This window comes from Staphylococcus sp. FSL W8-0774, from assembly GCF_038006785.1.
GTDB lineage: Bacteria > Bacillota > Bacilli > Staphylococcales > Staphylococcaceae > Staphylococcus > Staphylococcus pasteuri.
Genome location: NZ_JBBOVW010000001.1, coordinates 2,016,311 through 2,073,981, shown reverse-complemented (window position 1 = coordinate 2,073,981; position 57,671 = coordinate 2,016,311). Strand labels below are relative to the sequence as shown.

General features: G+C 30.9%; 52 protein-coding genes and 2 pseudogenes (1 of these 54 cut by a window edge). 37 read left to right on the top strand and 17 right to left on the bottom strand.

Annotation, left to right across the window (positions count from 1 at the left end; genetic code table 11):
* Window positions 1–176 precede the first annotated feature (176 nt).
* The 10 genes and pseudogenes from norA to NSQ15_RS10160 all read left to right on the top strand — a co-directional run bounded on the left by norA (window position 177) and on the right by NSQ15_RS10160 (window position 11,752).
* Window positions 177–1,337 carry a multidrug efflux MFS transporter NorA gene (gene norA / locus NSQ15_RS10205; RefSeq protein WP_017637345.1) on the top strand — a complete coding sequence of 387 codons (1,161 nt, stop codon included), beginning with the start codon at window positions 177–179 and terminating at the stop codon, window positions 1,335–1,337.
* A 357-nt stretch (window positions 1,338–1,694) separates the two neighbouring features.
* Complete coding sequence (locus NSQ15_RS10200; RefSeq protein WP_070452531.1) at window positions 1,695–2,180, top strand: hypothetical protein; 486 nt, start codon at window positions 1,695–1,697, stop codon at window positions 2,178–2,180.
* Between the two features lie 107 nt (window positions 2,181–2,287).
* Window positions 2,288–2,770: a Cys-tRNA(Pro) deacylase gene (ybaK, locus tag NSQ15_RS10195; RefSeq protein WP_017637343.1), complete on the top strand. Its 483-nt coding sequence runs from the start codon at window positions 2,288–2,290 to the stop codon at window positions 2,768–2,770.
* A 185-nt stretch (window positions 2,771–2,955) separates the two neighbouring features.
* Window positions 2,956–3,714, top strand: coding sequence for a DeoR/GlpR family DNA-binding transcription regulator (locus NSQ15_RS10190; RefSeq protein WP_124760798.1), 759 nt, complete (start codon window positions 2,956–2,958; stop codon window positions 3,712–3,714).
* Window positions 3,711–4,631 (top strand): 1-phosphofructokinase, encoded by a 921-nt coding sequence (pfkB, locus tag NSQ15_RS10185; protein ID WP_070452525.1) that lies wholly within the window; start codon window positions 3,711–3,713, stop codon window positions 4,629–4,631. The genes NSQ15_RS10190 and pfkB overlap by 4 nt, the downstream gene beginning before the upstream one ends.
* A gap of 5 nt (window positions 4,632–4,636) precedes the next feature.
* Window positions 4,637–6,602 (top strand): annotated as a pseudogene (locus NSQ15_RS10180) (PTS fructose transporter subunit IIABC).
* A 139-nt stretch (window positions 6,603–6,741) separates the two neighbouring features.
* Complete coding sequence (gene nagA, locus NSQ15_RS10175; protein ID WP_029056454.1) at window positions 6,742–7,917, top strand: N-acetylglucosamine-6-phosphate deacetylase; 1,176 nt, start codon at window positions 6,742–6,744, stop codon at window positions 7,915–7,917.
* A 249-nt stretch (window positions 7,918–8,166) separates the two neighbouring features.
* The gene (locus NSQ15_RS10170; RefSeq protein ID WP_017637338.1) at window positions 8,167–9,516 is read left to right on the top strand and encodes a hemolysin family protein; all 1,350 of its coding nucleotides are present in this window, start codon (window positions 8,167–8,169) and stop codon (window positions 9,514–9,516) included.
* A 126-nt stretch (window positions 9,517–9,642) separates the two neighbouring features.
* Window positions 9,643–10,485 (top strand): aldo/keto reductase, encoded by an 843-nt coding sequence (locus NSQ15_RS10165; RefSeq protein WP_124760797.1) that lies wholly within the window; start codon window positions 9,643–9,645, stop codon window positions 10,483–10,485.
* A gap of 160 nt (window positions 10,486–10,645) precedes the next feature.
* Window positions 10,646–11,752, top strand: a complete 1,107-nt coding sequence (locus NSQ15_RS10160) for a glycosyltransferase family 2 protein (RefSeq protein ID WP_340747138.1) — start codon at window positions 10,646–10,648, stop codon at window positions 11,750–11,752.
* Window positions 11,753–11,871: 119 nt separating this feature from the next.
* Here the strand turns inward: NSQ15_RS10160 and NSQ15_RS10155 are convergent, their stop codons facing one another.
* From NSQ15_RS10155 to queC, 4 genes are all read right to left on the bottom strand, one after another.
* The gene (locus NSQ15_RS10155; protein ID WP_029056457.1) at window positions 11,872–12,456 is read right to left on the bottom strand and encodes a hypothetical protein; all 585 of its coding nucleotides are present in this window, start codon (window positions 12,454–12,456) and stop codon (window positions 11,872–11,874) included.
* A 103-nt stretch (window positions 12,457–12,559) separates the two neighbouring features.
* Window positions 12,560–13,273: a 7-carboxy-7-deazaguanine synthase QueE gene (gene queE / locus NSQ15_RS10150; protein WP_017637528.1), complete on the bottom strand. Its 714-nt coding sequence runs from the start codon at window positions 13,271–13,273 to the stop codon at window positions 12,560–12,562.
* Window positions 13,273–13,692, bottom strand: coding sequence for a 6-carboxytetrahydropterin synthase QueD (gene queD, locus NSQ15_RS10145; RefSeq protein WP_029056459.1), 420 nt, complete (start codon window positions 13,690–13,692; stop codon window positions 13,273–13,275). Before queD ends, queE begins: the two co-directional genes overlap by 1 nt.
* Before the next feature lie 2 nt (window positions 13,693–13,694).
* Window positions 13,695–14,366, bottom strand: coding sequence for a 7-cyano-7-deazaguanine synthase QueC (gene queC / locus NSQ15_RS10140; RefSeq protein WP_017637526.1), 672 nt, complete (start codon window positions 14,364–14,366; stop codon window positions 13,695–13,697).
* A gap of 412 nt (window positions 14,367–14,778) precedes the next feature.
* On the opposite strand from queC, the gene NSQ15_RS10135 reads away from it, so the two are divergent.
* The 7 genes from NSQ15_RS10135 to ltaS all read left to right on the top strand — a co-directional run bounded on the left by NSQ15_RS10135 (window position 14,779) and on the right by ltaS (window position 21,438).
* Window positions 14,779–15,372: an anthranilate synthase component II gene (locus tag NSQ15_RS10135; protein ID WP_017637525.1), complete on the top strand. Its 594-nt coding sequence runs from the start codon at window positions 14,779–14,781 to the stop codon at window positions 15,370–15,372.
* The gene (locus NSQ15_RS10130) at window positions 15,356–16,501 is read left to right on the top strand and encodes an anthranilate synthase component I family protein (protein WP_340747137.1); all 1,146 of its coding nucleotides are present in this window, start codon (window positions 15,356–15,358) and stop codon (window positions 16,499–16,501) included. The genes NSQ15_RS10135 and NSQ15_RS10130 overlap by 17 nt, the downstream gene beginning before the upstream one ends.
* Window positions 16,501–17,109, top strand: a complete 609-nt coding sequence (locus tag NSQ15_RS10125) for an aminotransferase class IV (RefSeq protein WP_017637523.1) — start codon at window positions 16,501–16,503, stop codon at window positions 17,107–17,109. Before NSQ15_RS10130 ends, NSQ15_RS10125 begins: the two co-directional genes overlap by 1 nt.
* A 43-nt stretch (window positions 17,110–17,152) precedes the next feature.
* Window positions 17,153–17,359 (top strand): hypothetical protein, encoded by a 207-nt coding sequence (locus tag NSQ15_RS10120; RefSeq protein WP_070452516.1) that lies wholly within the window; start codon window positions 17,153–17,155, stop codon window positions 17,357–17,359.
* Between the two features lie 20 nt (window positions 17,360–17,379).
* Complete coding sequence (locus tag NSQ15_RS10115; protein ID WP_029056462.1) at window positions 17,380–18,087, top strand: 5-oxoprolinase subunit B family protein; 708 nt, start codon at window positions 17,380–17,382, stop codon at window positions 18,085–18,087.
* The gene (locus tag NSQ15_RS10110) at window positions 18,075–19,079 is read left to right on the top strand and encodes a 5-oxoprolinase subunit C family protein (RefSeq protein ID WP_029056463.1); all 1,005 of its coding nucleotides are present in this window, start codon (window positions 18,075–18,077) and stop codon (window positions 19,077–19,079) included. The genes NSQ15_RS10115 and NSQ15_RS10110 overlap by 13 nt, the downstream gene beginning before the upstream one ends.
* Before the next feature lie 418 nt (window positions 19,080–19,497).
* Window positions 19,498–21,438: a polyglycerol-phosphate lipoteichoic acid synthase LtaS gene (ltaS, locus tag NSQ15_RS10105; RefSeq protein WP_029056464.1), complete on the top strand. Its 1,941-nt coding sequence runs from the start codon at window positions 19,498–19,500 to the stop codon at window positions 21,436–21,438.
* A 141-nt stretch (window positions 21,439–21,579) separates the two neighbouring features.
* On the opposite strand, the gene NSQ15_RS10100 is transcribed toward ltaS, so the two are convergent.
* Window positions 21,580–22,395, bottom strand: coding sequence for a ZIP family metal transporter (locus NSQ15_RS10100; protein ID WP_017637518.1), 816 nt, complete (start codon window positions 22,393–22,395; stop codon window positions 21,580–21,582).
* 102 nt (window positions 22,396–22,497) lie between these two features.
* Here NSQ15_RS10100 and NSQ15_RS10095 point away from each other — a divergent pair, with 102 nt between their 5' ends.
* The 6 genes from NSQ15_RS10095 (at window position 22,498) to NSQ15_RS10070 (ending at window position 30,774) form a co-directional block, all read left to right on the top strand.
* Window positions 22,498–24,387 (top strand): ABC-F family ATP-binding cassette domain-containing protein, encoded by a 1,890-nt coding sequence (locus tag NSQ15_RS10095; protein ID WP_176745286.1) that lies wholly within the window; start codon window positions 22,498–22,500, stop codon window positions 24,385–24,387.
* 10 nt (window positions 24,388–24,397) lie between these two features.
* The gene (gene recQ, locus NSQ15_RS10090) at window positions 24,398–26,179 is read left to right on the top strand and encodes a DNA helicase RecQ (protein ID WP_124760792.1); all 1,782 of its coding nucleotides are present in this window, start codon (window positions 24,398–24,400) and stop codon (window positions 26,177–26,179) included.
* A 241-nt stretch (window positions 26,180–26,420) separates the two neighbouring features.
* Window positions 26,421–27,386: an ABC transporter ATP-binding protein gene (locus NSQ15_RS10085; protein ID WP_340747136.1), complete on the top strand. Its 966-nt coding sequence runs from the start codon at window positions 26,421–26,423 to the stop codon at window positions 27,384–27,386.
* Window positions 27,379–28,896, top strand: a complete 1,518-nt coding sequence (locus tag NSQ15_RS10080; protein WP_070452502.1) for an ABC transporter permease/substrate-binding protein — start codon at window positions 27,379–27,381, stop codon at window positions 28,894–28,896. Before NSQ15_RS10085 ends, NSQ15_RS10080 begins: the two co-directional genes overlap by 8 nt.
* Window positions 28,897–29,091: 195 nt before the next feature.
* On the top strand, window positions 29,092–30,147 hold the full coding sequence (gene hisC, locus NSQ15_RS10075; protein WP_070452499.1) for a histidinol-phosphate transaminase: 1,056 nt from the start codon (window positions 29,092–29,094) through the stop codon (window positions 30,145–30,147).
* A gap of 90 nt (window positions 30,148–30,237) precedes the next feature.
* On the top strand, window positions 30,238–30,774 hold the full coding sequence (locus NSQ15_RS10070; RefSeq protein ID WP_029056470.1) for a 5' nucleotidase, NT5C type: 537 nt from the start codon (window positions 30,238–30,240) through the stop codon (window positions 30,772–30,774).
* Window positions 30,775–30,851: 77 nt separating this feature from the next.
* Here the strand turns inward: NSQ15_RS10070 and NSQ15_RS10065 are convergent, their stop codons facing one another.
* From NSQ15_RS10065 to NSQ15_RS10050, 4 genes and pseudogenes are all read right to left on the bottom strand, one after another.
* Window positions 30,852–31,781 carry a diacylglycerol/lipid kinase family protein gene (locus NSQ15_RS10065; protein WP_017636672.1) on the bottom strand — a complete coding sequence of 310 codons (930 nt, stop codon included), beginning with the start codon at window positions 31,779–31,781 and terminating at the stop codon, window positions 30,852–30,854.
* Window positions 31,782–31,929: 148 nt separating this feature from the next.
* A pseudogene (locus NSQ15_RS10060) lies at window positions 31,930–33,436 on the bottom strand (peptide MFS transporter).
* A gap of 331 nt (window positions 33,437–33,767) precedes the next feature.
* On the bottom strand, window positions 33,768–34,268 hold the full coding sequence (queF, locus tag NSQ15_RS10055; RefSeq protein ID WP_029056472.1) for a preQ(1) synthase: 501 nt from the start codon (window positions 34,266–34,268) through the stop codon (window positions 33,768–33,770).
* A gap of 17 nt (window positions 34,269–34,285) precedes the next feature.
* Window positions 34,286–35,164, bottom strand: a complete 879-nt coding sequence (locus NSQ15_RS10050; protein ID WP_340747135.1) for a DMT family transporter — start codon at window positions 35,162–35,164, stop codon at window positions 34,286–34,288.
* Between the two features lie 800 nt (window positions 35,165–35,964).
* Between NSQ15_RS10050 and nrdI the strand changes: the two genes are divergently transcribed.
* The 7 genes from nrdI (at window position 35,965) to NSQ15_RS10015 (ending at window position 43,842) form a co-directional block, all read left to right on the top strand.
* Window positions 35,965–36,363, top strand: a complete 399-nt coding sequence (gene nrdI / locus NSQ15_RS10045; RefSeq protein ID WP_026083473.1) for a class Ib ribonucleoside-diphosphate reductase assembly flavoprotein NrdI — start codon at window positions 35,965–35,967, stop codon at window positions 36,361–36,363.
* Window positions 36,326–38,431: a class 1b ribonucleoside-diphosphate reductase subunit alpha gene (nrdE, locus tag NSQ15_RS10040; RefSeq protein ID WP_217193778.1), complete on the top strand. Its 2,106-nt coding sequence runs from the start codon at window positions 36,326–36,328 to the stop codon at window positions 38,429–38,431. The genes nrdI and nrdE overlap by 38 nt, the downstream gene beginning before the upstream one ends.
* 390 nt (window positions 38,432–38,821) lie before the next feature.
* Entirely contained in the window at window positions 38,822–39,796 is a 975-nt protein-coding gene (nrdF, locus tag NSQ15_RS10035; protein ID WP_002450939.1) for a class 1b ribonucleoside-diphosphate reductase subunit beta, read from the top strand.
* Window positions 39,797–40,005: 209 nt separating this feature from the next.
* Entirely contained in the window at window positions 40,006–40,974 is a 969-nt protein-coding gene (locus NSQ15_RS10030; RefSeq protein ID WP_017637112.1) for an ABC transporter permease, read from the top strand.
* Window positions 40,964–41,923 carry an iron chelate uptake ABC transporter family permease subunit gene (locus NSQ15_RS10025; protein ID WP_017637111.1) on the top strand — a complete coding sequence of 320 codons (960 nt, stop codon included), beginning with the start codon at window positions 40,964–40,966 and terminating at the stop codon, window positions 41,921–41,923. The genes NSQ15_RS10030 and NSQ15_RS10025 overlap by 11 nt, the downstream gene beginning before the upstream one ends.
* Complete coding sequence (locus NSQ15_RS10020; protein WP_340747134.1) at window positions 41,920–42,693, top strand: iron ABC transporter ATP-binding protein; 774 nt, start codon at window positions 41,920–41,922, stop codon at window positions 42,691–42,693. The genes NSQ15_RS10025 and NSQ15_RS10020 overlap by 4 nt, the downstream gene beginning before the upstream one ends.
* Before the next feature lie 114 nt (window positions 42,694–42,807).
* Entirely contained in the window at window positions 42,808–43,842 is a 1,035-nt protein-coding gene (locus NSQ15_RS10015) for a ferrated catecholamine ABC transporter substrate-binding lipoprotein SstD (RefSeq protein WP_017637109.1), read from the top strand.
* Between the two features lie 62 nt (window positions 43,843–43,904).
* Here NSQ15_RS10015 and NSQ15_RS10010 read toward each other — a convergent pair whose 3' ends face one another.
* The 3 genes from NSQ15_RS10010 to NSQ15_RS10000 all read right to left on the bottom strand — a co-directional run bounded on the left by NSQ15_RS10010 (window position 43,905) and on the right by NSQ15_RS10000 (window position 45,930).
* Window positions 43,905–44,219: a CHY zinc finger protein gene (locus NSQ15_RS10010; RefSeq protein WP_017637108.1), complete on the bottom strand. Its 315-nt coding sequence runs from the start codon at window positions 44,217–44,219 to the stop codon at window positions 43,905–43,907.
* Window positions 44,220–44,242: 23 nt separating this feature from the next.
* Window positions 44,243–45,169: a UDP-N-acetylmuramate dehydrogenase gene (gene murB, locus NSQ15_RS10005; RefSeq protein ID WP_340747190.1), complete on the bottom strand. Its 927-nt coding sequence runs from the start codon at window positions 45,167–45,169 to the stop codon at window positions 44,243–44,245.
* Window positions 45,170–45,402: 233 nt separating this feature from the next.
* Window positions 45,403–45,930 carry a GrpB family protein gene (locus NSQ15_RS10000; RefSeq protein WP_217193780.1) on the bottom strand — a complete coding sequence of 176 codons (528 nt, stop codon included), beginning with the start codon at window positions 45,928–45,930 and terminating at the stop codon, window positions 45,403–45,405.
* A gap of 114 nt (window positions 45,931–46,044) precedes the next feature.
* Here NSQ15_RS10000 and NSQ15_RS09995 point away from each other — a divergent pair, with 114 nt between their 5' ends.
* From NSQ15_RS09995 to NSQ15_RS09985, 3 genes are all read left to right on the top strand, one after another.
* Window positions 46,045–46,935, top strand: a complete 891-nt coding sequence (locus NSQ15_RS09995; protein WP_340747133.1) for an EMYY motif lipoprotein — start codon at window positions 46,045–46,047, stop codon at window positions 46,933–46,935.
* A 147-nt stretch (window positions 46,936–47,082) separates the two neighbouring features.
* On the top strand, window positions 47,083–47,403 hold the full coding sequence (gene ytxJ / locus NSQ15_RS09990; protein WP_017636805.1) for a bacillithiol system redox-active protein YtxJ: 321 nt from the start codon (window positions 47,083–47,085) through the stop codon (window positions 47,401–47,403).
* A gap of 368 nt (window positions 47,404–47,771) precedes the next feature.
* Window positions 47,772–48,896: a glycerate kinase gene (locus tag NSQ15_RS09985; protein WP_029056479.1), complete on the top strand. Its 1,125-nt coding sequence runs from the start codon at window positions 47,772–47,774 to the stop codon at window positions 48,894–48,896.
* A 68-nt stretch (window positions 48,897–48,964) separates the two neighbouring features.
* Here the strand turns inward: NSQ15_RS09985 and pepT are convergent, their stop codons facing one another.
* The 4 genes from pepT to gdpS form a co-directional block, all read right to left on the bottom strand.
* Window positions 48,965–50,194: a peptidase T gene (pepT, locus tag NSQ15_RS09980; RefSeq protein ID WP_340747132.1), complete on the bottom strand. Its 1,230-nt coding sequence runs from the start codon at window positions 50,192–50,194 to the stop codon at window positions 48,965–48,967.
* A gap of 13 nt (window positions 50,195–50,207) precedes the next feature.
* Window positions 50,208–50,702 carry a threonine/serine exporter family protein gene (locus tag NSQ15_RS09975; RefSeq protein WP_017636808.1) on the bottom strand — a complete coding sequence of 165 codons (495 nt, stop codon included), beginning with the start codon at window positions 50,700–50,702 and terminating at the stop codon, window positions 50,208–50,210.
* Window positions 50,703–50,717: 15 nt separating this feature from the next.
* Window positions 50,718–51,479: a threonine/serine exporter family protein gene (locus NSQ15_RS09970; RefSeq protein WP_217193781.1), complete on the bottom strand. Its 762-nt coding sequence runs from the start codon at window positions 51,477–51,479 to the stop codon at window positions 50,718–50,720.
* Between the two features lie 226 nt (window positions 51,480–51,705).
* Window positions 51,706–52,776, bottom strand: coding sequence for a GGDEF domain-containing protein GdpS (gdpS, locus tag NSQ15_RS09965; protein ID WP_029056481.1), 1,071 nt, complete (start codon window positions 52,774–52,776; stop codon window positions 51,706–51,708).
* A gap of 455 nt (window positions 52,777–53,231) precedes the next feature.
* On the opposite strand from gdpS, the gene NSQ15_RS09960 reads away from it, so the two are divergent.
* Window positions 53,232–54,311 carry a glycosyltransferase family 4 protein gene (locus NSQ15_RS09960; RefSeq protein ID WP_017638186.1) on the top strand — a complete coding sequence of 360 codons (1,080 nt, stop codon included), beginning with the start codon at window positions 53,232–53,234 and terminating at the stop codon, window positions 54,309–54,311.
* A gap of 77 nt (window positions 54,312–54,388) precedes the next feature.
* On the opposite strand, the gene NSQ15_RS09955 is transcribed toward NSQ15_RS09960, so the two are convergent.
* Complete coding sequence (locus tag NSQ15_RS09955) at window positions 54,389–55,030, bottom strand: YigZ family protein (RefSeq protein ID WP_017638185.1); 642 nt, start codon at window positions 55,028–55,030, stop codon at window positions 54,389–54,391.
* 138 nt (window positions 55,031–55,168) lie between these two features.
* Here NSQ15_RS09955 and fakB1 point away from each other — a divergent pair, with 138 nt between their 5' ends.
* The 3 genes in view from fakB1 to NSQ15_RS09940 are tightly spaced (at most 55 nt apart) and all read left to right on the top strand, a layout consistent with a single transcriptional unit that may run on beyond the window.
* A complete protein-coding gene (gene fakB1, locus NSQ15_RS09950) occupies window positions 55,169–56,035 on the top strand; it encodes a fatty acid kinase binding subunit FakB1 (protein ID WP_017638184.1) in 867 nt (288 codons plus the stop codon).
* Between the two features lie 55 nt (window positions 56,036–56,090).
* Entirely contained in the window at window positions 56,091–57,395 is a 1,305-nt protein-coding gene (locus tag NSQ15_RS09945) for a DEAD/DEAH box helicase family protein (RefSeq protein ID WP_246456618.1), read from the top strand.
* A protein-coding gene (locus NSQ15_RS09940; protein WP_070452474.1) for a ComF family protein crosses the window boundary here: on the top strand, window positions 57,396–57,671 show its start. 399 nt of this gene lie beyond the right edge of the window; only the first 276 of its 675 coding nucleotides appear in the window; it begins with the start codon at window positions 57,396–57,398; its stop codon lies beyond the right edge, outside the window.

Below are 57,671 nucleotides of genomic sequence, written 5' to 3'. Positions count from 1 at the left end.
AAATAAGATTGGAATTAAATGATTACATTATTAAAACGCCTTACTGTTAATTTTTTTGAAAATGTATTACAATGAACGGACTTTTAAAACAAATCTTTCATGTATAATAAGAATTTATTTAAACGAATCATGTCATATTAAGTAAGTTATGCATTGTTAGAGAGGGGGACACCATTATGAGAAAACAATTATTTACACTCTACTTTAATATATTTCTAATATTCTTAGGAATTGGACTGGTTATTCCAGTACTACCTGTTTATCTTAAAGATTTAGGGTTAAAAGGTAGCGATTTAGGTATACTAGTTGCTGTGTTTGCTTTAGCGCAAATGATTATTTCACCTTTTGGTGGTGGATTAGCAGACAAATTAGGAAAAAAATTAATTATATGTATAGGTCTAGTCTTATTTTCAATTTCTGAATTTATGTTTGCGATGGGTCATTCATTTTCAATCCTAATTATTTCACGTGTTTTAGGTGGACTAAGTGCAGGTATGGTTATGCCGGGTGTTACCGGTCTTATTGCCGATATTTCACCATCGCAAGATAAAGCAAAAAACTTTGGTTATATGTCTGCGATTATTAATTCTGGTTTTATCTTAGGACCTGGATTTGGGGGATTTTTAGCAGAGATTTCACATAGATTACCTTTCTACTTTGCAGGTGGTCTAGGTATTATCGCATTTATTATGTCATTGATTGTTATTCACAATCCGAAAAAAGTCACAACTGCTGGTTTCCCACAATATGATCCAGAATTATTAACTAAAATTAATTGGAAAGTTTTCTTAACACCAGTAATTCTAACGTTAGTGCTTGCATTCGGATTATCAGCATTTGAAACACTATTTTCACTTTATACATCAGACAAAATAGGTTACACACCAAAAGATATTTCAATTGCAATCACAGGTGGCGGTATCTTTGGCGCACTATTCCAAGTTTTCTTCTTTGATAAATTCATGAAGTATACTAGTGAGTTAAACTTTATAGCTTGGTCATTATTATATTCAGCAATCGTTCTAGTGATGCTTATTGTTGCACAAGGTTATTGGACTATAATGCTAATTAGTTTCATTGTTTTTATAGGATTTGACATGATTAGACCGGCTATTACAAATTATTTTTCAAATATAGCAGGTAATCGTCAAGGATTTGCAGGCGGACTCAATTCAACATTTACTAGTATGGGGAATTTTATGGGACCATTAGTAGCTGGTGCCTTATTTGATGTGAACATAGAATTTCCTTTATATATGGCAATAGCTGTATCATTAAGTGGTATTGTCATTATATTTATTGAAAAAGTAGTTAGAAAAAATATCACTCAAAAGTAAATTTTAAAATGATAGCTGTTCATTGTACTTTTTGATGTACGTGAACAGCTTTTTTGATAAATTGGTATTTTTGAAAACATAGCACCTTTTTAAAATAGTAAAACTTTTTAAATTTTTGATATAGTATTCGAACAATTAGAAACTAAAGAAATAAATTTTGATGTAAAAAATAGATTAAAATAAAGAATCAAATCGAGTTATTTCGTTTTTTAATGATTTTATGTAACAAAAATAACAACTTTAGTAATAATACTGTTACAAATATTACAATCTATTTAAATTGTGACCTACATAACTGAAATTGAATATGACTATGTTAAGATAGACAAAAATCAATTAAGAAATGTGGGTAAGGGGATGAATTTGAAAAACTTATTATTGAGTATATTTGCAGTTATTTTGACTATTTGTTTAATTGGTTTAATATTTTTAGCAACGAATCAAAACGCATTAGCTAAAGTACATCAAACCATTTGTACATTTTCAAAAGCAAATAAACTTTCTGTTATAGAGAAAACAACTCAAATAACTGACTTTAAAACAGCCAAAGCTTCTGAAAAAAATGACAATAATAATAATAACGATGTAAAACATCAAAAGACTACATATGTAAAAAAAGACAATCATAGATTATCAGAAACTGACTTTACGCCAAGAGAACGCAAAGTTATTGCAATTAATTATGCAAATAAACATTTAGATGAACAATACGATTTAAAACAAGTTAATCAACAACAACAAGATTCAAAGTATTTATATGTGAATCAACAGAAAAATCAACAAACAAATATCTCAGTGAATGGTAATGGGCAAGTAGGGGCAAATCATTCAGAAATACAATAGCACGTACTTTTTTTAAAAGAGTATGTGTTATTTTTTGCGTTTACAATATATAACGTATTAGTGGTAAAATGAAATGCGATTAGTAAAGTAATATTAGAGGTGACATAATGAGTAAAACGAAAAAAACGAATGCAATGCGAATGTTAGATAGAGCGAAAGTTAACTATAAAACTAATATATTTGAAGTGACTGCAGAACACCAAACAGGTGAACAAATAGCCAAACTTGTTAATGCTAAAGTAGAAGAAGTATATAAAACACTTGTATTAGAAAATGCCAACCATAATCATTTTGTATTTGTCATACCAGTAAATGAAACGTTAGACATGAAACAAGCTGCCCACGTTGTAAACGAGAAAAAGTTAAATTTAATGCCTTTAGATCAATTGAAGCAAGTTACTGGATATATTCGAGGTGGTTGTTCACCTATAGGAATGAAACATTTATTTCCTACTGTTATAGATCAATCTATACGACAACTCGATAAAGTATACGTAAGTGGTGGACAAAGAGGTATGCAAATGATTATAGGGGTGGAAGACTTAATTTCTATGACAAATGCAAAAGTAGAGCCAATCATCCAAAATTAATAAAAACAAATATAAAATGATAATAATGACACAGAAATATGTTGTAATAAGTTGAATTTTGACGATTACATATATTTCTGTGTTATTTTTGTCACAAAATGATTGTTTTTGATTGATTTTAACAATTTATGATTGAAATTTGTAAGCGTACTCATTATAATGATAAGTGAAATGGGGTGGTTACTTTGATATCTGAGAAACGACACAACTTAATTTTACAAGAATTAAAGAATAAAGATTTTCTTACACTCCAAGAATTAATGGATAGAACAGGTTGTAGTTCTTCTACTATTAGAAGAGATTTATCAAAGTTACAACAAGAAGGAAAATTACAACGTATCCACGGTGGTGCGACGATTGGTCATAATCGAATAGTAGAACCAAGATTAAAAGAAAAATTAACGCAAAACTCACAAGAGAAAAAAGAAATTGCTAGACAAGCTGCGCAACAAATTAGTGATAATGACTGTATATTTTTAGATGCGGGTTCAACAACGTTAGAAATGATACCTTACATAGATGCAAAAGAAATCATCGTTGTAACAAATGGTTTAACACACGTTGAACAATTACTTAAAAAAGGCTTTAAAACGTTAATGTTGGGTGGTCAAGTTAAGGCGAATACTTTTGCTACTGTTGGATCTAGCGCTTTAGAAACTTTGAGACGTTATTGCTTTGATAAGTCTTTCATCGGAATGAATGGTATAGATGAGAAATATGGATTAACGACACCTGATGAACAAGAAGCATTAATAAAAGAAACTGCGATGCGAATTTCTAATGAAAGCTTTGTCGTTGTAGATGAAACTAAGTTCAATCAAGTTTATTTTGCTAGGGTTCCAGCACGTGACAATACTCAAATCATTACGTCTAAACGTGGCATTGAAAACCATGTCAATGATGATTTTAGAGAGCAATATCGATTTTTAGGAGGAATTTTATGATATATACAGTTACATTCAATCCATCGATAGACTATGTCATGTTTGTAGATGACTTCCAAATAGATGGATTAAATAGAGCTAAAGATGCAAATAAATTTGCAGGTGGCAAAGGTATTAATGTATCTAGAGTATTAAAGACTTTAGATGTTGATTCTACTGCATTAGGTTTTGCAGGTGGATTTCCAGGTGACTTTATTGCTCAGACACTAAAAGATAGTGATATCCAAACTGATTTCGTTCAAGTAGATGAAGATACACGCATTAACGTTAAGTTAAAAACTGGCAAAGAAACAGAAATAAATGCACAAGGACCTAACGTAACAGATGCTCAATTTCAATCACTATTAGATCAAATTAAGAAAACAAACAAAGAAGATATTGTTATCGTAGCAGGAAGTGTACCGAAAAGTATTCCAAGTGACGCCTACGCACAAATTGCGAAAATCACTCAACAAACTGGTGCTCAATTAGTAGTAGATGCAGAAAAAGAATTAGTTGAAACGGTTTTAGAATATAATCCATTATTTATAAAACCGAATAAAGACGAACTTGAAGTTATGTTTAATACTTCAATTAAAAATGACGAGGACGTCATTAAATACGGTAAACAAATTTTAGATAAAGGTGCACAGTCAGTGATTGTTTCACTAGGCGGGGACGGTGCAATTTATGTAGATAGCGAACGTAGTATTAAAGCAGTTAACCCTCAAGGGAAAGTAGTTAATACTGTTGGTTCAGGTGATAGTACTGTTGCTGGGATGGTAGCAGGTTTGGCTACGGGATTATCAATAGAAGATGCATTTAAACAAGCCGTTGCTTCAGGGACAGCTACAGCATTTGACGCAGATTTAGCTACAAAAGATGCAATAGAAAATATAAAATCACAAGTTACGATTTCTGTACTTGATGGGGAGTGAATAATATGAGAATAACAGAATTATTGACAAAAGAAACGATAGCAATGGATTTATCTTCATCAGATAAAAATGGTGTTATTGATGAGTTAGTGAATCAACTAGATAAAGCTGGCAAATTAAGTGATGTACCATCATTTAAAGAAGCCATTCATAATCGTGAATCTCAAAGTACAACAGGAATTGGTGAAGGGATTGCCATTCCACATGCGAAAGTTGCAGCGGTTAAATCGCCAGCAATCGCATTTGGTAAATCTAAGGAAGGCGTGGATTATCAAAGCTTAGATATGCAACCTGCACACCTATTCTTTATGATTGCCGCTCCTGAAGGTGGGGCACAAACGCATTTAGATGCTTTAGCTAAATTATCTGGTATTTTAATGGATGAAAACGTACGTGAAAAATTAATCAATGCCTCTTCACCAGAAGAAGTATTACAAATTATCGATAATGCTGATGATGAAGCTACAAAAGAAGAAGAAGCAGAAGCACAACAAAATGAAGCTGAAGCGGCTGCAGCAGCTGATGGTTCAACAGAAGATAATGAACCATATGTACTTGCAGTAACAGCTTGTCCAACAGGTATCGCTCACACTTATATGGCTCGTGACGCATTGAAAAAACAAGCTGAGAAAATGGGCATAAAAATTAAAGTTGAAACGAATGGTTCTAGTGGTATTAAAAACCATTTAACTGAAAAAGATATTGAAAAAGCTTCTGGTATTATTGTAGCAGCAGATGTACATGTTGAAACTGACCGTTTCGATGGTAAAAATGTAGTAGAAGTACCAGTAGCAGATGGTATTAAACGTCCAGAAGAATTAATTAACACAGCATTAGATACTAGTCGTAAACCATTTGTTGCCCGCGGAGATAGATCATCAAGTAACAAAGATGATAATGAAGAAAAATTAAGTCCAGGAAAAGCGTTTTATAAACACTTAATGAATGGTGTTTCTAACATGCTACCATTAGTTATTGCTGGTGGTATCATCATGGCTATCGTGTTTATTATTGGACCTAACTCATTTGATCCAAAGAGCGCTGAACACAATGCTTTTGCAGAACAACTATGGAATATTGGTAAAAACAGTGCTTTTGCCTTAATTATTCCAGTATTAGCAGGTTTCATTGCTCGTAGTATTGCAGATAAGCCAGGATTTGCAGCTGGTTTAGTCGGTGGTATGTTAGCTATTTCAGGTGATTCAGGCTTTATTGGCGGTATTATTGCAGGTTTCTTAGCAGGTTACTTAACACAAGGTATTAAATATATTACACGTAATTTACCTCAAGCATTAGAAGGTTTAAAACCAACGTTAATTTATCCGTTACTATCTGTACTTGTAACTGGATTGCTAATGATTTATGTATTTAATCCACCAGCTTCATGGTTGAACAATTTATTATTAAACGGATTAAATGGTCTTTCAGGTTCAAACATTATGTTACTTGGTTTAGTTATTGGTGCAATGATGGCCATCGATATGGGTGGACCTTTCAATAAAGCAGCATATGTATTCGCAACTGCTGCACTTACTGAAGGAAATGCAGCACCGATTACAGCAGCTATGATAGGTGGTATGATTCCACCATTAGCAATTGCAACTGCTATGCTATTATTTAGAAAGAAATTTACTAAAGAAACAAAGAGGTTCAATTGTTCCTAACTATGTAATGGGCGCATCATTCATTACTGAAGGCGCTATACCATTTGCAGCAGCTGACCCAATTCGAGTTATTCCATCTATGATGATTGGTTCAGGCATAAGTGGTGCTATAGCATTAGCTTTAGGTTCAAGAATTAATGCCCCACATGGTGGTATCTTTGTTATTGCAACAACTGATTTCAGTCATATTTTACAAACATTATTAGCTATTGTGATTGGTACAATCATTTCTGCTCTAATCTACGGTTTCTTAAAACCAAAATTAACTGAAAATGAAATTGAAGCTTCAAAAGCTATGGATGAATAATAGATTCAAGCCCTTGTCGTTAATTCGACGAGGGTATTTTATTTTTAATAACTTTATTGAACTGTATGATATGAATAAATTTAAAGGTTATAGTAAAATAACAATCGTATTAAATGAATTAGAAAAGAAGGTATTAGTAGTGGAAGAATATATCATTGTGAATGGGCAAATATATACTGAAAGCCAAAAAATTGAACAAGGTTATATACATATTAAAGATGGAAAAATATTAGAAATTGGTTCGAATTTTAATATAGAGAGATTAAATGAACTTAAAGGAAAATACCTAACAATAGACGCTAAAGGACATCATGTTATTCCAGGATTTATCGATATACACATTCATGGTGGATATGGTGAAGATGCTATGGATGCGTCACAAGAGGGCTTGAAACATCTAGCCGAACAGTTATTATCAGAAGGAACGACGTCATTTTTAGCGACAACGATGACACAATCAGATGAAAGTATTAAACAAGCACTACAAAATATATCTAATTATCATCAAATTCAAGACGTACAACAAGCCGCTGAAATCGTAGGCATACATCTTGAAGGACCATTTATATCTGAACATAAAGTTGGCGCTCAGCATCCCAAATATGTTCAAAGACCAACGGCTGATAAAATAAACCAGTTTCAACAAACTGCAAATCAATTAATTAAAATTATAACCTTTGCACCAGAAGTTGAAGGTGCAATAGACACTTTAAAATCGCTCAATAATGACATTATATTTTCAATGGGACATACTGTGGCGACCTTTGAAGAAGCAAACAATGCTGTAGATTATGGTGCTAAACACATTACACATTTATATAATGCTGCAACTGGTTTTGGTCATAGAGATCCAGGTGTTTTTGGTGCAGCTTGGTTAAATCAAAATTTAAATACTGAAATTATTGTAGATGGTATTCATTCTCATCCTGCTGCAGTAGCATTGGCATATAAAAATAAAGGTAATGAACATTTATATCTCATTACAGATGCTATGAGAGCAAAAGGTATGCCAGAAGGTGAATACGATTTAGGTGGTCAAAACGTCATTGTACGTAATAGTGAAGCACGACTAGATACAGGTGCACTTGCAGGTAGTATTTTAAAAATGAATGATGGTTTACGTAACATAATGTCATACACTGGCGCTTCAATCAAAGATTTATGGCGAGTAACAAGTTGGAACCAAGCAAAGGCATTAGGAATAGATCGAACAAAAGGTAGTATTAAAGAAGGAAAAGATGCAGATATAGTTATCGTTGACGATAATATCAATGTAAAGACAACAATTAAAAATGGACAACCACATACCTTTTAGTCATAATGAATAACTTGACTAAAAGGGGATATTAGTTTTAAATGTTATGTTGTAAATCTATAAACATAAATCAACAATATATAAAAATTCTATGATAGAATTAAATCAATTACATTTTTTTAGGGGGTGTCGCAATGGGAAGGCCTTAGCATGTAAATATAATTCAAGTCAATTCGAAAATTTTAATTACGTGTTAACCATGTGTGACACATATAATACGGAGGTGAATCCCTAGAAATAGGGAAATAATTGGAAACTACGACCATAATTAGTTTAATAGTATTTTTTCTTTTAATTGCATTAACTACAGTATTTGTCGGATCTGAATTTGCATTAGTTAAAGTAAGATCGACGCGTATTGAACAATTGGCAGAGGAAGGTAATAGTGGTGCTAAAGTCGTTAAAAAGATGATTAGCAACTTAGATTATTATTTATCTGCTTGTCAATTAGGTATAACAGTAACTTCATTAGGATTAGGTTGGTTAGGTGAACCAACATTTGATAAATTATTACATCCATTATTTGAATTAATGCACTTACCTAGTGCTTTAACAACAACAGTTTCATTTGTTATTGCGTTTATAGTAGTAACATATTTACACGTTGTACTGGGTGAACTTGCGCCTAAGTCATTTGCCATTCAGCATACTGAGAAAATGGCTTTACTTTATGCTAGACCATTATATTATTTCGGTAATGTTATGAAACCATTAATTTGGTTAATGAATGGTTCAGCGAGAGTTATCATTAGAATGTTTGGCGTAGATCCTGATGCTCAAACTGATGCAATGTCAGAAGAAGAAATTAAGATTATAATTAATAACAGTTATAATGGTGGAGAAATCAACCAAACAGAGCTTGCATATATGCAAAATATCTTTTCTTTTGATGAAAGACAAGCTAAAGATATTATGGTACCCCGAACTCAAATGATTACATTGAACGAACCATTTAATGTAGATGAGCTTTTAGAAACGATTAAAGAATATCAATTTACACGTTACCCTATCACTGAAGATGGCGATAAAGACCATGTCAAAGGGTTTATAAACGTTAAAGAATTTTTAACTGAATATGCTTCAGGTAAAACGATTAAGATTGCTAACTATATCCATGAATTACCTATGATCTCAGAGACGACGCGCATCAGTGATGCACTAGTAAGAATGCAACGTGAACATGTTCATATTAGTTTAATTATTGATGAATATGGTGGTACGGCAGGTATTTTAACTATGGAAGATATTTTAGAAGAAATCGTCGGTGAAATCAGAGATGAATTTGACGATGATGAAGTAAATGATATTGTTAAATTAGAGGATAATAAATATCAAATTAATGGTCGTGTACTACTAGATGACCTAAATGAAAAATTTGGTATAGAATTCGAAGACTCTGAAGATATTGATACTATAGGCGGATGGTTACAATCTGAAAATACAAACTTACAAAAAGATGACTTTGTTGATACAGAGTATGATCGTTGGATTATTTCTGAAATTGAAAATCACCAAATTATTTGGGTAACTTTAAAGTATGAATATAACCAAGAACGTCCAACTTACGATATCAATTCAGAAGATGAACAATCTGAATAATAATATAAATAATCAAAAGACGCTTAAACTTCAATGTTTAAGCGTCTTTACTTACGTGTAATATATTATGGTATACAAATTCTTACTAACGTGAACAACTAGATTAAGAGAAAGAGTGGGATATTAATGACAATTAATGATACGCAATACTTAAATAATGGTTATCCTATGCCTTCAATTGGATTAGGTGTGTATAAAATAACTGATGACGAAATGAATGAAGTGGTCAATTCAGCAATTGAAGCGGGCTATCGTGCTTTTGATACGGCATATTTCTACGGTAACGAGCAAGCGCTCGGCCGTGCACTTAGACAAACTGATGTTGACAGAGAAGATTTATTTATTACCTCTAAATTATGGAATGATTACCAAGGTTATGACAGTACGATTCAATATTTTAACAAATCGTTAGAAAATTTAGGATTAGATTATTTAGATTTGTTTTTAATTCATTGGCCTTGCGAAGACAATGGCTTGTTCATTGAATCTTATAAAGCATTAGAAACGTTATACCATGAAGGAAAAGTCAAAGCAATTGGTGTTTGTAATTTTAAACAACATCATTTAGAAAAATTAATGCAGGAAACTGATATTACACCTCAAATTAATCAAATCGAATTACATCCGTATTTTAACCAACATGAATTACAACAATATTGTGATGATCACGATATTAAAGTCACTGCGTGGATGCCATTAATGAGAAATAGAGGTTTATTAGATGATCCAGTAATTTTAGATATGGCTAAAAGATATAAGAAAACACCTGCACAAATTGTGCTACGTTGGCATTTAGCACATAATCGAATGATTATTCCTAAGTCTAAGACGCCAAGTCGTATTAAAGAAAACTATGATATCTTAGATTTTAATCTTGAACTTACAGATGTAGCTCAAATCGATAGCTTAAACCAAAATGCTAGACAAGGTAAAGATCCAGATGAAGTAGCTATAGGAGATTTAAAATAAATGTATTGAGTTTTAAGTAAAAATTTAATGATAGAAAGAGAGTATGAGTAACATTAAGGCGATATTAAGATTTTGTAAATACAAGGGCTTTAACTAGATTATCTTATTTACTACTTGATAAACTTATACTAAACCATTTTGTAGAAAAGGATGTCGTTGAATGAAGATAAGGGTCATCATTCCTTGTTTTAAAGAAGGAGAAGTCGTATTAAAGACATATGAAAAATTGACTGAAATAATGAAACAAGACAGCGTGGATAAGCAATACGAATACGATTTGCTATTCATAGATGATGGCAGTAAAGATTCAACTATTGATCATCTACAAAGTCTGGCACTTGAAGATCATCAAGTAAAATATATTTCGTTTAGTAGAAATTTTGGTAAGGAAGCTGCTATGATTGCTGGTTATCAACACAGTCATAGTTGTGACGCAGTTATAATGATAGATGCAGACCTTCAACATCCACCTCAATTTATTCCACAAATGATTGAAGGATATAACGAAGGTTATGATCAAGTAATTGCTAAGCGTGATCGAAAAGGTGAAAATTTTGCGAGGAAATCAATGACTCGCATGTACTATAAGTTAATTAACGCCTTTGTAGAAGATATCCAATTTGAAGACGGTGTAGGAGACTTTAGGCTATTAAGTAAACGTGCAGTACAGTCACTTACATCTATGGATGAATATAATCGTTTTTCAAAAGGGTTATTTGAATGGATTGGTTATAATACGAAAGTGTTCACATATCAAAATGTAGAACGTGAAGCAGGTGAATCAAAATGGTCATTTGCTAAATTACTTAACTACGGAATTGATGGTTTAATTTCATTTAATAATAAACCATTGAGAATGATGATTTATCTTGGAATGTTCACATTTTCTTTAAGTGTTCTTTATATCGTATATTTACTAATCAATATAATAATTTCTGGTGTTAATATACCTGGTTACTTCACTACTATTGCAGCGATTTTACTATTAGGTGGTATTCAGTTGATGTCGATTGGTGTCATTGGTGAATATATAGGACGTATCTACTATGAAGTGAAACGCCGACCTAAATATATAGTTCAAGCTACGAATATAGAACCTGATCAAGAATCAGAAGCACATAACACAAATGATAATTTAAAAACTACTGAAGCTAAAAAAGAACAAACACATCACTATAATCAAATTAAAAGATTAGATTTAAATAGACAACAAACGTCATACCAATCTTCACAAAATAACGAAAAATATAAAGAGCATGTACATTAAATAAACTCACAAGTATAGGGATATCACTTATACTTGTGAGTTTTTAATATTGTGGTTGAGACTTTAATGATTTTATAATTGAATAAATAAAAAAAGTAACATTTATAAGTTGATAAATGTTACTTAAATATATGTTGCCAGATGATAAACAACATGAATAGTACATATATAATAGTAAATACATACCAAAATGGTGTAAGTATCATCATAGCAATAAACGCAATCATAATTATAATTGTACCAATTGTAAGTGGGTATTTAATAGATTTTAAAAATGGTAAATATTCAAGTTCTGATGATTCGAACGTACCTACAAATAATAAAATGGCACCAATAAGAAAAATTGCAGGTGCTAAATATGGTAATGACATGTAGAGTGACTGTTCACTTGATATATTTGTAATAAACTGAGATAAACTCACTACAATTGCAAATATCATTGCGATAAATTTTTGATCTTTTATGATAAAAGGATGAATTTTTTTGTTTAAATAGAGTTGTAATAATGCCCATGCAATTAACAAAATCATCGTATAGATTGATATGAAATTATATTTTGACACGATAAACAAATCAATAATGGCATTAAGAGAAATAGCTATTAATATGGAGCTAAATCTAAGTTGTTTAAATTGGTGAAAATATAAATCAAGTCCGACTATGAGCAATACTACGGCAATATTAATTAATAAATATAAAATCATGATGTGCTCCTATCCGCAATATTTCATTCAATTATTATATCAATTAATATAAAGTTAATCATTATATAACACTCGAAAATGTTAAAGTTATATTAACTAAATTTTAAACTCCCTTCATATTACTCCATAATAAAGTATGCAATTGAGGTAATACGTAAACATTGTTCATATCACTACTTGTCATTACACGGTCTACTAAACTTTCATAGCGTTGTAGTAATTTGGCAGTATGGTTATCAACATTATCATCTAAATATGGGTTGCCTACTTGTAAATAGAAAGGAATAGTAGGGTAACGATGATGAATCATTTTAGCAAAATCAAAATCATCTTCCTCAAAGATGACCACTTTTAAATTTAATGATTCAGGTACGCATTGCTCAATAACGCTATCTAAAATATCTAAATTAGGTTTCATTTTTGAACTTGGTGGTTTAGGGCTGATAGTTAAATCATTGATTTGAGTCATCCAAGGTTGGAATTTACTACCTTGAGTTTCTAGAGCAGTTTGAATATGATGTGTTTCGAATAGATCAACCAATTCTTGAATTCCTTTTATAAGAGCGGGATTACCACCAGAAATCGTTACATGGTTAAAGTTATCTCCACCAACTTCACGTAATTTGGCATATATTTCTTCAGCAGTCATTAATTGAATATCTTCTTTTGCGCTTCCATCCCAAGTAAAGGCTGAATCACACCAACTACAACGATAATCACAACCTGCAGTGCGTACAAACATTGTTTTTCTACCTATAACACGACCCTCTCCTTGAATGGTTGGACCAAAGACTTCTAATACAGGTATTTTAGCCATTATTGCTCATCCTTAGGACGAAATACGACATAACTTGTAGGCGTCTCGCGCAAGTATACTTGAACGCACTTAGGATTATTATCTTGTTCATTAAGGTATGATTGAACCATTTGATAAATTGTTTGAGCGACAATTTCAGTAGAAGGACTTTTGCCTTTGAACTCTACTAAATCATTAAGTAAATAATGGTCGAACTGTCCATGAATCAATTGTTTTAAATCGCTGAAATTCACTAAAAAGCCATTGTGATCTAATTCATCTCCAACGATAGTAATATTTACAAAATACGTATGACCATGGGTACGCATACATTTTCCAGCATCTTCGCTTGGAATATAATGAGCTGCTGAAAAGTTAAAATCTTTATTAAGTTCGAATTGATATGGGTGACTAACACTAGGATAAATTTGTTGTAGCATACTTATTTTACTCCTTTTTGTTCAAGATATTGTTCAAGCCCTCGTGATCTAAGTTGACAGGCAGGACATTCGCCACAGCCATCTCCAATAATACCGTTATAACATGTTAATGTATTTTCACGAATGTAATCTAACACACCAAGGTTATCAGCAAGTTCCCATGTTTGTGCTTTATCTAACCACATTAAAGGCGTGTGAATAACGAAATCACGATCCATTGATAAACTTAAAGTCACATTCATTGATTTAATAAAACTATCACGACAATCAGGATAACCAGAGAAGTCAGTTTCACAAACTCCGGTAATAATATGCTTAGCTTTAATTTGATAAGCTAATGCGCCAGCAAATGATAAGAATAGTAAATTACGTGCTGGTACAAAGGTGTTTGGAATACCATCTTCTGTCTCTTCGATTTTTAAATCATGTTGTGTTAAGGCATTAGGTGTTAGCTGAGATAAAAGTGACATATCTAAAATGTGATGTTCTACATTTTGCTCTTGTGCAATTTTTTTAGCCACTTCAATTTCAGTATCATGTCTTTGACCATAATTGAATGTAACAAGTACAACTTCCTTGAAATGTTTTTTTGCGTAGAATAAACACGTCGTACTGTCTTGACCACCACTGAAAACGACGATAGCTTTGTTATTATCTAATTTATCTTGAACCATTCATATTTCCCCCAGTTTATCTTTGGTTATTAGATCCGAAATTTTAAGCATAAAAAAAGCCTATCTCTATAAAAAAGATAGACGAAAGATTATGAATACACATATAATTTTAATATAAAAAGTTAAAAAGATATGTCTATTTATAATTTGAAATTAAATTCAGTGTCTAGTTTTTTATAGAGGGTTTCGGCTAGGAACCTCTGATAAATATATTTTGTACGCACCATAGAATAAACTAATTCATATGTAAAATCAAGAGAATTTTTGTGATAATAGTGTTAAAGATATATATATATAAGTCAGTTACAATAAGTAGTTTAATAGCAAGCATGACATGTTTTTACAATAAGTCATGCACCTAACTGTGATTTAATGAAATGATTGAATAATATTAATTAAATGGAGCGAAATTATGATAGTAGTGATAGATAATAAAGATTCATTTACATATAATTTAATAAACTATTTTAAAATAGCTACTAAGGAACCAATTAAAGTCATTGACATAGATGATTTAATATTAGAAGAGTTAGTTGCATTTAACCCCAATGCCATTGTTATTTCACCAGGCCCTGGAAGACCAAGTGATTACCCCAAATTGTTTAAGGTGATTGAAACATTTTATCAACAAGTTCCTATATTAGGAGTGTGTCTAGGTTTTCAAGTTGTTTATGAATATTTTGGTGGTAAGATTGTACATCGCAATAATCCGATACATGGTCATACTACAAAACTCAGTCATCAACAATTAGGTATTTTCAAGGGTATACCTCATTCGTTCAATGTTATGCTGTACCATTCTCTTATGGCAGATAAAGAAACGTTACCAAATGAATTAAAAGTCACAGCAATAGGCGAAGATGGTGTTATTATGGGCTTGCAACATCAACAGTATTCAATCTTTGCAGTACAGTATCATCCTGAATCAATTTTAAGTGAGCATGGTTATAATCAAATTCAAAATTTCCTTGAAATCGTAGGTGAGAACAGTGAATATAGAATTTAATTATCGCTATTATATAGATGAAGACAAATATGAAACCTATCACATTCAATTAAATGATTATCACAAGAAATGTATTGCTACTCAGTTAAGTGAAGTTGGCAAAGTTGTACAATTTGCTGAAACACAACAGCAACAAGGTTATTTTGTGGCTTTATATTTAACATATGAAGCGGCACGTTATTTTAATCCTCAAATGGCTGTATGTGAAATAGAAGATAAAGATATATTAGCGGTTGCCTATAGTTTCAATTCAGCAAAAGAATTACAATATAAATCACCCAATAGTACACCATACGATAATCAACATGATTTTCAATTTGTAGAATCTAAACATCAAATGAAAGAGAAAATTCGACATATCCAACAAGCTATTGTTGAAGGCGATACATATCAAGTTAATTATACGTCACGTTTAACTGACAATATTTATTATCCTATTGAAAAGTTATACGAACAATTAACAGCAACAGGAAATGGTAATTATACGGTGCTACTAGATACGGATGAAGTCAGTGTCGCATCCATTTCTCCGGAATTATTCTTTCAAAAAGGTCATTTTAAAAATGAAGATAATATCATTGTTAGTAAGCCCATGAAAGGGACTATACCAAGAGGAGATAATGATAAAGAGGATTATAATAACTATCTTCAATTACAACAATCAGATAAGGATAAAGCGGAAAATGTGATGATTGTCGATTTACTAAGGAATGATATATCTCGAATTGCAGAAACAGGTTCTATTATAGTTTATAAATTATTTTTTATAGAAACTTATCAAACTGTATATCAAATGACGAGTATGGTAGCTGGAAAGTTATCTACTAATGTGACACTTAAATCAATATTAGGAGCTATTTTCCCTTGTGGCTCTATTACTGGTGCACCCAAAATTAATACAATGCGATTTATTAAAGAATTAGAACAAAGACCAAGGTATATATACTGTGGAACAATAGGATTGTTAATGCCAAATGACAAAATGATTTTTAATATACCAATTCGTACAATTGAATACCGACATCAACAAGCTATTTATGGTGTTGGTGCTGGAATTACAATTAACTCCAATCCTGATTCAGAAGTTCAAGAATTCCAAGATAAAACTAAAATATTGGAGAGATTATAATGTATTTGTTTGAAACGATGAAATTGGAAAAAGGCCAAATCTCACGTTTAATATATCATGAAGACAGAATACAACGATCTAGTAAAATGCTTAATATCCCATTTGATCAATCTAAATGGGATGACTTGATTCAAACTATTCAACATCAATATAATCAAGGTATTTATCGCTTAAAAGTAATGTTAGAAGAAAATGGAGAATTAGAATATGTAGTAGCCCCTTTATCTTCTAAGTCTCAATTTACTGCAACAATAGTACCTGAACATAATGGTAGTTCTCATTTAACTAAAATCAATAAGACATCTAATCGTAATCATGTAACGTATCGTTTAGATACAGACTTAGCTCTTATATATAATAAAAATGGAAAGATTTTAGAATTTGATATCGGCAATATAATGATTAAGGAAAATGGTAACTATTATACACCGCAATATAATGAAGATTTTTTATTAGGATGTATGCGTCAGTATTTAATTGACCATGGTAAATTGAAAGAGAAAAATTATTATATTGATGATTTTATAAAGAAAGTAAAAGGTAACGAAATAGAAGTATTTTTGTTGAATAGCCTTCGAGAGGTTGCCGATGTAACAATTTATCTTTAAAATTAATTTTAAGAATAGTAAATCATAATAAACGGAGAAAATAATGGCATTAGTATGGATAGTAATATTAGTAGTTGTAACGGTTGTTAATAAAGTGATTATTGATCGATTAATACACAAAAATTCATATATATTAGCACGTATTGTTGCAACGATTACTACAATATGTGCCATTATATTAGTTTATTTTTTGATTAAATCACTTATGCCTATTGTTATTGAACGTATGAACGTATTTTATCATCAATAAAGACTTTTTGAGGTGAAGGTATGAAAATTTATAGTCAAGGCGATCAAGCCATCGTAGTATCTATAGAGAAAAAGGTGTCTAAGGATCTTACAGAAGATTTATTAGCCTTGAGAACATATTTAAATGAAAGAAACTATCCGTTCATCACAGAAATAGTTCCAACAGAATCGGATATGATGATTATATATGATGCACGAGATATGATTAAACATCACCATATACAATCACCTTTCTTATATATGAAAGCACTAATAGAATCGATTCAATTAGAAATATCACATAATGTTCAAAATAAAGAGCCTATTCAAATCCCTATAGTATACGGAGATGAGTACGGACCAGATTTAGACGCTTTGTTAAAACATTTTAAAATCGATAAATCTCAATTTATACAACTTCATTCAGGAAGCGAATATTTTGTATCAATGATGGGCTACTCACCAGGATTTCCATATTTAACAGGTATGAATAAAAAATTATATGTAAATCATACTAGTACTAAAAAGAAATTTATCCCAGCAGGTTCTGTTGTTATAGAAGGAAAGAAATGTGGCATCGTTACAACTGATACCTACAATGATTGGTTAGTTATAGGCTACACACCATTACAACTTTTCTTCCCTAATAAAACGAATTTTGCCCTTTTAAAATTAGGCGACAATGTTCAATTTATTGCAAAAGAGAAAAACGATTTGAATATAGGAGACTTGAAGACATGTCAATCATAATAGAAAATAGTGGTCTTTTTAGTAGTTTTCATGATTTTGGGAGACACGGCTATGAACATAATGGAGTAATTCCTGGTGGTGCGCTAGATAGTTTATCGCATGAAATCGCTAATCGCTTAGTTGCTAATGATAAAAATGAAGCAACATTAGAAATGACTCAAAAAATGCCGAAGATAAGATTTACTGAACCTACTTTAATTGCTTTGGCAGGTGGAAATTTTAAAGCTGAAACGAAAAATATGAAAATTTACCCATATAAGCTTTATTTAATGAAAAAAGATGATGTTTTGAGATTTGAAGAAACGAGTCGAACATCACGTGTATATTTAGCTGTTGGTGGAGGTTTTGATTTAGAAGAATGGTTAGGTTCAACTTCTACAGATTTTAATGTGAAAATGGGAGGATATGAAGGTAGACAATTAAAAGATGGTGATCAAATCGAAATGAAACGACAATATAGCGATCGTCATCAAAAACTATTTGAGAATCTCTCAGACAAACGACAAACAGATTGGGGCGTTGACGGTTACGCGCTATCTTTTAATTATATGTCAGATGTATTTCATGTTATTAGAAACAAAGGTTCAGAAGATTTTAAAGAGAATGTATTGCAACGCTTTACTTTGAATAATTACAAAGTATCAAGCAAAGCTAATAGAATGGGAATGATATTAGAAGGACAAAAAGTGAAAGCTTATTATGAAGATATGCCAGCGCATCAATCTGTTAAACGAGGAACAATCCAAGTTAAAAGGGATGGAACACCAATCATTTTATTAAATGATCACTATACATTAGGTAGCTATCCTCAAATTGGGACAATTGCGAGCTACCATTTAACAAAACTAGCACAGAAACCAACAGGTTCTAAACTGAAATTTCAATTTATTGATATTGAAACAGCAGAGAAAAATTTAATAAAATACAGTAATTGGTTAAATCAACTGTTCCATGGTATAGAATATCGAATGCAATTGGAAATGCTAAAATAAATTATATAGTAAAAAAGTTCATGCTTAAGACTGATGTCTATAAATATAATCAATAATTAAAATATATGAATAAACGAATTGATGAGTATGATAATGAGAGTAAACATTTCTAAAAGTGTGTTTTTACTTGATATTTGGGTTGACTTCCTTTATATTAATATATTGAGCTATGTATTTTGTTACAATATGATTACATTCGTCATATTAATCTTAATAAAAAATTAACATCAATTATATAGTAGCTAGTTAATAAATTAATCTACTAGCTATTTTTAACGTCAAAATAAAATGTTTAGTGAATTTTTAAAATTATAGATTGTTTTAAATCATTGAAGATAACTTGTAAATAAGTTGGAAATGGCATTGTTTAGAGTTTCTGATATTGATGATTTATTAACAATTAACGGAGGAAACAAACATGAGTTCTCACAAAAAGAAGATAAGTCTTTTTGCGTTTTTCCTGATGATGGTATTTACTATCACCTTGAAGACGTATTTTTCCTATTATGTTGATTTTTCTTTAGGTGTTAAAGGGTTAGTACAAAACTTAATATTACTGATGAATCCATACAGTTTAGTTGCACTCATACTAAGTGTGTTCCTATTCTTTAAAGGTAAAAAGGCTTTCTGGTTCATTTTTGTTGGAGGATTCTTATTAACGTTTTTACTATATGCTAATGTTGTATATTTCAGATTTTTCTCTGACTTTTTAACATTTAGTACATTGAATCAAGCAGGTAACGTTGAATCAATGGGCGGTGCATTAGGTGCTTCATTTAAATGGTATGACTTTGTATACTTCATTGATACAATTATTTACCTATTTATTCTGATTTTTAAACGTCAATGGTTAAGTACAAAAGCGTTTAGCAAAAAGTTTGTGCCAGTTGTTATGGCTGTATCAGTCGCACTATTCTTTTTAAACTTAGCTTTTGCGGAAACAGATCGTCCAGAACTATTAACTCGTACATTCGACCATAAATACTTAGTTAAGTATTTAGGACCATTTAACTTCACTGTATACGATGGTGTCAAAACGATTGAAAACAATCAGCAAAAGGCATTAGCATCAGAAGATGACTTAACTAAAGTGTTGAATTACACGAAACAAAAACGAACAGAGCCAAACCAAGAATATTATGGTGCAGCTAAAAAGAAAAATATCATCAAAATTCATTTGGAAAGTTTCCAAACTTTCTTAATTAATAAGAAAGTAAATGGTAAAGAAGTAACACCATTCTTGAATAAGTTATCAAGTGGTAAACAAGATTTCACATACTTCCCTAACTTCTTCCATCAAACTGGTCAAGGTAAAACATCTGACGCAGAGTTGACAATGGATAATAGTATATATGGGTTACCACAAGGTTCAGCATATTCATTAAAAGGTGACAATACTTATCAATCATTACCTGCTATTTTAGATCAAAAGCAAGGTTATACTTCAAATGTTATGCATGGTGACTACAAAACATTCTGGAACCGTGATCAAATTTATAAACATTTTGGTATAGATAAGTTCTATGATGCAACATATTATGATATGTCAGATGACAATGTTGTTAACTTAGGTTTAAAAGATAAAGTATTCTTCCATGATTCAGCGAATTATCAAGCTAAAATGAAAAAACCATTCTATTCACATCTAATTACATTGACTAACCATTATCCATTCACATTAGATGAGAAAGACGCTTCAATTGATAAACCTAATACAGGTGATTCAACTGTAGATGGTTATATTCAAACAGCACACTATTTAGACCAAGCATTAGAAGAATATGTAACTGATCTGAAGAAAAAAGGTCTATATGATGATTCAGTAATTATGATTTATGGTGACCACTATGGTATTTCTGAAAATCATAATAATGCTATGGAAAAATTATTAGGTGAGAAGATTACACCAGCTAAATTTACTGATTTAAACCGTACTGGTTTCTGGTTGAAAATTCCAGGTAAATCTGGCGGCATTAATAAAGAATATGCAGGTCAAACAGATGTAATGCCAACAATTTTACATCTTGCTGGTATCGATACTAAGAACTATATTATGTTTGGTACTGATTTATTCTCTAAACAACATAACGATGTAGTACCATTCAGAAATGGTGATTTCATTACTAAAGACTACAAATATGTAAATGGTAAGTTATATTCTAATAAGGATAATGAATTATTAACTAAAAAACCAAAAGACTTCGAGAAGAATAAAAAACAAGTTGAAAAAGACTTAGAAATGAATGATAGTTTACTTAATGGAGATTTATTCAGATTCTATAAAAATCCAGATTTCAAAAAAGTAAATCCATCGAAGTATGAATATAAAACAGGACCTAAAGGTAATGAGAAAAAGTAATTGATATAAATTAAAATCCGAATTGAGCGTATTTGCTCAATTCGGATTTTTTGTTCTATTTGCCTTCGTTTTAAAACTCTATTTATAGGAATTTTTATATGGAAATTGCATATTTAATGATTAGAAAAGAACAAATGATGATTAGCCTAATGCAACGTCTAATATCATCATAATGGCAAATCCAAGCATTAAACTTAATGTAGCTAAATCTGTGTTATTACCTGATTGAGAGTCAGGAATAAGCTCTTCAACGACAACAAATATCATTGCACCTGCAGCAAAAGCAAGCGCATAAGGAAGCATTGGTGTGATAATTAGTACCGCACCTGCACCAATCATAGCAAATATTGGTTCTACAATTGCTGAAGCTTGTCCGTAGTTGAACGCTCGCCAACTTGAAGAACCCGCTGCTTTAATTGGCATTGATAGCGCTGCACCTTCAGGAATGTTTTGGATACCAATTCCAATAGCTAAGCCAATTGCTCCTAAAAATGTAGCAGTACCATTACCTGATACGACACCACCAAATGCTACCCCGATTGATAAACCTTCAGGAATATTGTGTAATGTAATGGCTAAAACGAGAAGCGCATTTTTACTCAATGATGTTTGAATACCTTCTTGTTGTTGATTTTTATCTTTAGCATTTCTGTGAATATGTGGTATGACAAAATCTAAACCACGAATAAAGAAACCACCGAATAAGAAACCAATTGCGGCTGGTAGCCAAGGTACGGCTGAATCTTTACTAAATTCAATTGAGGGTTGTAGTAGAGACCAAAAACTCGCAGCAATCATAATACCTGCGGCGAACCCTTGCATAGAGTTCAACACTTTGTCATTTACAGATTTAAAAATAAAAACAGAAGCTGCACCAAGTGCTGTTAATAACCATGTAATGATTCCTGCAATTAAAGCTTGAAAATGAGGAGGCAAATTTTCGAAGAATTCTGCCATAACTAGGTCTCCTTATATCATTTAAGCTTAAAAAGGTGTATAATATATAGAACTGATTTAATCTTAACAAATTTATATTGAAAATTCGATAGTAAAAGGAAGATAAGCATGGAAGCATATAAAATTGAACATTTAAATAAATCCTATGCAGATAAAGTGATATTCGATGATTTAAATTTATCAATATCTGAGCATGAAAAGATTGGTCTCGTTGGGATTAATGGTACAGGTAAAAGTACTTTGCTAAAAGTTATAGGTAATCTAGACGAAGATTTTACAGCCGATATCACTCATCCTAATAATTATCGAATTCGCTATTCATCTCAAAAACAAGATTTAGATGGTGAAATGACTGTTTTTGAAGCAGTACTAAGTTCTGATACACCAACTTTAAAAATTATTAAAGAGTATGAACAAGCTGTAAATCAATATTCAAAAGATCAAACTGACAAACAATTTCAAGTCATGATGAATGCACAAGAAATGATGGATCGCAAAGATGCATGGGATTATAATGCAGAAATTAAAACCATCCTATCTAAACTAGGAATCAATGAGACGAATAAACTCGTTAAAGAATTATCAGGTGGTCAACAAAAACGTGTTGTATTAGCTAAGACTTTAATTGAACAACCTGATTTATTATTGTTAGATGAACCTACAAACCATTTGGATTTTGAATCAATTAATTGGCTTATCAATTACGTGAAACAATATCCCTATACAGTATTATTCGTAACTCATGATAGATACTTTTTAAATGAAGTATCATCTAGAATTATTGAATTAGACAGAGGTAAATTAAAAACTTATCCAGGTAATTATGAAGATTACATCGCAATGCGAGCTGAAAATGAAGAAATTGAACAAAAACAACAAGCAAAGCAAAAGGCACTATATAAACAAGAGTTAGCATGGATGAGAGCAGGGGCTAAAGCAAGAACAACGAAACAACAAGCTCGTATTAATCGATTTAGCGATTTAGAATCTGAAGTAAAACAACAAACTAAACAAGATAAAGCACAGTTAAATTTGGCTTACTCTAGACTTGGTAAACAGGTTTATGAATTAGAGCATGTGTCTAAATCTATCAATGGCAAGATGCTATTCAAAGATATTACTGAAATAATACAAAATGGGCAGAAAATTGGAATTGTAGGACCTAATGGTGCAGGTAAAACGACACTATTAAATATTCTAGCTTCTGAAGAACAATCGTTCGAAGGTACTTTAAAGGTAGGGCAAACAGTTAAAGTTGCCTATTTTAAACAAACTGAAGAAACTTTAGACAGAGATATTAGAATGATTGATTATCTTCGAGAAGAAAGTGAAGTTGCAATGGAAAAAGATGGCACTTCCGTTTCGGTAACACAATTACTCGAACGATTTCTTTTCCCTAGTTCAACACATGGTAAAAAAGTATATAAATTATCAGGTGGAGAACAAAAGCGTCTTTATCTATTACGATTACTAGTACATAAGCCTAATGTTTTATTATTAGATGAACCTACTAATGATTTAGATACTGAGACATTAACAATATTAGAAGATTATATAGATGAATTTGGTGGATCAGTTATAACTGTTAGCCATGATAGATATTTCCTTAATAAAGTCGCGCAGGAATATTGGTATATCCATGATGGAATAATGGAAAAAATTATTGGCTCATTTGAAGATTACGAAGCCTATAAAAAATCTCAAGATAAACAAGTAGCAATCGAGAAACAAGCTACAAATCAATCAAAGACTAAGCCACAAACACGTAAAAAATCAGGTCTATCATATAAAGAACAACGTGAATATGAAGCACTGTTGAAACGAATTGATCAAACTGAAACTAGGTTAGTTGAAATTGATGAAGAAATGGTAGAAGCTAGTGCTGATTATGCAAAAATTAAAGAATTAAACGAAGAAAAAGAACAATTAGAAACAACGTATGATGCTGACATCAATAGATGGAGTGAACTCGAAGAATTAAAAGAACAATAAGGGGAATTTAATCATGCAAGAAACTTTATCGCATTATTTTGGCTACGATACATTTCGACCCGGACAAGAAGAAATTATATCGAAAATTATGGATCATAGAAATGTATTAGGTGTATTACCAACAGGTGGTGGTAAATCTATATGTTATCAAGTGCCTGGATTGATGTTAGGTGGGACTACAATTGTTATTAGTCCATTAATATCTTTAATGAAAGACCAAGTAGACCAATTAAAAGCAATGGGGATTAATGCAGCATTTATTAACAGTAGTTTGACTCAAAAGCAGCAAAAAGAAATTGAACAAAAGTTAATCAATGGGCAAATTCAATTTTTATATGTAGCACCAGAACGTTTTGAAAATCAATATTTCTTGAGTCAATTACGAAAAGTAAATATTCATTTAGTAGCTTTTGATGAAGCACACTGTATCTCTAAGTGGGGACATGATTTTAGACCTAGTTACCAAAGCGTTATTCAGAAAGTGTTCACTCTCCCTCAAGATTTTGCAATTGTTGCATTAACAGCTACAGCAACAGCAGAAGTACAACAAGACATCATGGAAAAGTTAAACATTAACAGTCAAGATGAAGTCAAAACAAGTACGAAACGTCGTAATTTAATTTTCAAAGTTAATCCAACTTATCAACGCCAAAAATTTGTCGTAGATTATGTAACAGATCACGATGAAGAAGCGGGTATTATTTATTGTTCAACACGAAAACAAGTAGAAGAATTACAAGAGGTGCTTGATAGTCATAAAGTAAAATGTACTATTTATCATGCTGGTTTAACGAATAAGGAGAGAGAAGCGGCACAAAATGACTTTCTATACGATCGTGTAAATGTTGTTATTGCTACAAATGCATTTGGTATGGGTATTGATAAATCTAACGTTAGGTTCGTCATTCACTATAATATGCCAGGAGATTTGGAATCATATTATCAAGAAGCAGGTCGTGCTGGACGTGACGGATTGAAAAGTGAATGTATTTTATTATTCAGTGAACGCGATAGAGGGCTACATGAATACTTTATAACAGTATCTCAAGCAGATGATGATTATAAAGAAAAAATGGGCGAAAAATTAACTAAAATGATCCAATATACCAAAACGAAAAAATGTTTAGAAGCAACAATTGTGCATTATTTTGAACGTAATGAAAAGTTAGAAGAATGCAAACAATGTAGTAATTGTATTCAAGAAAATAAAACATATGATATGACAAGAGAAGCAAAGATGATTATTAGTTGTGTGGCACGTATGCGACAACAAGAAAGTTATAGTGTTATTATCCAAGTCCTACGTGGGGAAATAACAGATTACATTAAATATAATGATTATAATCAATTAACAACTCACGGTATCATGAAATCGTACACAACATCTGAATTAAGTCATTTAATTGATGAATTAAGATTTAAAGGATTTTTAAATGAAAATGATGAAATACTTATTTGCGATAAATCAGTTAAAAAGTTATTAAATAATGATACAAAAGTCTTTACTACACCGTTTAAACAAAAATCTAAAGAAAAAGTTTATATCAATACAGTAGAGGGTGTAGATAGAGCATTATTTAGTGAATTAGTTAAAGTTAGAAAGCAATTAAGTGATAAACTAGGTATAGCGCCGGTAAGTATTTTCTCAGACTATACATTAGAAGAATTTGCTAAACGAAAGCCAGAATCAAAACAAGATATGATTAATATTGATGGAGTAGGAAGTTATAAACTAAAACATTATTGTCCTCAATTTTTGGAAAGAATACAGTCTTATAAAACAAGTATTTAACAGAATCTATACTGAATAAAATTGAATATAATCAATCCACTCGATAAATTTTAAGGAATATACATAAAATTTATCGAGTTTTTATATTTATTTAAAAAACTAACGAAATAAGAATTTATGTTATAGATTTATTTGATTTACAAAATACAAAAAAGTTAATTATTTTTAATTGTGTTTAAGTATAGAAAAAGGGTATAGTAAACGAAAATGTCTATTTAGTTAGATTAAAGAAGGTGAAGTTGTGATTGAATTTAAGAACGTAACGAAACGATACGGCAATCATGTAGCTATAGATGATGTGAGTTTTAATATAAAAGAAGGAGAATTTTTCATATTAATTGGACCTTCAGGATGTGGGAAAACGACGACTTTAAAAATGATTAACCGATTAATACCGTTAAGTGAAGGATATATTTATTTTAATAATAAACCCATCAGTGATTATCCTGTATATGAAATGAGATGGGATATTGGGTATGTGTTACAACAAATTGCATTATTTCCACATATGACTATTAAAGAGAATATAACTCAAGTACCTCAAATGAAGAAATGGAAAGATAAAGATATCGATGCAAGAGTTGATGAATTATTAAAAATGGTTGGATTAGAACCGGAAACTTATAAAAATAGAATGCCAGATGAACTGTCAGGTGGACAACGACAACGTGTTGGTGTAGTACGTGCGTTAGCAGCAGATCCACCGGTTATTATTATGGATGAACCATTTAGTGCGTTAGATCCAATTAGTAGAGAAAAGCTCCAAGATGACTTAATTGAGTTACAAACAAAAATCAAAAAGACGATTGTATTTGTAACACATGACATTCAAGAAGCAATGAAATTGGGAGATCGTATTTGCTTACTAAATGATGGTCATGTTGAACAAATTGATACACCTTTAGGTTTTCAGCAACAACCACAAAGTGAATTTGTAAAACAATTTATGGGTAACCATTTAAATAGACATAAATCCAAAGTGCAATTAAAAGAATTGATTATTGATCGTCCACTAGATGAAGTTTCAGTAATGAATAATTATCCTGAAATAAGTAATCAACAATATTTAGAGGATATTTATCAAACATTGATAGCTAATGAAGCTGTTATAGTTGTTGATGAACATTCACAACAAAAAAACTTGTTAAAGAGAGAAGACGTGTTTGAGTATTTGTCTGTAACAAAGGAGGGTAACGATAATGCATGAATTTTGGCAAACTTTAGGTGAACGTAAAGGACAGTTACTCTCAACGATTATTGAACATATTCAAATTTCGTTTATTGCATTATTAATTGCTACTATTATAGCAGTACCATTAGGTATTTTATTAACTAAAACTAAAAAGACATCAGAGATAGTAATGAATATTGCTGCTGTATTGCAAACTATTCCTTCACTCGCATTATTAGGTTTAATGATTCCATTATTCGGAATAGGAAGAGTACCAGCTATTATCGCACTTGTTGTATATGCGCTTCTACCAATTTTACGTAATACATATACTGGTATAAATGAAGTAGACCCATCATTAGTTGAAGCGGCTAAAGGTATTGGTATGAAACCTATAAGACGCTTAACGAAGGTGGAACTTCCCATTGCAATGCCAGTGATTATGGCAGGGATTAGAACAGCTATGGTATTAATTATCGGTACAGCAACTTTAGCAGCATTAATAGGTGCTGGTGGCCTAGGTGACTTAATTTTACTAGGGATAGACCGTAATGATGCGTCATTAATTTTAATAGGTGCGATTCCGGCAGCATTATTAGCCATTTTATTTGATGTTGTATTAAGATTTATGGAAAAGTTATCGTACAAAAAGCTAATGATTGTTTTAGGTACAATGGTTGTTATTATTATGATTGCAATTATAGTACCGCTATTTGCTCAAAAAGGCGATAAAATTACCCTTGCAGGAAAATTAGGTTCAGAACCTTCTGTTATTACAAACATGTATAAAATTTTAATTGAACAAGATACGGATGATACAGTTGAAGTAAAAGACGGCATGGGCAAGACAGCCTTCTTATTTAATGCTTTGAAATCAGATGATATCGATGGTTATTTAGAATTTACAGGTACTGTTTTAGGTGAATTGACGAAAGAGGATTTAAAATCTAAAAAAGAACCACAAGTATATCAACAAGCTAAACAAAGTCTTGAGAAAAAATTTGATATGACTATGCTGAAACCAATGAAATATAATAATACTTATGCCTTAGCAGTCAAACGTGATTTTGCTAAGAAACATAACATTAAAACAATTGGTGACTTATCTAAAGTAGAAGATCAATTGAAGCCAGGATTTACTTTAGAATTTAATGATAGACCAGATGGTTTTAAAGCTGTTAAAAAATCTTATGGACTAAACATATCTAATGTGAAAACAATGGAACCTAAACTACGTTATACAGCAGTGAATAAAGGAGACATCAATTTAATTGATGCATATTCTACAGATGCCGAATTAAAACAATATGATATGGTCGTGTTAAAAGATGATAAACATGTATTCCCACCATACCAAGGTGCACCAATGTTTAAAGAAAAATTCTTAAAAGATCATCCAGAAGTGAAAAAACCACTTAACAAACTAGCTGGAAAAATTTCTGATGAAGATATGCAAGAAATGAACTATAAAGTAACAGTGAAGAAAAAAGATCCTTATCAAGTAGCTAAAGATTATTTAGAAAAAGAAGGGCTTTTGAAAAAATAAGCATAACTTAAGTATAACCTTAACGCTAACATGTAATACATGTTGACGTTAAGGTTTTTTAATTAATGATCAAGATACGTTTTTTGAATTGAAAAGGGCAAACAATCGTACATAGTTTGATTTATGACATTCGATTTGTATATAATTAACATTAAGATTTTGAAATTTCAGTCAATTCAAGGAGGCAACGAGATTATGAAAAAACAACTTGATCAACTATCTGCATACCAACCAGGTTTATCTCCTAGGGCACTTAAAGAAACCTATGGAATTAAAGGAGATCTATTTAAATTAGCCTCAAATGAAAGTTTATATGGTCCTTCTCCGAGTGTTAAAGATGCTATAACCAAACATTTAGATGAATTGCATTATTATCCTGAAACTGGTTCACCAATACTTAGAGAAGCAATTAGTAAGCATCTTGGTGTAGATGAATCACGAGTATTATTTGGTGCTGGTTTAGACGAAGTGATATTAATGATTTCAAGAGCAATCCTAACACCAGGAGATAAAATTGTTACTAGTGAAGCAACATTTGGTCAATACTATCATAATGCAATTGTAGAAGCTGCATCAGTAGTACAAGTACCTTTAAAAAATGGCTCCTTTGATTTAGAAGGGATTTTAGATGAAGTAGACGATGATACATCACTTGTATGGCTATGTAATCCTAATAACCCCACAGGTACATATTTCACTCACGATGAACTTTATAACTTTTTAGCAAGAATACCTAGCCATGTACCAGTACTTATTGATGAAGCTTATTTTGAATTTGTCACTGCGGATGATTTTCCTGATACGCTAAAATTACAGGAAAAGTTTGATAATGCATTTTTATTAAGAACATTTTCAAAAGCATATGGTTTAGCAGGATTACGCGTAGGTTACGTAGTAGCCACTAATGAAGCTATTGAAAAATGGAATATAATTAGACCACCATTTAATGTGACACGTTTATCTGAATATGCAGCTGTAGCGGCTTTAAATGATCAAGCTTATTTAAAAGATATAACTCAAAAAAATGCCTTTGAACGTCAAAAGTTCTATCAAATACCTCAAAGTGAACATTTTTTACCGAGTCAAACTAACTTTGTGTTTGTTAAAACATCTAAAAGTAAAGAACTATATGAAGCTTTATTAAATGTTGGTTGTATCACCAGACTGTTTCCTAACGGTGTTAGAATTACGATAGGATTCCCAGAACAAAATGATAAAATGATTGAAGTTTTACAGCAATTTGATTACTAAAAAGATGAAATGTCATAACAGTAAAACCTTTTGTCTGGAACATGCATTTGCTATACTTTAGAAATACATTACATTTGAGGAGTAGATTTAATGTCTCGTAAGAAAATTGCAATAGATATGGATGAAGTGTTGGCTGATACGTTAGGTGCGATTATTGATGCAGTTAATGAAAGAGCTAACCTAGGTATTACTGTAGAATCTTTAAATGGTCAAAAATTAAAACATGTTATTCCAGAGCATGATGGTTTAGTGACTGAAATACTTAGAGAACCAGGATTCTTCCGACATTTAAAAGTGATGCCAAATGCACAAGAAGTAGTTGAAAAATTAAACCAACAATATGATGTTTATATAGCAACTGCAGCTATGGATGTACCGACATCATTTCATGATAAATATGAATGGTTATTAGAACATTTTCCATTCTTAGACCCTCAACATTTTGTATTTTGTGGACGTAAAAATATTATAAATGCAGATTATTTAATCGATGACAATCCTAGACAACTTGCTATATTCGAAGGTGAATCAATTATGTATACTGCAGTTCACAATGTTAATAATGATGATTATCGTCGTGTAAATGGTTGGAAAGAAGTAGAAGATTTATTCTTAAATGAAAAATAAAAAACAGGAAGTGGCATATATTCAATTTTTTAATGAATGGGAGCCATTTCCTGTTTTATTTTATATTAGAAAGCATATTATTGATTATTATTTTGGTTAGGGAATGTGAGTAATTTGATTGCATCAGGTAATACTTCAAGTTCAATAGGTGTTTCTAAGGCAATTTCACCATCGATATCAATTTTCATAGTAGGTTCAGTTGATAGTTTGATTTTCTGACCTGAAATATGATCGATCCCTTGTGTAATTTCATTCCAGTTCATACTGTCACGTTTTTTGAAAATATCATTAAGTATGCTAAAACTTTGATCATCAAAGATAAATGTATTGAGTTTGCCATCTTGAGGAGATAGGTCAGTTAAAGGAATTCTACTACCACCAATATTTGGACCATTTGCTACTAAAATCATTGATGTATTTCCAGTTTTTTCTTTGCCATCTATATTTAAATTAAAATCAAATTTGCTAGGATCCATTAAAGTTTTTACTGTTGAACCAATATAACTTAGTTTTCCGAAGATATCTTTAGAACCATCTTGAACATTTTCAGCATTTTGAACAATTAAGCCTAAACCAACAAAATTTAGAGCATACATATCATTTACTTTAATAACATCGTAAGTTTGAATATGTGAAGATAACAACTGTTGACTAGCTAGCGTATGATTTGGGTTAAGATTTAGTGTTTTAGTGAAATCATTGAATGTTCCTCCAGGGATGATACCAATAGGTAAATCTAAATCATTTTCCATAACACCATTGATTAATTCATTTACAGTACCATCGCCACCTAAAATAAACAGTACATCTATTTGGTTTCCATAATGACCATCTTTAATTGATTGGCAGTAACGTTTAATGTCACCTTCATTTTCGCTTAATTGAATTGAAAAATGTTTACACATAGAACTTAAAGACTTTGTTACTTCACCTAAACCTTGGTAGATATCTTTTAAGCCGCTATGTTCATGATAAAATAACACACCATGATTATATTTATTTGTCATTATACATACCTACTTTCCTTAAGTTCTTATTAATATATTTCAATACCCTAAATTGATGGGCAATAATGGTAAATTTATAGCATTTTTCATTATAAACTAAAAAAGCTATAAGCCGAATTATTTCGACTTATAGCAAATATTGTTTAAATTATCTAATACCTCTCATTGCTTTAACAATTTTTGGTGAGAAGGCTAAAATAATTAAAGTAATGACTATAGCTGAAGTACCTAGGAAAATGAAGTAGTTCGTTTGACCTAATGGATCAATGAGTTTTACCAAAGTACCATTAAATGCTTGAGCAGAAGCATTAGTTAATAACCATAAACTCATCATTTGAGCATTGAATGCTTTTGGTGCTAACTTAACTGCCGCACTGTTACCAGTTGGTGATAAACATAATTCACCGATTACACAAATGATGTAAGACAGAATAACCCAGTTTACTGAGAAATGCGCACTTCCATATAAGTTACCGATTAATCCCATTAAGATATATGAAAAACCAGCTAATCCAGCACCAATGACAAATTTAATAGATAGACTTGGTTGACGTTTACCTAATTTTTGCCAAATCATTGAAATGACTGGTGCAAATAATAAGATGAATAATGGATTAATAGATTGGAAAATAGTTTCTCCAAAGTTTGTTTTCCATCCTAAAAGATTCAATTTCATATCTGAATGTTCAATACCATAAATATTTAATACGTTTGATCCTTGTTCTTGGATTGCCCAGAACACCATACCTAAAATAAATAATGGAATAAATGCTTTAGTTCTTGAACGTTCGACCTCAGTGACATCTTTACTACGAATCATAACTGTGAAATAAGAAATTGGTAATACAATACCTAATACTAAAACAGTATTACTTACTAAATCGAATGATAATGTATTAGTCATATATGTAACGATTAATACAATGATGATAATTGCTACGATAGCACCAACAATAGCTGAATATTTTTTTCTTTTCTGAAGGTGAAAGTGGGTTTGTTGGAGACATACCAACACGACCTAAATTTTTGCGATTAAATAATATATACCATACTAATCCAAGTGCCATACCGATAGCTGCAATTAAGAAACCACCGTGGAAGTTTTTAACATCTAAAAATTGTTGCAAGATAATTGGTGAAATTAAAGCACCGAAGTTAACTGACATATAGAAAATTACAAACCCAGCATCCATACGAGTGTCATCTTTGGTATATAATCTACCAACAATATTAGAGATATTTGGTTTCATCATACCTGAACCTATAATGATGAAGAACATTGATGCGAATAAACCAACCATTGAAAATGGTAAGCTTAAGCAAATGTGTCCGATAATAATGAGCACAGCACCAATTAGTGTGGCACCTCTAGTACCTGTAATTCTGTCAGCAATCCAACCACCTGGAATACAAGACATGTAAATTAAAGCACCGTAAACAGACATAATAGACATAGCAGTCGTTCTATCAATGCCTAATCCATTGTTAGCAACTGAATAGTACATATAGAATAAGAGCATTGCACGCATGCCGTAATAACTAAATCTCTCCCAAAATTCTACGAAAAATAATACACCCAATCCTCTTGGATGCCCGAAGAATCCTGTTTGTGGTATTTCTTGTATTGCTTGTTCATGGGAATTATTGGCTTTCATATATTTATCCCATCCTTTCTTTTCCCGTAACGCTAACGTTAAGTCGTTTTTAAAAATTGTACTATTGAAATTAAGAAGTTGCAATAATATTCAAAAAATTATAAAAAAGAAAATTCAGTCAATTTACTTGTGATTATTTTATGTATAATTCATACAAAGTAATTAATCATTAACTTCTTAAGATTTAGTACTAGTACTATATAAAATACGCTTTAACTCAATAAAGTGCAAGAGTTTTTTGAAAATTAAATAAAAAACTTTAGCACTAAATGAAACATCTTGCGACGACATTTCAAAGTACTAAAGTTTTAACAATAAAATAATTAAGGTATTAACGATTGTCTACATTTTCTGGATACATATCATGGTTCATCATTCTATGTTCAGCCATTTGTTCATATTTTGAATTTGGACGACCATAATTTGTATATGGATCAATTGAAATACCGCCACGAGGTGTGAATTTACCCCATACTTCAATGTAATGGGGATCCATCAAATCAATTAAATCATTCATAATAATATTCATACAATCCTCATGAAAGTCTCCGTGGTTTCTAAAACTAAATAAATATAATTTTAATGATTTAGATTCTACCATTTTAACGTTAGGAATATATGAAATATAAATTGTAGCAAAGTCAGGTTGACCAGTAATAGGGCAAAGAGATGTGAATTCTGGACAATTAAATTTAACAAAGTAATCTCTGCCTTGATGTTTATTCTCAAAAGTTTCTAAAACATCAGGTCTATAATCAAAATCGTAAGTATTATTTTGATTGCCTAGTAATGTAATATCTTGTAATTCATCTTTTTGACGTCCTTGTGCCAAAAGAATCACTCCTTTAATTAAGATTTAGATTGTTGTTGAGTTGCGTTTGATTCTCGTCTAGCTTTTTCAAACATATAATAACTTGCGCCAATAATTACGACATATCCAAGTGTAGCTAATACATCAGGTGATTCTCCGAATAATATGAATCCGAACAATGCCGTAAATATAATAGAAGCATAAGTAAATATAGAAATATCTTTAGCTGCTGCAAAACTATAAGCTAATGTGATACCAATTTGACCTACTGCAGCTGATAATCCAGCTCCAAATAAATATAGTAATTGTAAATTACTCATAGGCTCATAAGTAAATATTGTAAATGGTATAAGTAATATTACAGAAAATAAAGAAAAGTAAAAAACAATAGTATAAGGTGCTTCTCTAGTACTTAAAGCACGTACACAAGTGTAGGCTGAAGCGGCAAAGATACCTGAGAATAGTCCAACTAGTGATGGTATGATTGAAGAAGAAAATTCTGGTTTTACTATTAATAGCATTCCTAATATTGCTACAACCATCGCTGTAATTTGATATTTACGAATTTTTTCATTTAAGAAAATCAAACTGAATAAGATTGTCCAAAAAGGATTGAGCTTCATTAAAGTATCAGCATCACTGAGCACCATATGATCAATTGCGTAAATATTGAACAATACGCCTATTAATCCAAGTGCGGATCTTGAAATAAGTAATGGTTGACTACTTAACTTTCCGAACATAGGCTGCTTATATTTATATATGAAGAATAATGGTATAAACATAGCAACTAAATTTCTAGCTAAAGACTTTTGAAAAACAGGTAAATCACCTGCTAATCTGAAAAATACAGACATAAAGCTGAAGCCTACTGCAGAAATTAGGATTGCAATAATACCTTTAATTTTAGGATTCAATACTATCGCCTCATTTATAAAAATTTAACGTTACTATAGTAGCATAAATGATAGGGTTATGCATAAAAGACTTGATATTTTGGAACAAAGATTATATAATATCAATACGAACATACGTTCTATGAAGTTTACTTTGATTGATAGCATTAGATATTTTTAATATCTCTAAAAAATTGTATATAACTGAAAACTATTGCAATTCAATTCTATTGCTTTATAGGTTGTATACGTTGTAATGATAGGATTTTCGTTAATGTATTGGAATGATGGTTATGTATATTTTCTTTAAAAAAGCAAGTGATTTTAACTGAAAAATTTTTTTATTTTTATTGAGGTAAGACTAATGGTGTAGTGGTGCATGTTCAAAAGAAAAGACGAACATTAGACATAAAACTTTAACTTTAAATAAGTATAGCTATTATGTATAATGAAACACAGAATATAGTACCGATATTAATAAACAGACACAATATATTGTGTTTTGAAACGGTACTAATAAAATGAATAATTTTATTATAAATGCAAAATGACACTGATAATTTAAGAAAAAACTCTTATTAACAGTGTTTAGGCACAAAATGTTTAATTATACTATATAGATCTAAATTCGAAACTAACCACTATATCTTGTGGTTTGAAAAATAAAATCACATATTAATATAAGGTCATATAGTTTTTATAAACGTTTCGTTTAGTGACTCATTTCATTCTACAACACAATGTTTTGTAGGAAGCTTTCCTTAACAATAAAGGAGAACTTCTTTTTTAATTTTTTTAAATTGGTGAAAGAAGGCGATCCAATGAAAGTAGTATATTTTTCATTTTCAGGCAATGTACGTCGATTCATTAAACGTGCTGAAATCGAAAATGCGATGGAAATTACATCTGACAACTGTACAGAAACTATTAATGAACCCTACATTTTAGTTACAGGAACCATAGGGTTTGGTGAGGTTCCTCAACAGGTTCAGGCTTTTTTAGATGTTAATCATTCAAATATTAAGGCCGTGGCTGCAAGTGGAAATAGAAACTGGGGTCAGAACTTTGCTAAAGCAGGGCGTACTATATCTGAAAAATATGATATTCCGTTGTTAATGAAGTTTGAAGTGCAGGGAACAAACAAAGACGTTATCGAATTTAAAAACAAGGTGGGTAATTTTAATGAAAACTATGGACGAGAAGAAGTACAATCATATTGAATTAAATAACGAAGTTACAAAAAGAAAAGATAATGGTTTTTTTAATTTAGAAAAAGACCAAGAGGCACTTAAAGTATACTTGGAAGAAATCCACGATAAAACAATTTATTTCGATAGCGAAATCGAAAGATTACATTATCTTGTAGACAATAACTTTTATTTCAATGTCTTTGAAAAATATAATGAGGCAGATTTAATTGAAATTACAGAATATGCAAAATCAATTAATTTCCAATTCGCAAGTTATATGTCAGCAAGTAAATTTTATAAAGACTATGCACTTAAAACCAATGATAAACAACAATTTTTAGAAGATTATAATCAACACGTTGCTATCGTATCAATGTACTTAGCTAATGGTGATAAAAACCAAGCGAAACAATTTATTTCATCCATGGTTGAACAACGTTACCAACCAGCAACACCAACGTTTTTAAATGCTGGTAGAGCACGACGTGGAGAATTAGTGTCATGTTTCTTATTAGAAGTAGATGATAGTTTAAATTCTATTAACTTTATTGATTCAACTGCGAAACAACTAAGTAAAATTGGTGGCGGCGTTGCTATCAATTTATCAAAATTACGTGCACGTGGTGAAGCAATCAAAGGTATTAAAGGTGTAGCTAAAGGTGTATTACCTGTTGCTAAATCTTTAGAAGGTGGATTTAGTTATGCTGACCAATTAGGACAAAGACCTGGTGCAGGCGCAGTTTATTTAAACATCTTCCATTATGATGTTGAAGAATTTTTAGATACTAAAAAGGTAAATGCTGATGAAGATTTACGCTTATCTACTATTTCAACTGGTTTAATTGTCCCTTCTAAATTCTTTGATTTAGCTAAAGAAGGTAAAGACTTCTATATGTTTGCGCCACATACTGTAAAACAGGAATATGGTGTGACTTTAGATGACATCGATTTAGATAAATATTATGACGACATGGTTACAAATCCAAACGTTGAGAAAAAGAAAAAAGATGCTCGTGAAATGTTAAATACGATTGCACAAACACAATTACAATCAGGTTATCCTTACTTAATGTTTAAAGATAATGCGAATAAAGTACATGCTAATTCTAATATTGGTCAAATTAAAATGAGTAACTTATGTACTGAAATTTTCCAATTACAAGAAACATCTGTAATAAATGATTACGGCACTGAAGATGACATTAAAAGAGATATTTCATGTAACCTAGGATCATTAAATATTGTTAATGTAATGGAATCTGGAAAATTCAGAGACTCAGTTCATACTGGTATGGATGCATTGACTGTGGTTAGTGATGAAGCTAATATTCAAAACGCACCTGGTGTTAAAAAAGCAAACAGTGAGTTACATTCTGTTGGTCTAGGAGTTATGAATTTACACGGTTACTTAGCTAAAAATAAAATAAGTTATGAATCAGAAGAAGCTAAAGATTTTGCTAACATCTTCTTTATGATAATGAATTATTATTCTATTGAACGTTCTATGCAAATTGCTAAAGAACGTGGAGAAAAATATCTTGATTTTGATAAATCTGACTATGCAAATGGAAAATATTTCGAATTCTACACATCTCAAGAATTTGAACCACAATTTGAAAAGGTACGTGAATTATTCGAAGGATTAGATATCCCAACTGCTGAAGATTGGAAAGCACTACAAAAAGACGTTGAACAATATGGTTTATATCACGCATATCGATTAGCTATTGCACCAACTCAAAGTATTTCATATGTGCAAAATGCTACAAGTTCAGTGATGCCTATTGTTGACCAAATTGAAAGACGTACTTATGGTAATGCAGAAACGTTTTATCCAATGCCATTTTTATCGCCAGAAACAATGTGGTATTACAAATCAGCATTTAACACTGATCAAATGAAATTAATTGATTTGGTATCAACTATTCAAACTCATGTTGACCAAGGTATTTCAACAATACTATATGTTAATTCAGAAATTTCTACTCGAGAACTTTCTAGATTATATGTATATGCGCATCATAAAGGTTTGAAATCTCTATACTATACTCGTAATAAATTATTAAGTGTAGAAGAATGTACAAGTTGCGCTATCTAAAATCATAAACAAACATAATAGAACATTAAGCTTAATCTAATTGAATTTATGATTTAGAGTATCTAAAAGAATAAAGAAAAGTGGTTGAGACATAAAGTCTTTGTGCTCTGGGAAACTGATTAACGGCGTCCCAAAAGCAGGATTTTCGGCAGAAGGGACCCAACACAGAGAATTTCACAAAGAAATTCTACAAGTAATGCAAGTTGGGCAAACTCACACGATTCGAAAAAATTTGAGAAACAATTTTGCTCATCGTCCGGTTCTGCTCAAATCCTAAGCGCTTTTGTCCCGACCTTTGTTAATACATAACCTTAATAAGGGATTAGGTAGTTTAATTGAAAGTTAGTGGTTATCTGTCACCTTAATTAAAGGATAGGAGGATTATTATTCATGAAGGCCGTCAATTGGAATACCCAAGAAGATATGACTAATATGTTTTGGCGTCAAAATATATCTCAAATGTGGGTAGAAACAGAATTTAAAGTATCAAAGGATATCGCAAGTTGGAAAACGTTATCTGAAGCTGAAAAGAATACATTTAAAAAAGCGTTAGCAGGTTTAACAGGTTTAGACACACACCAAGCAGACGATGGTATGCCATTAATAATGCTTCATACTACTGATTTAAGAAAAAAAGCAGTATATTCATTTATGGCAATGATGGAACAAATTCATGCTAAAAGTTATTCTCATATTTTCACTACATTATTACCTTCTAGTGAAACAAACTATTTATTAGATACGTGGGTTATTGAAGAACCTCATTTAAAATATAAATCAGATAAAATCATCGAAAACTATCATAAATTATGGGGTAAAGAAGCTTCCATTTTCGACCAGTACATTGCTAGAGTATCAAGTGTTTTCTTAGAAACATTTTTATTCTATTCAGGTTTTTACTATCCACTATATCTAGCTGGTCAAGGAAAGATGACAACATCTGGAGAAATTATTCGTAAAATATTATTGGATGAATCTATTCATGGTGTCTTTACTGGATTAGATGCACAAAGCTTAAGAAATGAACTATCTGAAAGTGAAAAGCAACGAGCTGATCAAGAAATGTATAAATTATTAAAAGAGTTATATGATAATGAAGTATCATATACACATCTGTTATATGATGACATTGGATTAGCAGAAGATGTACTGAATTACGTTAAATATAATGGTAATAAAGCATTATCAAATCTTGGTTTTGAACCTTATTTTGAAGAACGTGAATTCAACCCTATTATTGAAAATGCCTTAGACACTACAACTAAAAATCATGATTTCTTCTCTGTAAAAGGTGACGGTTATACACTGGCTCTAAATGTTGAAGCTTTAAGAGATGAAGATTTTATATTCGATGACGAGAAATAAATAATAAAAAGTCTTAATTTTAATCGCTATGAGATTAAAATTAAGACTTTTTTTATGTTTTTAACTTAAATATTAAAATTAATCAAATTTACAGCAATATTTTTCGAAAACCTATTGAATATTACCAATAAATTCTGTAACATTTTAAATGATAACGATTATCATTATCGTCAGAAATAATAAGAATTACTATTCAAGGAGAAAGTGTTATGAAGTTTTTACTTAAGGGATATGTTTTACTCATCTTTCTCGTTGCGTTTACGGTTCTTTCTTTATTTGTTGGTGTTAGCCAAATATCGATTACTGATATTTTCCATCTTAACAGCGACCAATTAAATATTATTTTATCGAGTCGTATTCCTCGAACAGTTAGTATTCTCATATCAGGTAGTACATTGGGTATCGCTGGTTTAATTATGCAACAAATGATGCAAAATAAATTTGTAAGTCCAACGACAGCAGGTACGATGGAATGGGCAAAATTAGGTATTTTATTATCTTTAATTTTCTTTCCTAAAGGACATATACTTATCAAATTAATTTTTGCTGTTATATGCAGTGTAGTTGGAACTTATTTCTTTGTTAAATTAGTTCAACTTATTAAGGTAAAAGATGTTATCTTTATTCCGTTGTTAGGTATTATGCTTGGTGGCATAGTTTCTAGTTTTACGACATTTATTGCGTTACGTACAAATGCAGTTCAAAGCATAGGTAATTGGTTGAATGGTAATTTTGCCATTATTACTAGTGGTCGTTACGAAGTATTATATTTAAGTATTCCGTTTTTAATAATTACATATATATTTGCGAACCATTTTACGATTGCGGGTATGGGCAAAGACTTCAGCCATAACTTAGGAGTTAACTATGAAAAAATAATTAACATCGCTTTATTTATAACTGCAACAATTACTGCGCTTGTTGTTGTCACTGTTGGTACATTACCATTTCTAGGGTTAATTGTTCCTAATATCATTTCAATTTATAGAGGAGACCATTTAAAACATGCTTTACCTCATACAATGATGTTAGGTGCGGTCTTTGTGCTGTTTTCAGACATTATAGGTCGACTAATCGTGTACCCATACGAAATTAACATCGGTTTAACTATAGGTGTGTTTGGAACTATTATATTCCTTATCTTATTGATGAAAGGTAGGGGTAATTATGCTAACTAAACACAATAAGAAAGTATTGTTACTAACCTTAATCACACTAATTATAGGTGTTTTATATTTATTGTTAGGTATTGATTTTGAAATATTTGATTATCAAATCCAAAGTCGTTTAAGAAAATTCATATTAATTATTTTAGTTGGCGGTGCTATAGGTACTTCCGTTGTTATTTTCCAAGCTATTACGACAAATCGGTTACTGACACCATCAATCATTGGTCTTGATTCCGTATACTTATTTGTGAAAATTTTACCTGTGTTTATATTAGGAACTCAATCCACATTAGTTACTAATGTTTATATTAATTTTGTCATTACATTATTAGCAATGGTATTATTTGCGCTTTTCTTATTCCAAGTTTTATTTAAAATAGGCCATTTTTCTGTTTATTTCATACTTTTAGTTGGCGTCGTACTTGGAACATTTTTTAGAAGTATTACAGGTTTTATCCAATTAGTTATGGATCCAGAATCATTTTTAGCTGTTCAAAGTACAATGTTTGCTAACTTTGACGCTTCTAATTCAAAACTTGTTGGATTTTCAGCTATCGTATTAGCCGTGTTAATCGTCATTACTATTATCTCGCTTCCATATTTAGATGTCTTATTGCTCGGTAGAGAACAAGCAATTAATTTAGGCGTCAATTATGAAAAAGTAACAAGATTATTTCTCATTGTTGTTGCTATTTTAGTATCTGTTTCAACAGCTTTAGTAGGTCCAATTACATTTTTAGGACTATTAACTGTCAATTTAGCACATGAATTTATCAAGACTTATGAGCATAAATATATACTACCTGCTACATTATGTTTTAGTTGGATAAGTTTATTTATAGCGCAATGGGTTGTTGAACATCTTTTTGAAGCGACTACTGAAGTAAGTATAATTATTGACCTTATAGGTGGAAGTTACTTTATATACTTATTAGTTAGAGGGAGAAATGCCAATTGATCCAAATTCAAAGTTTAAATAAATCCATTCAGAAGAAGAAAATTTTAAAAGATATTAATGTTGATATTGAAAAAGGAAAAATCACATCACTTATTGGTCCAAACGGTGCAGGAAAAAGTACTTTATTATCAACAATCACAAAGTTGATTCAGATTGATAGTGGCACTGTCAAAATTGAAGATAAGTGTATGGATGATTACAAAACAGATGAATTAGCTAAAAAAATTTCAATATTAAAACAAACTAATCATACTGAAATGAATATTACTGTTGAACAATTAGTTAATTTTGGAAGATTTCCTTATTGCAAAGGACACTTAAAACAAGAAGATAAAGAACAAGTACAATATGCCTTAGATTTATTACAGTTAAATGAAATAAAGGATAGAAATATCAAAACACTGTCAGGAGGACAACGTCAACGCGCTTATATAGCGATGACGATCGCACAAAATACTGAATACATTTTATTAGATGAACCACTAAATAATCTAGATATGAAACATTCAGTACAAATTATGCAAACTTTGCGTACATTAGCAAAAACATTAAATAAAACAATCGTTATTGTATTACATGATATTAATTTTGCATCCTGTTATTCAGATAATATTATTGCTTTAAAAAATGGTGAACTTGTTCTTTCTGGTAGTAATCAAACTGTTATTCAAAGCAATGTATTAAGAGAATTATATGAAATGGATGTCAAAGTTGAAAATGTAAATGGTCAACGTATTTGTCTATATTATGATGAATTGATATTGAATTAACACTAGTTTTATTAGACCTTTAAAGGAGTGATGCTTATAGTATATGGATAAATCAATCTATTCAAACATGTTCCTTTCAGCCAACCGATAAAATTAAAAAGGAGTTATTACATAATGAAAAAATCTATTTTAGTCTTATTATTATCTTTAGTATTAGTTTTAGCAGCGTGTGGTAACAACTCTAACAACGATGATTCAGGTTCTAAATCTGAAAAAAGTGGTTCAAAAGACACTGTTAAAATCGAAAATAATTATGAAGCACAAGGAAAAGAAAAAGACGGTAGCGATGCTAAAAAGGTAAAAGAAACAGTGGAAGTACCTAAAAATCCTAAAAATGCTGTCGTATTAGATTACGGTGCTTTAAACGATTTAAAAGAAATGGGTCTTTCAAGCAAAGTAAAAGCTTTACCTAAAGGTGAAGGCGGTAAATCATTACCAGATTTCTTAGATGATTTTAAATCTGATAAATATTTAAATACTGGTAACCTAAAACAAGTTAATTTCGATAAAGTTGCTGAAGCAAAACCAGAAGTGATTTTTATTTCAGGTAGAACAGCTAATCAGAAAAATTTAGATGAATTTAAAAAAGCAGCACCTAAAGCTAAAATTGTTTACATGGGTACAGATGATAAACATTATCTAAAATCTATGAAAGAAAATACAGAAAAATTAGGTAAAATTTACGATAAAGAAGATAAAGCGAAATCATTAACTAAGAAACTAGATAAAAAAGTTGATGCAATGAAAGATAAAACATCTAAATTTGATAAAAAAGTAATGTATTTATTAGTCAATGAAGGTGAATTATCTACATTTGGTCCAGGATCTCGTTTTGGTGGTTTAGTATTTGATACACTTGGATTTAAACCAGTCGATAAACATGTAACTAAAGGACCACATGGTCAAAATGTTAATAACGAATATATTAATAAAGAAAATCCAGATGTGATTTTAGCAATGGATAGAGGACAAGTTGTTTCTAATAATGCGACTGCTAAGAAAACATTAAATAATGATGTATTGAAAAACGTAAAAGCCGTTAAAGATCATAAAATTTATGAACTTGATCCTAAATTATGGTATTTTGCTTCTGGTTCAACAACTACTACTATGAAACAAATTGATGAATTAGAAGAAGTTGTAAAATAATAAATAATAAGCGCTAATAGCCTCATTGTGAGAGCCATTAGCGCTTTTATCATTTTAAATTATTAAACTTCGAAATAAAGATGGTAATGGAATTTACATCTATGATTAAAGTGAGATTGACATTTCGGACAAGATTCAACCATCATGTATTCGTTGATTGTCATTTCATTTTTACAGACACCACACATAATGGCATACTCGTTAAATTCATCTTCACTCCAGCGTTTGATAGGATGTGTCTCATGGTCGTTGTGACATTGATAACAAGGATAATATTTATTACAGCATTTGAATTTAATTGCTATAATATCCAAAAATGACTGATAATGTATGCATCTTGTTTCATTATCAACAATTGAACCGTAAACTTTCGGCAAAGAAACAAACCTCCTATAACCAATTAATCTGCGTCCGGATGTTCTCCTATAATACGTACCTCTGTATTTAATTCAACATCAAATTTATCTTTAACTGTTTTTTGAACATGATGGATTAAATCTTCATAATCTGTCGCCGTACCTTTATCTACATTAACCATAAAACCAGCATGTTTAGTTGAAACTTCAACACCACCAATACGATGACCTTGTAGATTAGAATCTTGAATTAATTTACCAGCAAAATGGCCTGGTGGTCTTTGGAAGACACTTCCACATGATGGATATTCGAGTGGTTGTTTAGTTTCACGGCGTTCAGTTAAGTCGTCCATTTTGACTTGAATTTCTTTTAAGTTACCAGGTTCTAATGTAAATGCAGCTTCTAAAACTACGAGATGTTTTTTCTGTACGATACTATTTCTGTAGTCTAGTTCTAATTCTTGAGTTGTTAATTTAAGTAAATCACCATTTTCATTAACACATAGTGCATAGTCAATACAATCTTTCACTTCGCCACCATAAGCGCCAGCATTCATAAATACTGCACCGCCAATTGATCCTGGTATGCCGCATGCAAATTCTAAACCAGTTAGTGCGTAGTCTCTTGCTACACGTGAAACATCAATAATGGCTGCACCGCTACCTGCGATAATTGCATCATCTGATACATCAATATGCTTTAATGATAATAGGCTCAATACAATACCTCTAATGCCGCCTTCTCGGATAATAATATTCGAACCATTTCCTAAATAAGTGACTGGAATATTATTTTGGTTTGCATATTTAACAATCGCTTGTACTTCCTCATTTTTAGTAGGTGAAAGATAAAAATCAGCTTTACCGCCAGTTTCAGTGTAAGTGTATTTTTTTAAAGGTTCATCTACTTCAATAATGTCGTTTGGAATAATTTCTTGCAAACCTTTTAATATATCGTTTTTATTCACTATCCGTACGTCCTTTCTTTATTCAATACTAATATTATTATTATATCAATTTTATTTGCTATTTGCGAAATAAGAAGATATTATACGCAAAGTAAATCGACTAAGATGTGCATAATACATTATTATTTTATTTTGATTTATATGCTATATAATTATGATATGTTGAACATTTATAATGAGATTTTTAATATCGTAAATATAAATTTATATAATGATTGTAGATTATATGTTTCTCTTTATTTTAAGGGACCATATTGTTTGTATATATTTTCAAATATAGATTGCTTTTGGTTTTCATACGTTCTTATTGATTCAACATTGTTTAATAATTGTTTCTTTTTTTGAGCGAATTCATTTGCGATATCTATATTATTATTTAATATGTGATAGACAGTTTGATATTGTTCAAATAATTGAGTGTTTAATTGAACGATGTGTAAACGAATTTCTTGCTTTAATTCTCTAAGATTATTAAACTTTGCCATCATTACTTTCTTTTTATAAGCGTGATGTAATCGATAAAATCCAGCATAATTGAGACGCTTTTCATCTAATGATGTAATATCATGTAAATTATCTACACCGATAAGCAAATCAAGTATGGGTTCAGTCTCATAATTAAAATGCTTCGTTCCACCAATATGCTGTGTATATTTAATTGGTGAATCTAGTAAATTATACAATAGAGCGCTTGTTTCTTGATATAAATGGTTGTAATGGTCATCTGTTTGATATTTAATGAGAGGTTGAACATGCCCGTACATGGTTTTACTCCTTTGTTATAAATTGGTAAGCTATAAAGTCTGAGATACTATAACATAATTTATTTTCTTAATAAATACGTTTCTGTATAATGTTCTATGGTAAGGGGTGCAAATATGAAAAAAATAATACTTATCCCAGTGATTTTCCTCATTATTATCTCGTTAACAGCATGTAGTAATAAAACTAATTCAGATTTAAATCATTTTGAAAGCAAATTAGATGAAGTGAATCATAAACAAGATAAATTAAAAAAAGTTATGAAAAAAATAAATCTTAAAAAATTAGATCACTTAAGTAAAACAGACACTACTGATAAAAACAGAAAAGAGTTTATTAAACTTCAAGATGATATTGATCAACAATTAATACCTGCATTCAAAGAATACGAAAAATCTGCAAAACAATTGCCTGCTGAAACAAAAGAGGTTAAAGAGTTAAAATCTGAGTATCTTAAAACTGTTAAAGATAAAAAAAGTTCAATATATGATTTGAAAGATTTTGTAGACTTGTGTAACGATTCAATCAAAGATAATGAAGATATTTTAGATTATACTAAATTATTTGAGAAGAACCGCTCTCAAGTTGAAAAGAAAATAAATAATGCTTCTAATAAAGAAGATGCAAATCAATTAACATCAAAATTAGAAAGTAATAATAAAGATTTAAAACAAACTGCCAAAATATATTTAGATACGTCTACAAGTGATGCAAAAACAGCCAAAAAAGCAATTGAAAATCATATTTCTCCTTTAATTGAGAAACAAATTAAAGATATAAATCAAACTAATATTTCTGATACAAATGTCGATAATGCCCGTAAGAACGCGATTGAAATGTACTATAGTTTAGAGAATTATTATGATACTCGTATTGATACTATAGAAGTTGGTGAAAAAATATCTAAAATAGATGTCGATAAGTTGCCAAAAGAGGGTAAAGATATAGATAAGAAAGATAAGGAATTTAATTCGAAATTAAAAAAGGTAAAACAAAAAAACAATTAATTTTGATTAGAATTAAATAAATTAAATAACCATGGTTAACATTGCTAAGTAAAATGTGTATAATTGTACCCACTGATATTATTTTCGGGATATGAATATCACGCATATGCTCAGAAAATGTGATAAATACTTTTAGAGGTGAATAGAATGGCTATAAAGCTGAGTTCAATTGACCAGTTTGAACAAGTGCTAAATGAAAATAAATATTTATTTGTTTTAAAACATAGTGAAACTTGTCCAATTTCTGCAAATGCGTATGATCAGTTTAATAAATTTTTATATGAACGCGATATGGATGGTTACTATTTAATAGTACAGCAGGAGCGTAAGTTATCGGACTATATTGCTGAAAAAACAAATGTAAAACATGAATCACCACAAGCATTTTACTTCGTCAATGGTGAAATGAAATGGAATGCTTCACATAGTGATATCAATGTTTCATCATTAGCTCAAGCAGAAGAATAATTTTTTCAGATAAGTGAACAAATAATTGAGTGATGAACGTAAATTTTAACTAATTTTGTGTTCATTTAAAAGATAAAAGTCATTTTATTACTATGATGTAGTAGTGAAATGGCTTTTTTAGTTATTAAAACGAAATATGGTTTATCATTTATGGTTTGCTAGTGAATAGGATATAATAAATCAATATTCAAAATGTAATTGTTTTAATATAATTTGTAATAGCTTTTATTGTGAAATACGCAGCATTCATATGTATAATATGTTAGTGTAAAATATTAATTATACGATGAATCTATAAATTATATTTAAAACATCATATAAATGATTTTAATAAGTAACACTATATATAAAACAAGGTGGTTAAGGCGATGAAAGTTTTAGTAGCCATGGATGAATTTAATGGTATTATTTCTAGTTATCAAGCAAATAGATATGTAGAAGAAGCGGTTGCTAGTCAAATTGAAAAGGCAGATATTGTGCAAGTGCCATTATTTAATGGCCGCCATGAATTAATGGATTCTGTATTTTTATGGCAGTCTGGTAGTAAATATCGAGTTGCCGCTCACGATGCAGATATGAATGAAGTAGAGGCAATATATGGTCAAACTGATAGTGGAATGACAATTATAGAAGGTAATTTATTTTTAAAAGGTCAAAAACCAATTCAACAAAGAACTAGTTATGGTTTAGGAGAAATATTAAACGCAGCACTAGACAACGATGCTAAACATATTATTATTTCATTAGGTGGAATTGGCAGTTTCGATGGTGGAGCAGGGATGTTACAAGCCTTAGGTGCTAAATTCTATGATGATGAAGCAAATATTGTTGATGTGACAAAAGGTGCCCATGTCATTAAATATATTAGACGCTTAGATTTTTCAGAAATTCATCCGAAATTAGCTGAAGCTAATATTCAAGTGATGTCAGATTTTTCTAGTAGATTATATGGTAAGCAAAGTGAAATTATGCAAATGTATTCTACGCTAGGGATGACTCAAAATGAAGCAGCAGAAATAGATAATTTAGTATGGTATTTTAGTGAATTATTTAAAAGTGAGTTAAAAGTGACGATTGGACCTATCGAGCGTGGTGGTGCTGGTGGCGGTATTGCTGCAGTATTAAAAGGATTATATCAAGCAGAAATTTTAACTAGTCATGAGCTTGTAGATCAAATTACACATTTAGAAGATTTGGTACAACAAGCAGATTTAATTATTTTCGGTGAAGGGTTAAATGAACGAGACCAATTGTTGGAAACTACGACATTACGTATTGCAGATTTAACCGAAAAGCATAATAAAACATCAATTGCTATTTGTGCTACTGACGATAAATTTGATTTATTCGAAGGTAAAGGTGTGACGGCAATGTTTAATACATTTATCGACATGCCTGAAACTTACACTGATTTTAAAATGGGTATTCAAATTAGACATTATACTGTTCAAGCATTAAAACTATTAAAAACACAATTTGATGTTAATCAATAAAATAAACTAAATAACACGCCTTGGTTGTCATTTTGTATAAGACAATCAAGGCGTGTTTATTATTGTATTTATTTATTTGAATTGGCTACTTCTTCAGCTATACCTACCATAACGTGGATAGCTTTTTCCATTACATTAATAGAAGCATATTCATAAGGACCATGGAAATTGCCACAACCTGTAAAAATATTTGGTGTTGGTAAGCCCATAAATGAAAGTTGTGAACCATCTGTACCACCGCGAATTGGATCGGTATTTGGTTTAATATCTAATTGATTGAATACTTTAGTTGGAATATCAATAATATGTTGATGTTGTTTTATTTTTTCAGCCATATTATAGTATTGATCTTCAACATCGACTTTAACAGGATAATTTTCGAAATGTGAGTTAATATCGTCACGAATTTCCATAAGTCGTTTTTTACGTAAATCGAATTTCTTTTTATCATGATCTCGAATAATATATTGTAATGTTGCTTTTTCAACGTTACCTTCAAAGTTCATTAAATGATAGAAACCTTGATAACCTTCAGTACGTTCAGGAACTTCATTTGGAGGTAACAAACTATTAAATTGTTGTCCAAGTGAAATGGCATTAATCATAGCATTTTTGGCAGAACCAGGATGTACGTTCACACCATGACAAGTAATAGTAGCTGCTGCAGCATTAAAGCTCTCGTATTGTAGCTCACCAAGTTGACTACCATCCATTGTATATGCGAAATCAGCATTAAAACGTTCAACATCAAATTGATGAGGACCGCGACCAATTTCTTCATCTGGAGTAAAGCCAACACGGATTTTACCATGTTTAATTTCGGGATGTTCAATAAGGTATATTAGACCTTCCATAATTTCAACTACACCGGCTTTATCGTCAGCACCTAATAATGATGTACCATCAGTAATCATTAGCGTATCACCGATGACATGTTTAAGTTCAGGGAAGACTTTAGTATCTAAAATTCGGTTTGTTTGTCCTAGTTGAATTGGTTTTCCATCATATTTTTCAATGATTTGCGGATTAACACCAGTCGCATTAAAGTCAGGTGATGTATCAACATGTGCTAAAAATCCAACAGTTGGTACGTCCGCATCTATGTTGCTTTCTAATGTAGCAAACAGATAACCATGATCATCCATATCTGTTTCAAGGCCCAAATCTTTTAATTCTTTCTCCAATAGATTTAGTAAATCCCATTGTTTAGTTGTAGAAGGCGTAACATTAGAATTTGGATCTGATTGTGTATCAATTTTTACATATCTTGTTAATCTATCAATTATTTGTTCTTTCATGTTAGACATCCCCTTAAACTCTGTTATTCATATTATAAGATTTCTTATAAGATTTACCTTTAATCTTACCATAATACTGTTTGATACGTGTGTAGATATAATAGATAATTTCTGCAACAAGAATACCAAATGAAATCGCACCAGATATTAGTGTAACTTCTAAAAAAGTATTTACTGCATTTGTATAATTATTTGAAACTAAATAACGTGTAGCTTCATAAGCTGCGCCACCAGGTACAAGTGGGATAATTCCAGGAACAATGAAAATGATAACAGGTCTTTTGTAACGTCTACTCATCGTATGGCTTAATAATCCTAATATTAAGCTACCTAAAAAGGAAGCACCTACTTTACCAAATTGCATGTCTACAGTGAATTGATAAATAGTCCACGCTACCGCACCGACAAACCCACAAGCTAACAATAGTCGACGAGGCGCATTAAAAATGATGGAGAATAGGACTGTGGAAATGAAACTGATTGTAAAGTGAAATAAATAAAATAACAATATGAACAGCCTCTCTTAAAAAATTAGTAATACAATTGCAACACCGGCACCAATAGCAAATGCAGTTAATGATGCTTCAACACCTCTAGACATACCTGCTAATAGTTCTCCTGCAAGCAAATCTCGAATTGCGTTGGTAATTAGAATACCAGGCACAAGAGGCATTACACTAGCAATAGTAATAATATTTTGATTGGTCGCTAAGCCAATTTTAGAACTTGCAACTGCTATTGATATAACGACTGAAGCAGCAACAAATTCTGAGAAAAATTTAATTTGGATATAACGTTGAACTAGACTAAAGGTTAAAAATGCAGCGCCTCCAGCTATCGCAGCTATCCAACAATCTGATGCGACACCACCAAACATAAATAAGAAAAATCCGCATGCAATGGCTGCTGCAAATAAATTAATTAAAAAAGAATATTGCAACGAAGCACTTCTAAGGTGGATTAATTCAGACTTAGCTTCATCTATTGTAAGTTGATTGTTAGAAATTTTACGAGATAAGCTATTTGTTAAAGCTATTTTTTCCAAATCTGTCGTTCTCTCTCTGATTCGTATCAGTCTTGTACTTGTTCGATCATTTAATGAAAAAATGATAGCGGTAGAAGTTACAAAACTATATGTATCATATAAGCCATAGCTATGTGCAATTCTATTCATTGTATCTTCAACTCGGTATGTTTCAGCACCCGCTTCAAGTAATATTCTTCCAGCAATCAATACAACATCAATCACTTTATTTTCATCAATGATAGTGATTGAGTCAGACATGAACAACCACCTCCTAGTTAATTTATTGATATGAATAATTGAAGTGTACAACTTGCGCTAACAACTTTCAATAGAGGAAGGCAGATTGAAAAGATTATGTAATGAAGAAAGTAGAAGGGGAGAATAAAAATAAAAGCAAAAAGAAGACTTAATTTAGTTGTCTTCTTTTTGCTTCTAATGTTGGAATTTATTTCCTAGGTTATGACTACCGTTTAAAAATAGGTCATTATAATTTGATAATTGGATTAAACATTACCTTATTTCTACCTTCGCTTTTCGCGACATGGACCATGTCATCTGCATCTTTAAATACGCGTCTTTGAGATTTACGATCATCTCTCGTTAAATATCCTACACCGATAGAGACTGAAAGTTTGATGACTTCCTTATTAGGTAAATGGAATGACGATTTTTCTACACCTTGTCTAATGTTTTCAGCGAGTTTTACACTTTGATCTAATGTGTAATCATTAATGACAACTGAAAATTCTTCTCCACCATTTCTAAAAATTGAAAATTGTTTGGGAACATAATTTTTTAGTAATTGAGACATTTGTTTTAATACAGCGTCACCTGCTTGGTGAGTATATGTATCATTAACATCTTTAAAACCATCAATATCAATAAGTAATAAACCTAAACTTTCTTTATGTTCTTCAGTATATTTTGATAATTGATTTAAATGTCTATCAAATTCTTTAACATTTCCAAGTCCAGTTAAATAATCATATTTATCTTCGTTTTCATAACGATTAACTAATGAGAAGAAATGCCATATGTCTACGAAAGTAATTGCAGAGGCAATTGTAATGATAAATGAAATAGGAATTAAGATAGCAATCTCAATCAAATCATATATCGGACTAAATAAAGCTAAAATAAATAAGATGATAATACTAATCGTATTTAAAATAAGTAAAGATACGATGTCGTTTTGTTTCAAAAATGGACCTACAGCACTAACGACACCAGCAATAACAATTAGAGTAATACCATAGATAATTGAATTATCGAAAATAAGTACATCTACTAGTGCTACAATAATAGCAGAAGTAAGTGTATAAATCATATTGGTATAACGCCCTAAAAATAATAAAGGAACAAATGTTAAATGTACTAAGTATTCTAAACGGAATGGTATAGGATAAGCAGCTAATAATAGTGCTACAAGCGTCATTAAAACAGTGACATATTCTTTTGAAAAGACCATTCTTTTATTTTCAGAGTATTGCAGTCTATGAAATAAATAAATACCTGCAACCATGACTGAAATATTATATATAATTGCTTCAAACATAGTTTTACCGACTCCTTTATTGACCAATAGTTATTGTAAGTGAAAACTTACAATTTGTCATTAGTCAGACTAAAATTTTCCTATACATAATAGAGATTAATGTTAAAATATAAATTTAAGTGATATGATGAAAAAAAATGAGTTTCGTCGTAAGAGATTTTTTGTTTCATTGTAGATAATACATAGTATTAATATTGTTATTATATGGGATGTTTTGTAAGTCTAATAACTATTTTTACAAGGGAATTGTTTATATGGAATACTGATTCCAACAATACGTGTATAATATATAATTAGAAATAAGCGCTTTTAAGTATAAAAGGTAACGTTTAATGAAAATGTAGAAATACGAAGGATATTTTAATTTATAATAAATAAAGGAAGTAAAATGGTTGGATTTCTTAATATTTTTCTTTAATGATAGAAACTAACTTAAATTTGTTGAAGGTGAACTGATGTATACATTATTACTTATTGCATTTACTATGATAGTCAGTTTAATAATAACCCCCATTATTATTGCGATATCTAAGAAATTAAATTTAGTAGATAAACCCAACTTTCGTAAAGTACATACAAAGCCAATTTCAGTAATGGGTGGTACGGTTATTTTATTTTCATTTTTAGTTGGAATGTGGCTCGGACATCCAATTGAAAGAGAAGTAAAACCATTAGTCATTGGCGCTATTTTAATGTACGTTGTTGGATTAATTGATGATATTTATGATTTAAAACCATACTTAAAATTAGCTGGCCAAATCATAGCAGCTTTAGTTGTTGCGTTTTATGGAGTCACAGTCGATTTTATTTCACTACCAATGGGACCAACGATTCATTTCGGTATTTTAAGTATTCCTATAACAGTGATTTGGATTGTAGCTATAACTAATGCGATTAATTTAATCGATGGTTTAGACGGATTAGCATCTGGCGTGTCAGCGATTGCTTTGATGACAATAGCATTTATTGCAATTTTACAGGCGAATGTTTTTATTATAATGATTTGTTGTGTATTAATCGGATCATTATTAGGTTTCTTATTCTATAATTCTCACCCAGCTAAAATATTTTTAGGTGACAGTGGGGCACTGATGATAGGATTTATAATTGGATTTGTATCATTGTTAGGTTTTAAAAATATTACATTTATAGCTTTATTTTTCCCAATCGTTATTTTAGCGGTACCGTTTATAGACACAATTTTTGCTATGATACGCCGAATGAAAAAAGGTCAACATATTATGCAAGCAGATAAATCCCATTTGCATCATAAATTATTAGAACTTGGTTATACTCATCGCCAAACTGTACTATTAATTTATTCAATTGCGATATTATTTAGTTTATCAAGTATTATACTTTATCTATCACAACCACTCGGTGCTTTAATGATGTTTATTTTAATTCTATTAACTATTGAACTTATTGTTGAATTTACTGGTTTAATTGATGATAATTATAAACCAATATTAAAACTCATTACTAAAAGAGATAATCGTCCGCAACATCAATACGAAGAAAAACATGATCACTAAACGAGATAAAGCTATCAAAAAATGACATATGAGCATTTACTATTAATAAATGCATGTCGTTTTTTTGATAGCTTTTTTTAGTCTGTAGAGATATCGAAAGGTAGCATTTTGCTATCTTCAGTTTGGATTTCATAATTCCCAGCGGTTGTTTTATTTAAGAACTCGATAAACTTATCGTACTCTGTTTGAACTACATCTATTTCATAACTTACTTTGTCAGTATAGCTTTGATTTCTAAGCATAAAAGTAGTTGATTCTAATTCGTATTCAAATTTGCCAGTTTGATCGTAACTTAAAGTGACTGTCACTGGTATAGCTGATCTCAATTCTACACGGCCAATGTCGTAAATCACATCTCGGACAGCACCACTATATGCTCTAATAAGTCCGCCACCACCGAGTTTAATTCCACCAAAGTAACGAGTGACAACAACACAAGCATCATGAATATCTAGTTTTTTTAATATTTCTAACATCGGTACACCTGCTGTGCCACTTGGTTCACCGTCGTCGTTTGCTTTTTGAATATTCATTTCAGGACCTACTGTATAGGCTGAACAATTATGCGTTGCATCTTTATGTTGAGTTTTAACTTCATTGATAAATGATTTAGCTTCTTCTTCAGAAGTCACCGGTTTAATATGAGCAATAAAACGTGATTTATTAATAACATTTTCAAATGTATGTTCTTTTTTTACAGTGATGATTGGTTTTGACATCGTTTCACTTCCAAATCTATAATTTTCATATTAGTATTATACACTCTGTAAATACTTAAAATAAAATGTTTAAATGGCAATTTCTTTTTTTGATAAAATATTGTATTATTACTATGAGTATAATTGAGGAGGACTACTATGAAGATTGCTGTAATGACTGATTCTACTAGCTATCTATCTCAAAATTTAATCGATAAATATGATATTCCAGTTGCACCATTAAGTGTGACGTTTGATGATGGTGTAAGCTATACAGAAAGTACAGATGTAGATATTGATCGTTTTTATGAAAAAATGGCAACGTCTGCGACAATACCTACTACAAGTCAACCTGCTGTAGGTGAATGGATTCAACGATATGAAAACTTAAGAGATAAAGGCTATACAGATGTAATAGTTGTATTCTTATCTAGTGGAATTAGTGGGAGCTATCAATCTGGTAAGCAAGCTGGTGAAATAGTAGAAGGCATTAATGTATATGCATTTGATAGTAAGCTTGCGGCTATGATGGAAGGTTGTTACGTATTACGTGCAATTGAAATGGTGGAACAAGGTTATAAGCCAAATGATATCATAGCAGAATTAACAGATATGAGAGAACATACAGGCGCTTATTTAATAGTAGATGATTTAAAAAATCTACAAAAAAGCGGACGAATCACAGGTGCACAAGCTTGGGTAGGTACATTGTTAAAAATGAAACCAGTACTTAAATTTGATGACGGTAAGATAGTCCCTGAAGAGAAGGTACGTACGAAAAAAAGAGCACTTAAAGCATTAGAAGAAAAAGTGTTAAACCAAGTTAAGGACTTTGATGAAGTAACGATATTTGTGATTAATGGTGATAAGACTGAAGATGGTAAAGCATTACTAGACTCTGTTAAAGAAAATGCACCATCACATAGTCAAGTTGCTTATTCAGAATTCGGACCGGTAATCGCTGCCCATTTAGGTTCAGGTGGATTAGGTTTAGGTTACACTGCCCGTAAAGTAAGACTTGATTAATATTTATAGAGGACATATTGGATTGTACATCAACAATCTAGTATGTCTTTTTATTTTGGAGGAAAATAAAATATTACAATATGGAAAAATCATTCAACCAGATGTGACATTAACTAATGAACAGATCGCAAATATAAGTAAAGGCGTCATATTGAAAAATAATCGATGGCATTGTGTTCAATGTGAAACGAATAAACAAATATATTTTCATAGTTACTATTCTGATTATAATGAGAAGGAAATTGTTTATTGTAGAAAATGTATTCAATTAGGTCGTATGGATAGTCAGACTGATTATAGAATATTGCAGAGTAAACAAAAAGTTTCAGAATGTAATTATCAATTAGACTTCAATCTTTCTGAACAACAAAACTATGCTTCAAAACAAATTGTAGATGCTATAAAAGAGAAAAGAAAGATACTGCTTTATGCAGTAACCGGAGCAGGAAAGACAGAAATGATTTTCGAAGGTATAAAAGTAGCTAGAAATAAAGGTGATAACATAGCCATTATATCACCACGAGTTGATGTAGTTGTAGAAATAAGTCAACGTATTAAAGATGCTTTTTCTCAAGAAAACATAGATGTGTTACACCAAAATTCACCACAACAATTTGATGGACATTTTATCATTTCAACCGTGCATCAATTATATAGATTTAAAAATCATTTTGACATCATTATTATTGATGAAGTAGATGCTTTTCCGCTTTCTATGGACGATGATCTAATTAGTGTGATTCATTCAGCCTCTAAACATTCAGCATGTCAAATTTTCATGACAGCAACACCACCGAGAAAACTATTATCTTCCATAGAAAAAGACAATGTAATTAAACTGCCTGCAAGATTTCATAGACAACCTTTACCAGTTCCAATTTTCCAATATTTAAAATTCAACTCTCGAAAAATTCAATTTAAGTTATTAAATATTCTGATAGAACAAATACAATGCCAACGTTATACATTAGTATTTTTCAATCATATTAATAGCATGATTGAAGCCTATGAGCACTATCAATCACATATTCCAAATTTAATCTATATTCATAGCGAAGATGATGAGCGGTTTGAAAAGGTTAATTCCCTAAGAGAAGGTAAGCATCCAATAGTTTTCACAACAACCATTCTCGAAAGAGGGTTCACCATGGAAAAATTAGATGTAGTCGTTACAGAAGCGGATCAATTTTCAAAGGAGGCATTGATTCAGATAGCAGGTCGTGTAGGAAGAAAGAAACAAGCGCCAACAGGAAAAGTAATTTATTTGCATAATGGTGTATCAATGGCAATGATTTTAGCAAAGAAGGATATTAAAGACATGAATAAATTAGCTATTAGGAAAGGCTGGCTAGATATATAAATGCAACGATGTTTACAATGTTTAAATCCAATCAACGAAGCTATAACGATTATTAATTTTTATAAACCTCCAAGTGTTATATGTGAAAAGTGTTCTGAATTGTGGCAGAGAATAAGTTTAAAAGACGAATTTAAAAGGTGTACCCGCTGTTTAAAAGCTTTAGATAAAGATGAACAAAATTGTGAGGATTGCTTATTTTTAAAACAACATTTTAATATTGATTACCAATTAATATGTGATTATAAATACGAAGGAATTATGAAAGATATGATACAT

Bases quoted from the DNA above. Each gene is read 5' to 3' on its own strand.
- NSQ15_RS10200 (WP_070452531.1), top strand. From the start codon at position 1,695: ATGAATTTGAAAAACTTATTATTGAGTATATTTGCAGTTATTTTGACT.
- NSQ15_RS09970 (WP_217193781.1), bottom strand. From the start codon at position 51,479: ATGTCTGACTCAATCACTATCATTGATGAAAATAAAGTGATTGATGTT.
- NSQ15_RS09995 (WP_340747133.1), top strand. From the start codon at position 46,045: ATGAAAAAAATAATACTTATCCCAGTGATTTTCCTCATTATTATCTCG.
- NSQ15_RS10135 (WP_017637525.1), top strand. From the start codon at position 14,779: ATGATAGTAGTGATAGATAATAAAGATTCATTTACATATAATTTAATA.
- fakB1 (WP_017638184.1), top strand. From the start codon at position 55,169: ATGAAGATTGCTGTAATGACTGATTCTACTAGCTATCTATCTCAAAAT.
- NSQ15_RS10080 (WP_070452502.1), top strand. From the start codon at position 27,379: ATGCATGAATTTTGGCAAACTTTAGGTGAACGTAAAGGACAGTTACTC.
- nrdE (WP_217193778.1), top strand. From the start codon at position 36,326: ATGAAAACTATGGACGAGAAGAAGTACAATCATATTGAATTAAATAAC.
- pfkB (WP_070452525.1), top strand. From the start codon at position 3,711: ATGATATATACAGTTACATTCAATCCATCGATAGACTATGTCATGTTT.
- NSQ15_RS09955 (WP_017638185.1), bottom strand. From the start codon at position 55,030: ATGTCAAAACCAATCATCACTGTAAAAAAAGAACATACATTTGAAAAT.
- ytxJ (WP_017636805.1), top strand. From the start codon at position 47,083: ATGGCTATAAAGCTGAGTTCAATTGACCAGTTTGAACAAGTGCTAAAT.
- NSQ15_RS10070 (WP_029056470.1), top strand. From the start codon at position 30,238: ATGTCTCGTAAGAAAATTGCAATAGATATGGATGAAGTGTTGGCTGAT.
- norA (WP_017637345.1), top strand. From the start codon at position 177: ATGAGAAAACAATTATTTACACTCTACTTTAATATATTTCTAATATTC.
- NSQ15_RS10100 (WP_017637518.1), bottom strand. From the start codon at position 22,395: ATGGCAGAATTCTTCGAAAATTTGCCTCCTCATTTTCAAGCTTTAATT.
- NSQ15_RS10115 (WP_029056462.1), top strand. From the start codon at position 17,380: ATGAAAATTTATAGTCAAGGCGATCAAGCCATCGTAGTATCTATAGAG.
- NSQ15_RS10160 (WP_340747138.1), top strand. From the start codon at position 10,646: ATGAAGATAAGGGTCATCATTCCTTGTTTTAAAGAAGGAGAAGTCGTA.
- nrdI (WP_026083473.1), top strand. From the start codon at position 35,965: ATGAAAGTAGTATATTTTTCATTTTCAGGCAATGTACGTCGATTCATT.
- NSQ15_RS10165 (WP_124760797.1), top strand. From the start codon at position 9,643: ATGACAATTAATGATACGCAATACTTAAATAATGGTTATCCTATGCCT.
- NSQ15_RS09960 (WP_017638186.1), top strand. From the start codon at position 53,232: ATGTATACATTATTACTTATTGCATTTACTATGATAGTCAGTTTAATA.
- NSQ15_RS10065 (WP_017636672.1), bottom strand. From the start codon at position 31,781: ATGACAAATAAATATAATCATGGTGTGTTATTTTATCATGAACATAGC.
- queE (WP_017637528.1), bottom strand. From the start codon at position 13,273: ATGGCTAAAATACCTGTATTAGAAGTCTTTGGTCCAACCATTCAAGGA.
- NSQ15_RS10125 (WP_017637523.1), top strand. From the start codon at position 16,501: ATGTATTTGTTTGAAACGATGAAATTGGAAAAAGGCCAAATCTCACGT.
- ltaS (WP_029056464.1), top strand. From the start codon at position 19,498: ATGAGTTCTCACAAAAAGAAGATAAGTCTTTTTGCGTTTTTCCTGATG.
- ybaK (WP_017637343.1), top strand. From the start codon at position 2,288: ATGAGTAAAACGAAAAAAACGAATGCAATGCGAATGTTAGATAGAGCG.
- NSQ15_RS10015 (WP_017637109.1), top strand. From the start codon at position 42,808: ATGAAAAAATCTATTTTAGTCTTATTATTATCTTTAGTATTAGTTTTA.
- queD (WP_029056459.1), bottom strand. From the start codon at position 13,692: ATGCTACAACAAATTTATCCTAGTGTTAGTCACCCATATCAATTCGAA.
- queC (WP_017637526.1), bottom strand. From the start codon at position 14,366: ATGGTTCAAGATAAATTAGATAATAACAAAGCTATCGTCGTTTTCAGT.
- gdpS (WP_029056481.1), bottom strand. From the start codon at position 52,776: ATGTTTGAAGCAATTATATATAATATTTCAGTCATGGTTGCAGGTATT.
- nrdF (WP_002450939.1), top strand. From the start codon at position 38,822: ATGAAGGCCGTCAATTGGAATACCCAAGAAGATATGACTAATATGTTT.
- NSQ15_RS09985 (WP_029056479.1), top strand. From the start codon at position 47,772: ATGAAAGTTTTAGTAGCCATGGATGAATTTAATGGTATTATTTCTAGT.
- NSQ15_RS10155 (WP_029056457.1), bottom strand. From the start codon at position 12,456: ATGATTTTATATTTATTAATTAATATTGCCGTAGTATTGCTCATAGTC.
- NSQ15_RS10120 (WP_070452516.1), top strand. From the start codon at position 17,153: ATGGCATTAGTATGGATAGTAATATTAGTAGTTGTAACGGTTGTTAAT.
- NSQ15_RS10110 (WP_029056463.1), top strand. From the start codon at position 18,075: ATGTCAATCATAATAGAAAATAGTGGTCTTTTTAGTAGTTTTCATGAT.
- hisC (WP_070452499.1), top strand. From the start codon at position 29,092: ATGAAAAAACAACTTGATCAACTATCTGCATACCAACCAGGTTTATCT.
- NSQ15_RS10030 (WP_017637112.1), top strand. From the start codon at position 40,006: ATGAAGTTTTTACTTAAGGGATATGTTTTACTCATCTTTCTCGTTGCG.
- NSQ15_RS10025 (WP_017637111.1), top strand. From the start codon at position 40,964: ATGCTAACTAAACACAATAAGAAAGTATTGTTACTAACCTTAATCACA.
- NSQ15_RS10000 (WP_217193780.1), bottom strand. From the start codon at position 45,930: ATGTACGGGCATGTTCAACCTCTCATTAAATATCAAACAGATGACCAT.
- pepT (WP_340747132.1), bottom strand. From the start codon at position 50,194: ATGAAAGAACAAATAATTGATAGATTAACAAGATATGTAAAAATTGAT.